The organism is Pseudooceanicola profundi (assembly GCF_050897955.1).
Classification (GTDB): domain Bacteria; phylum Pseudomonadota; class Alphaproteobacteria; order Rhodobacterales; family Rhodobacteraceae; genus Pseudooceanicola.
In genome coordinates, this window is record NZ_JBPAXZ010000003.1 from 56,371 (window position 1) to 113,915 (window position 57,545).

Here is a 57,545-nt window from a genome sequence, read left to right on the forward strand (position 1 = left end):
TCATTTCCAGCTGGAGAGGAAGAACAGCGGGAAGCCGTCGGCCGTGGCAAAGAATTCCAGATCTTCTCTATAGGCGTAGGGCTTGGAATGGGAATAGAGCGGCACCCAGCAAACCTCTTTTGCGACCTCTTCCAGCGCCTGCTTGTAGGTGGCATCGCGCATCTCGGGGTCGATGGTTGTGTCGGCCTTGTCGAGCAGGTCCTTGACCGTCTGGTTCTGGCAATAGTCATCCGGCGTCATCTTGAGCAGGACAGATGCAATGCCGGAGATATCGTTCAGCCCCGAAGACGCCCATCCGGTCTGCGCGACCTGCACCTTGCTATCGTTCATTTTCGAACGCAGCCCGGCCCATTGCAGCATGTTGATATCCGCATTGATGCCGACGTCGCGCAGGTTCCCGATGATCGCTTCCAGCAGGTAGCGGTCGCGGTAGGCATCGATGGTGATATTGATACCGTCACCATAGCCCGCCTCGGTCAGCAGTTCCTTCGATTTCGCGGGATCATAAGCATAGGGCTCCACCTCCTGGGAACAGCCGACCTGGGTCGGATAGCACCCGGCGTTCAGGACATTGGCAGCGGGGCCGACGAGGTTTTCCGCGATGCCCTTCTTGTCGATGGCATGGGCAATGGCCTGCCGGACCTTCAGATCGGCCACGGGCGTGTCGCCGGAGCGGCCGGTGGCATCGAGCATGAGATAAGAGATCCGCATGTCCGGCCCGTCGAGGACCTGCATACCCGGCACGCCGCGCAGATTGTCGACCGAGTCCTGCGTCAGGCCGGTCACCCAGTCGACCGAGCCGACCATGAGCTCTGCCACCGCGGTCTCCGGGTCGAGGATCGTCTTCATATGCAGGGTCTTGATCGCCGGCTGGCCCTTCGGTCCGTCGAAATATTCCTCGTTACGCTCGAGGATCATATCGCCGCCGGGTTGGAAGCTGACCATTTTGTAGGGGCCCGTGCCGATCACGGGCATATTGGCATAGTCCGGCTCTCCAGCGGCGTTCTTCGGCGGGTTTTCCCATACTTCGGAGGGCATGATGCCCATGCGGGTGCCGGAGAGGAATTCAAAGATCGCGGGGAAGGGTTTGGCCGTCGTGATGCGGACGGTCATATCGTCCACCTTTTCGACCTTGCTCATCCATTTCACGAGGCCCGCGTTCATCACGGCGGTCTCGGGGGCGATCAGATGGGAATAGCTGGAGACGACATCGTCGGCGCTGAAGGCGCTGCCATCATGGAAGGTGACACCGGGCCGCAGCTTGAATTCCAGTGTCAGGTCGTCGATCCGGGTCCATTCGGTGGCCAGCAGCGGCAGGTATTCCATGGTCTCGGGGTCGCGATAGACCAGTGTGTCGAAATAGTGGTGCTGCATGGCTGCGATATCGACGAGGTTCTCCCACCAGACGAGAGGAATATTGGCCTCGCGGTTCGTCACCCAGACAAGCGAGTCATCTGCCTTTCCGGCGATGGTCGGGGCTGCCATGAGGCTCATGGAGGCTGCGGCAACGGAGGCGAGGAGCAGATTTTTCATTGTGTCACGTTTTCCATATTATGAAATAATCGAGGAAGATTAATTTCATGATGATGAGGTAAACCGCATCTCGTCAATGAATTTCAGAAAAACCTAGAGAAATGCCTGAATTTATCTGCTCAAATTTTCCAACAATTCTATATTGTGAAAATATTTGCAACTTTGCGGCTGTTCGGGGCGGTTTCCCTTGCAATCCGGGACCAGACTGAGACTGCATCCCGCCCGGCGCGTAAGAATTGCCGCGGGCGCGTGACGCGCCTGCGGACTTGGCTGAAAGCCATCTCAGGAAACCTTCGGACCGCAAGCGCCGACAAAACCGAACACCAGCAAAAGCATCCTGTCGGACTGGCGGAGGGGTTGGCACTGTTGGGCGACTGGCTGTGACCGACGCTCCAACCCATTTCGGTCCGTCGTCGGAGGCGTCGCAACCTCGACGCGATGGCTCAGTTCATGGTCCCTAGCTGATCCCGTGGCGGAACACCTTCAGGCCCAGCTCGAACCGGCTTTCCCAGGCACGGGTGGAGGGATGGAACTGCGGGCTGGCCAGCGCCTCGATAATCGGCAGATGCAGCATATCCATCAGCAATTGGGCCGCGGCGGAGGTGTCGGAGACAGAGAGCTCTCCCCGCTGGACAGCCCTTTCGATCTCTTTCTTCATACGAGCTTGTTTGTTGCGGGGTCCTTCTTCGAGGCAGCGCCGCGCAAGGCGGGGATGATGCGCGGCCTCTGCGATGGCCAGCCGGAACAGGGCGATCGGCAGATCCCAGGCTTGTGACGGCTGATCGAACCGGAACATGCGGCGCAGGCGGGTTTCGAAATCGGCATCATCATCGGGATCGGGCGGGTCGATGTCGACATTGTAGCTATCCGAGAGATAGGCTTCGAACAGGGCGTCGCGGTCTTCGAACAGGTCGTAGAGCTTTTGCTTGGACATGCCGGCACTGCGGGCAATGGCGGACATGGTCATGCCGGCCAGACCGACCTCCCGGAACATCTCGTCCAGGGTTGCCAGGATGATCCGGCGCCGTTCTTCGGGCCGCATGACAACGGGCCGGCCCTTGGACCGGGGGGCCTCCTCCGGTGCCGCACAGGCGCGTTTGTCTCGTTTTTCAGCCATATCGCTCCGTCCTCTTTCTGAAATGGCTTGCGGATCACGCCTGCACAGATTTAAGAGACTCACAAGTCTTTTATATATCTGCGTGGCGCGTTCCAAGTGTCTTTGCCATGCGCCGCCCGAAAGGAGACCGGGATGTCCCGCCTCAGATCGTTCCTCGTTCCCGCCTGCACGGCCCTGCTGGTTGCGCTGTCCCTGATGCCTCGGACCGCGCGGGCGCAGCAGGCCGGGTCGGCGCCGCCGCCGGCCGTGACAGTTGAAACCCTGCAGCCGGAGGCACTGACCCTGACGGCAACCCTGCCGGGGCGGGTGCGCGCGTCGGCGGAGGCCGAGGTCCGGCCGCAGGTCAATGGCATCATCACGGAACGGCTGTTCCGCGAGGGCTCCATGGTGTCGGAGGGCGATGTCCTGTTCCGCATCGATGCGACCAGTTACGAGGCGGCGGTGGCACAGGCGCGGGCATCGGTCAGTTCGGCGCAGGCGCAGCTGCGGGCGGCGGACAGGGAGTTTACCCGTGTGAACGAGCTGAGCGGGCGCGGCGTCGCCACCCAGGCGGCCATGGATACCGCCGTATCTGCCCGCGATACTGCGCTGGCTCAGGTCGATGTGGCAGAGGCGGCGCTGCGGACCGCAGAGATCCAGCTGGATCATACAGAGGTTCGGGCCCGGCTGTCGGGTCGGATCGGCCTGTCGGAGGCCTCGCCCGGGTCGCTGGTCACGGCCAGTCAGGCGACGGCGCTGACCACGATCCGCAAGCTGGATGTGGTGCATGTCGATGTCACCCAGTCGGCGGCCGAGCTGTTGCAGCGGCGGCGCAGTGGCGGGAGCGACGATCTGGACGCGGCGGAGGTGACGCTGACGCTGGCGGATGGATCGACCTTTGATCAGAAGGGTCTGCTGACGGCCGCGGAGCCGCATGTGGATGAGCAGACCGGCGTGGTCGTGCTGCGGATCGCCTTTGACAATCCGGACATGCTGCTGTTGCCCGGCATGTATGTGCAGGTCGAGATGCCGACCGCCCGGGTCGACAACGCCTTCCTCGTCCCGCAGGAGGCCGTGACTCGCGACCGCCGGGGCAATCCGCAGACCCTCGTCGTCGGCGAAGATGGCAAGGTGGCGGCGCGTCCGCTGACGGTGTTGCAGGACCGCGGGGCGCATTGGGTCGTGACCGAGGGGCTGGCAGCCGGCGACAGGGTGATCGTGGCCGGGCTACAGCGCGCCGCCCCGGGCGCCACCGTCACCGCGCAGGAGCGTGAAAAGACCGCCTCCGCCGCTGGCGCGACAGAATAAGGGCCTGACATGGCACGTTTTTTCATTGACCGGCCCATTTTTGCCTGGGTCATCTCGATCATCATCATGGGGGTCGGCCTGCTGTCGATCCTGACCCTGCCGGTCGCCCAGTATCCGCAGATCGCCCCGCCCGCGATCACGGTGAACGCGACCTATCCCGGCGCCTCCGCCCAGACGGTGGCCAATACGGTGACGCAGGTCATCGAACAGCAGATGACCGGGCTGGACGGGATGCGATACATGTCGTCCAACGCCACATCGGCGGGGACAACGACCGTGACCCTGACCTTCGAGACCGGGACCGACCCGGATATCGCGCAGGTGCAGGTGCAGAACAAGCTGTCCCAGGCCACGCCGCTGCTGCCGGAAAGCGTGCAGCGGCAGGGGGTGACGGTGCGCAAATCCTCCGCCGGCTTCCTGATGGTTGTCTCGCTCATCTCGCCCGACGGGACGCTGGACGAGACCGACCTTGCCGATTACCTGCAGACCAACCTCGTCGACGAGATGTCGCGGATCGAGGGTGTCGGCTCTGTCCAGGTTTTCGGGTCGCAATATGCGATGCGCATCTGGCTCGACCCGTCGAAACTCTCGGCCTATGAACTGACGCCGTCGGATGTCGTATCGGCGGTATCGTCGGAAAACGCCCAGATCTCCGCCGGGGCCTTTGGCACCCGGCCCGCGCCGGAAGGGCAGATGCTGAACGCCACGATCACGGCGCAATCGCTGCTGCAAACGCCCGAGGATTTCCGCCAGATCGTCCTGCGGGCCGAGGAAAACGGCGGGCTCGTGCTGTTGGGCGACGTGGCAGAGGTAGAGATCGGCGCGGAAGGCTACAATTTCTCTGCCACCTATAACGGGCAGGCGGCGACGGGCATGGCAATCAGCCTGGCGCCGGGGGCAAATGCGCTCGACACTTCCGAGCTGGTCAAGCACCGGATGGAGGAATTCGCGGCCTTTTTCCCGCAGGGCATGGAATATGTCATCCCCTATGACACCACGCCTTTTGTCGAGATCTCTATCGAATCCGTGGTGCATACGCTGATCGAGGCGATCGTGCTGGTCTTCCTCGTGATGTTCCTGTTCCTGCAAAACTTCCGGGCAACGCTGATCCCGACGCTGGCGGTGCCGGTGGTGCTGCTGGGGACCTTCGGGATCATGGCGGCGCTTGGCTTTACCATCAACACGCTGACGATGCTTGCCATGGTTCTGGCCATCGGTCTGCTGGTCGACGACGCCATCGTCGTGGTGGAAAACGTCGAGCGCGTGATGGAGGAGGAGAACCTGGGCCCCTATGAGGCCACGAAAAAATCCATGGGTCAGATCACCGGGGCGCTGATCGGGATCGCCATGGTGCTGTCGGCGGTGTTCGTGCCGATGGCCTTCTTCGGCGGGTCGACCGGGGTGATCTACCAGCAGTTCGCGATCACCATCGTCTCGGCCATGGCGCTGTCGGTGGTGGTGGCGCTGACGCTGACGCCGGCGCTCTGCGCGACGATGCTGAAGCAGAGCCATGGCACGCGGGGCGGGCTGTTTGGCCTGTTCAACCGCGGGTTCAACGCAACAACGCGCGGCTATGGCGGGCTGGTTGGCGGCATCATCAAGCGGCCGTTTCGCATGGCGCTGGTTTATCTCGCTTTGGTTGCGGCGATGGTCTTCATGTTCCTGCGCACGCCGACCGGGTTCCTGCCGGCGGAGGATCAGGGCATCATGCTGGTGATGATCCAGGGCCCGACCGGCGCCACGACCGAACGGACCGAGGCGGTGATCGACAAGATCGAGACCTATTTCCTCGAACAGGAATCCGATGCGGTAGAGGCGGTCTTTGGCGTTGCAGGCTTTGGCTTTGCCGGGCAGGGGCAGAATATGGGTCTGGCCTTTGTCCGCATGAAGGACTGGAGCGAGCGGGAAAATCCTGCGCTCTCCGTGCAGGCGGTGGCCGGGCGGGCCTATGGGGCACTGTCGCAGATTCAGGATGCCTTCGTTTTTCCGATCGTGCCGCCTTCCGTGCCCGAACTGGGCAATGCCTCGGGCTTTGACATGTATCTGCAGGCGCGCGGCGGGCAGAGCCATGACGAGCTGGTCGCGGCCCGCAACCAGATGCTGGGCATGGCGGCGCAGAGCCCGCTGCTGACCGGTGTGCGTCCGAATGGGCTGGAGGATGCGTCGCAGTTCAAGCTGGATATCGACTGGCGCAAGGCCGGGGCCATGGGCATTTCGGCGACCAATGTGTCGAACCTGCTGGGCATCGCCTGGGCCGGGTCTTATGTGAACGACTTCCTCGATCAGGGCCGGATCAAACGGGTCTATGTGCAGGGGCAGGCCGACAGCCGGGCGACGCCCTCGGATCTGGCCAAGTGGCGGGTGCGCAATACCAGCGGCGGGCTGGTGCCCTTTGCCAATTTCGCCACCGGGTCGTGGCAGATGGGGGCGCAGGGCATCTATCGCTACAATGGCGTGCCGGCGATGCAGATCCAGGGCAACCCCGCGCCCGGCGTCACCTCGGGCGAGGCGATGGCAGAGCTTGAACGTCTTGCCGCGCAGCTGCCGCCGGGCTTTGACCTGGCATGGACCGGGCTGTCGCTGGAAGAGCGGCAATCGGGCAATCAGGCACCGCTGCTTTATGCGCTGTCCCTGGCGGCGGTCTTCCTGTCGCTGGCCGCGCTATATGAAAGCTGGTCGATCCCCTTTGCCGTCATGCTGGCCATGCCGATCGGGGTGCTGGGCGCGCTGGTCGGGGCCTGGCTGGGCAGCTATGAAAACGGCGTGTTCTTTCAGGTCGGCCTGCTGACCGTGATCGGCCTGACCGGCAAGAACGCGATCCTGATCGTGGAATTCGCCCGGGAACGGCAGCAATCGGGAGAGCCGCTGCTGGTCGCGACGGCGGAGGCGGCCAAGCAGCGGTTCCGGCCGATCATCATGACCTCCATGGCGTTCTCGCTGGGTGTGCTGCCGCTGGTCCTGTCCATTGGCGCGGGATCGGGCGGGCGCAATGCCATCGGCGCGGGCGTGCTGGGCGGCACGATCTCGGCCACGGTGCTGGGCGTGCTGCTGGTGCCGCTGTTCTTTGTGATCGTGGCGCGGATCTTTGGAGCCCGGCAGCGCACGGAGGCGGCAAAAGCCTGATGCGCCTGCCGGCCGGGGCCGGGTCAGTCCGTGCCGGGAACCTGCGCCTCGGCCGGGTCGGGCTGTCCCTGACGAATATCAAGCATGATGGACATGCCGCGGGCCGCGTCTGCCTCTGAAATGGCGCCGAACATCTCGTTGATCCAGGTCAGATGCGCGGCGGCCATATCGTCCATCAGCGCGCGCCCCTTGTCGGTGATCTGCACGACGATGGCGCGGCGGTCGCTGGCGAGACTGTGGCGTTCGGCCAGCCCGTCGGCGACCAGCCGGTCGACCACGCCGGTCACATTGCCGTTTGAGACGATGAGATGCTGGGACAATTCGCTCATCTTCATGCCGACGGGGCGGGCATGCAGCGCCGCCAGCACGTCAAAGCGGGGCAGGGTGGTGTCATAGCCCGAGCGCAGCCTTTCGCGCAGCACACCTTCGACATGGCGGACCGCCTTGAGCATCTGAAGCCACAGCCGCAGACGGTCGACCGCGTTGCGGTCGGCATGCTGATAGGGGGGTGCCGTGTCTTCCATCCGACCTCGCATCGTTTCAGGGTGCGTTATTTTGCATATCAATCAAATGCGGGCAGAGTAAAGTGCGCAACGGCGCACCGACCCGTGCCAAATGACGCGTGGCCCGGATCCGGAGGATCAGGATAAAACAGCGATCCGGCGGGGGTGTCAGGCTTCGGGAATGACGGCGGTTGCCTCGATCTCAATCCTTGCGGCATCTTCCATCAGCGCCACCACCTGCACCACGGCCATCGCTGGAAAATGGCGGCCGATCACCTCTCTGTAGGCGGCGCCGAATTCTTTGAGATTGCCGTTATATTCCGCCTTGTCGGTGATGTACCAGGTCAGCCGGACCAGATGTTCAGGCCCTGCGCCGGCCTCGGCCAGAACCGCGACGATGTTCTTCAACGTCTGCCGGAACTGACCGACCATGTCGGTTTCGACCCATTCCTGCGCCTCGTTCCAGCCGACAAGCCCGCCGGTAAAGATCATGCGGCCCTGCGCCAGAACGCCGTTGGCATAACCCTTGGCAGGCACCCAGCCCTTGGGCTGCAGGAAGGTGTGGGGATGGGGCATACTCATGAGCGGTCCTTGTTCACGGGTCGTGGGCGGCAATGATAAACGGGGTCATACGGTCCCGCACCGGATCTGGCCAGGGCAGCGACCGGCCACCGCCGGTTTCGGCATGAACGATCGTGGCGCTGCAGGTGAACCGGGGCGCATCCGCACCGGAGCAGATGATCTCGAACGTGGCGGAGGCGCGGCCCAGCCGCTGGATCGCGAGGCTGAAATCCAGCCAGTCGCCCAGCAGCGACGGCGCTTTGAACCGCACCTCGATATGGCCCATCGGGGTGCCGGTGCCGCCGGAGCTGACCCCGGTATCGGCCCAGCCATAGCCGATTTCATCAGCCAGGAACCGTTCAATCGTGGCCGAGATCATCTCGAAATAGCGCGGATAAAAGACCATGCCAGCGGGGTCGCAATGATTGAATTCGACCTGACGGCGCAGGATAAAACGGCGGCTCATGTCTCGCCCCCCGAGACCGAGATCTGCTGGCCGGTCACCATGTCGCTGCCCGGACCGCAGAGCCAGATCACCGCCTGTGCGACATCGCCGGGCGGCACCAGCCGATGCATCGGGTTGGTCGCTTCGAGCGCGGCACGCGCCTCCTGCTCGGACCGGCCGGTCTGTTCGACGATATTGGCGATGGAGCGCGCCGTCATCTCTGTATCCAGAAATCCGGGGCAGACGGCGTTCACGGTGATCCCCTTGCGGGCCAGTTCCAGTGCGACCGATCGGACCATGCCGACCACGCCATGTTTCGCGGCGGCATAGGGCGCGACATAGGGGTACCCCTTGAGCCCGGCGGTCGAGGCGATGGCGATCAGCCGGCCCCAGGGTTTGCCCGACATTGCGCGGGCCCCTTCCCGCAGGGTGAGGAAGGTGCCGGTCAGATTGACGTCGATCATGCGCCGGAAGGCGTCCAGATCGGTGCGGGTGAACGGCGCGCTTTCCGACGCGCCGGCATTGGCGACGACAATATCGGGGGCGGCTGTGGCGATGGCCTCCGCGATCGCGGCCTCATCGGTGATGTCGCAGGTGGTGGCGGTGATGCCCGGATGGGCTGCGGCCACCTTGTCCAGCGGCGCGGCGCGGCGACCGCAGATCGTCACCTCTGCCCCTTCCCGGGCGAGCCGGACGGCAATCGCTTCGCCGGCGCCGGATCCGCCGCCCGTCACGAAGGCCCGTTTGCCGGAGAGGGTCACGTGGACATCGCCCGGGCGCGTTCGGCCAGCGTATATGCCTGTCGCTTGCCGCCTTCATAGGGCGCGGGCCAGGCCTGCGCCTGATCGTCAAGCTCCACCGCCGCGTGCAGCGTCCAGTAGGGGTTGGCCAGATGCGGCCGGGCCAGAAGCACCAGATCGGCGCGTCCGGCCATGAGGATCGAATTCACATGGTCGGGTTCATAGATATTGCCGGCCACCAGCGTGGGCAGGTCGATCTCATTACGGACACGGTCGGCGAAGGGGACCTGGAACATGCGGCCATAGATCGGCTGTTCGGCCTTGTCGGTCTGGCCGGAGGAGACGTTGATCGCATCGGCGCCGGCGTCTTTGAACATCCTCCCGATCTCCACCGCCTCATCCGGAGTTACCGCATCCTCGCCCATCCAGTCATGGGCAGAGATACGGACGGTCATCGGTTTGCCTTCGGGCCATTCGGCGCGCATCGCGGCAAAGACCTCCAGCGGGTAGCGCATGCGGTTTTCCAGCGTGCCGCCGTAGTCGTCGGTCCGTTTGTTGGTGACAGGCGAGATGAAGGAGGCGAGCAGATAGCCGTGGGCGGCGTGCATCTCGATCATGTCGAAATCGGCGTCGCGGGCGGCCTTCACAGCGGTGACGAACTCATCCTTGACCATATCCATATCGGCGCGGTCCATCGCCTTGGGCACCACATTGCCCTCCATCAGCGGGATGGCAGAGGCCGACAGCAGCGCCCAATTCTCGCCCTCGGGCAGGGGTTTGTCGATCCCGTCCCAGGCGAGGCGGGTGGAGCCCTTGCGCCCGGCATGGCCAATCTGGGCGCAAATCTTGGCGTCGGTTTCGGCGTGGACAAAGCCGGTCAGCCGCGACCAGTCCGCCAGCTGATCCGGCCCGATGCAGGGACAGCCCGGGGTGATCCGGCCCTGCATGCTGACGCAGAGCATTTCGGTGAACACCAGCGCCGCGCCACCTTTGGCGCGTTCGGCGTAGTGGACGAAATGCCAGTCTGTCGGCATGCCGTCCTTCGCCTTGTACTGCGCCATGGGAGAGACGACGACGCGGTTCTTCAGCTCCATTTCGCGCAGCTTGAAGGGCGCGAACATCGGGCTGCGGGTGGAATTGCTGCCCGCCCGTTTCTGGAACCAGGCCTCGGCGGAGCCCAGCCATTCAGGATCGCGCAGGCGCAGGTTTTCATGGCTGATCCGCTGCGACCGGGTCAGCAGCGCGTAGTTGAACTGCATCATGTCGAGGGTGAGGTAGCGCTCCACCTCTTCGAACCATTCGGTGGAGTTGCGCGCGGCGGAGGTGACGCGCAGCACCTGCAATTTGCGTTCGTCCTGATAATCCTGCAGCGCCTGTTCCAGCGGCTTGCCGGAGCTGAGCTCATCAGCCAGCGCAATGGCCGATTCCATGCCCAGCTTGGACCCCGAGCCGATGGAGAAATGCGCGGTGGCAGAGGCATCGCCCAGCAGCACGACATTTTCGAAGAACCAGTTTTCGCAGGTCACGCGGGGGAACTGGATCCAGGCAGAGCCGCGGATATGGCCGGCATTGGTCATCAGGGGATGGCCGCCGAGATGCTTTTCAAAGATCTTCTCGCAGAGCGCGATACTGTCCTGCTGCGACAGGGTGTCGAAACCAAAGGCCTTGTAGGTCGCCGGCCCGCATTCGACGATGAACGTGGCCGTGTCATCGTCGAACTGATAGGCATGGGCCCAGATCCAGCCGTGCTCTGTCTGCTCGAAGATGAAGGTGAAGGCGTCGTCGAATTTCTGATGCGTGCCGAGCCAGACGAAATGGTTCGCGCGCATGTCGATCTCGGGCTGGAAGCGGTCGGCATAGAGGCTGCGGGTTTTCGAATTCAGCCCGTCAGAGGCGACAACCACATCGTAATCGCGCCGCAGCCCGTCGATCCAGTCGGGCTGGATTTCGGTCTGGAATTCGAGAGTGACGCCCAGATCGCGGGCGCGCTGTTGCAGCAGCAGGAGCATTTGCTTGCGTCCGATGCCGCAGAAACCATGGCCGCCGGAGGTCATGCTCTCTTCGCCGCGCACCACCTTCACGTCGTCCCAGTAAGCGAAGTGATCGCGGATCATCTTTTCGGAGACGGGGTCGTTCTCGTCGAAATTCGACATCGTCTCGTCCGAGAGGACGACGCCCCAGCCGAATGTATCGTCCGGGCGGTTGCGTTCATAGACCGTGATCTGATGCGCGGGATCGCGCAGTTTCATGGAAATGGCGAAATAGAGGCCGGAGGGGCCTCCTCCCAGAACGGCGATTTTCATGGCACGTTTCCCTGTTTTGTCAGATCAGAATACTGAGTCGCAAAACTATTTCAAGTATAAAGCAATATCGGGGTCTGTGACCGGATTGCCCTGACCGGGTTTTCTGGAAATGTTTTCTTTGCTGGTTTGCCAGCCGGCTCAGGCCATTATTTCATCGCGTCTGGCTGGTGCCTATAATTTAGACCCAAAACAATTTCTCTCTGGTCGCGGGGGTCCTGACCTTCGATCAGCTGTCTCATCATGGTATTATTTCTGTTCATGCAAACAATTAGGATTATGAATTGGATTGATTGATGGCCCTGACGCAAGCTATTATGATGCCATCAGGGGACGCCACATGACCATTGCTCAGACGCCCGCGCTGGACAGCGTCGCGCCAGCCGACACCGTTGATTTTTCTCGCCTGACCGAAACACCTGAATTCGACGCGCTGCTGGCAGAGCTGACCGCCCGCAGAGACACGTTCGAAGAGCTGGGCCATATCCCACGCGATGTGATCGGGCTGATGAAACAGGCGCGGATTTTCCGGTCCGCAACCCCGCGTGCCTTTGGCGGCGATGCCATGGCGCCGCATCATTTCCTCAAGATGGTCGACAAGATCGGAACGGTGGACGGATCGGCGGCCTGGGTTGCGGCCTTTGGATCGGCCAATACCTACACCGCGGCCCTGCCGGTCGAGGCGCAGGCGATCATGTATGCCGACGGGCCTGACCAGGTGTTCGCCGGGGGGCTGCACCCGGTTCAGGATGCGACCCGGGTCGAGGGCGGCTGGACCGTCACGGGCCGGTGGAAATTCGCCTCGGGCTGTATGGGCGCCGACTGGATCGGTGTCGGCATCAGCGGCCGGGCGGAGGGCGCCGAAAAGGGCGACGTGCCCAAGGTCATGATGGCCGTGGCGCCAGCTGCCGAGGTGGAGATTGTCGAGACATGGGATGTGTCGGGCATGCAGGGCACCGGCAGCCACGACACCACCGTCACCGACAAGTTCTATGCCGACATGTGGATCTGCGAACGCGGTGCGCCCGGTGTCATTGACGAACCGCTCTACCGCTATCCGGCGCTTGCCTATCAGGCGCAGGTTCATGCGGCCTGCAACCTTGGCCTGGCCCGGGCGGCAATCGACTATGCCAAATCGGTTTCGGGGGCGGCCAAGATCATGGTGGGTCATGCGCGCCTGTGCGACCGGGGGTATTTCCTGACCGGGCTGGCCGAATGCGAAGCCAAGCTGCGATCCGCGCGGGCCTTTTTCTATGAGGCGGCAGAGGCGGCCTGGGAGAGCCTGATCAAGGGCGATCCGGTGTCTGTGGACCAGACCAATATGCTGCGGCTGAGCGCCACCAATGCCGCGCTGTCGGGGGCGGAGGTCGTGCAGACGGCCTATCGCATCTCCGGCATGGGGGTGATCAGCCGGAAGAGCCCGATGCAACGGCATATGCGGGATGCAATGGTGGTGACCCAGCATGCGGCGGTGACACAGATGACGCTGGAACAGGCGGGGGCGGTTCTGGCCGGGCTGACGCCGCCGCGCGGTTTTCCGTGACGGCGCAGGCGTGACCGCGACAGGGTTCCGGTTGGATCATATGGATCACAAGTCGCTGCATCGTTTCGATCTGAACCTGATCAAGGTGTTTCTGGCGATCTGCCATTGCGGCAACCTGACCCAGGCGGCCGATCGTCTGGGCCTGACGCAGCCCGCGGTCAGCCATGCCCTGCGCCGCCTGCGGGACGAATTCGGCGATCCGCTGTTTGTGCGGGTCGGCAATAGCATGACACCGTCGCAGACCGCGATGACCCTGCGACCTGCCTTTGAACAGGCTCTGCGTCTTGTCGGCGATACCGTGCAGGCGTCGCGCCAGTTCGACCCGACGGTATCGACCCGCCAGTTCCGGATCGCGATGACCGATACCGGGGAATTTGTGATCCTGCCCCGGCTTCTTGCCGCGCTGCACAAGGCGGCGCCGGAGGTGACGGTCCAGTCCATGCGCATTGCGCCCGAGGATCTGCATTCGGCGCTGCGAACCGGGCAGATCGATGCCGCTATCGGGTTCCAGCCCGGGCTGGAGCCGGTCGGGGCCGTGCCGCGCCACATCATGCAGGACAAGATCGTCTGCCTGTTCCGTTCCGGGCATCCGCTGGCCGGGCAGGACTGGACCGCCGAGACATTTGGCGGGCTCAGCTTTATCGATGTCGGCCGGGACGCGACCGGCTATCGTCTGGCGCGGCAGCAGATTGCCGATCTTGGGATACCCTACAGGACCGTGGCGCAGCTTAACCATTTCACGATTGTGCCGGAAATCCTCCGGCGGACGGATTTTGTCGCGCTGTTCCCTTATTCCGTCTGCAGGATGATGAACCGGCACGGAGAGTTCGACCATCTGGATCTGCCCTTCGGCGTGCCTACATTCGATGTGAGTTTCTGGGTCAGCCAGGCGTTTGCCGCCGATGCCGCACTGACCTGGCTGTATGAACTGCTTTTGACGCAGATGGAGTGCTGACATGACGGACGATCTGCCCGACGCGATTTCAAAGCAGGAATTCCGCAGCACCATGGGTCTGTTTGCCGGGGCGGTGACGCTGATTACCACGGGCACCGGCGCGGGGCGCCGCGGTCTGACGGCGACGGCTGTCTGTGCGCTGACCGACACGCCGCCCAGCCTGCTGGTCTGCGTCAACCTGTCGAGCGCCACCCATCAGGCGATGGTGGAGAACGGGCGTTTCAGCGTTCAGCTGCTGTCGGATCAGGACGAGGACCTCGCGCTGCATTTCGCCGGCGCCACCGGGGCGGAAGGCGCGGACAAGTTCTCTGCCGGAGACTGGGGCGAATGCCGCGGCGCCCAGCCCCGTCTGAAGTCGGCGCTGGCCTCGGTGTCCTGCGTGGTCGACGGGCAGAACACGGTGGGCAGCCACAGCGTTTTCATCGGCCGGATCGTCGAGGTCTGCCTGTCGCCGGATCGCGAGTCGCTGGTCTATGCCCGGTCGCGGTTCCACGGGTTGCGGGCGGGGCGCTGATCAGCGGTCGAACCATCCGGCGTCGATTTCGGGCAGGGGGATCGCGGAGAGCAGGCTGCGCGTGACCTGCGATCCCGGCGTGTCGAACACCTGTGCCACCGGGCCGCTGTCGACGATCACCCCGTGGTCCAGAACGATCACATCGTCGCAGAGGTGACGGATCACCGACAGGTCATGGCTGATGAAGGCCACGGTCAGCCCCATTTCCCGCGCCAGCCCCTGCAGCAGATCGAGCACATGCGCCTGGCTGGAGACATCGAGGCCGGAGACGATCTCATCCGCGAGGATGAAGCGCGGGTTCAGGGCAATGGCACGGGCGATCCCGATCCGCTGGCGCTGACCGCCGGAGAGCTGATGCGGATAGCGGGTCGCGAAGTCCACGGGCAGGCCGACCCTGTGCAGCGCGGCCTCGGCATCCGACCGGCTGCCGCCCAGACCAAAGCGTCGCATGGGCTGGGCAATGATCTGCCAGACCTGGTGCCGTGGATTGAGCGCCGACATTGGATCCTGAAAGATCATCTGAAGATCACGCCGCAATGGCCGCAGTGCCGTCTCGTCCAGCGATGCAATCTCGCGATCGCGGAACCGCACCTCTCCGGCATCGGGGCGCAGCAGCCGGACAAGCACGCGGCCGAGCGTCGATTTCCCCGATCCGGATTCGCCGACGATGCCGGTGATCCGGCCCTCTGCAATGTCGAAGTCGAGCCCCTTGAGCACTTCGACCCGCGGCGCGGCTCCGATCAGCGGCTTTCGCGCCCGGTCGGGAAAGGACAGCCTGAGCCCGCGTACGGAAAAAAGCGGTGTTCCGGTCATGCGCGCGTTCCTTGTTGTGCAAGGTCGCCGGCTGCGATCTCTTCCTGCAGGGCGGTGATCAGCCCGGCGGGCACTGGCGAAAAGCTGCGGCTCATATCGGCCGAGCTGGGCGTGGCGGCAATCAGCGCGCGGGTATAGGGATGCGCGCCCCCGGAAAAGACGGTTTCGGTCGCCGCATCCTCCATCACCTTGCCGGAAAACAGAACGGTGACTTTCTGGCTGATCTTGGCGACCACCCCCATGTCATGAGTGACGAAGAGCACGGCGGTCCCGGTCTCCTGCTGTAATTCGCGGATCAGGCGCAGGATTTCCTTTTGCACGGTCACATCAAGCGCGGTGGTCGGTTCATCCGCCACGATCAGCCGGGGCGCGGGGGCAAAGGCCGCGGCGATAAGCACGCGCTGACGCATCCCGCCCGACAATTCATGCGGGTAGCTGTTCATCACCCGGTCGGGCGCGCGGATCTGGACGCGGTCCAGCAGCTCCAGCGCGCGGTCACGGGCGCGCTTAGCGCTCCAGCCATGAATGCGGCGCAGCGGGTCGAGGATCTGCGGCCCGACCTTGCGCAGCGGGTTCAGCGCAGTTAGCGGATCCTGCGGGATAAGGGCCGATATCCGCGCCACGGTCTGGCGCCGGGTCGCCGGGGTCATGCCATTCAGATGCTTGCCGTCGAGGATGATTTCGCCGCCGCTGAGACGGACCTGTGGCGGCAGGATGCCCAGCACCGCCTTGCCGATCATGGATTTCCCGGCGCCGCTTTCGCCAACCAGCGCGCGGACCTCGCCCGGCTCCAGCCGCAGCGAGACATCGCGCAGGATCGGCCTTCCGTCTGGCAGGGCAACGGTCAGCCCGATGATGTCGAGCGTCGGTTTGCTCTGTCCCTGCGTCATTGCAGCACCGGATCGAAGCGCTGTTTCAGCCCCTCGCCCAGAGTGGAGAAGCTGAGCACGCTCAGAAACAGCGCGATCAGCGGAAAGAGCAGCACCCACCAGGCAAAATGGATGGCATTGCGTCCCTCGGCGATCATGGAACCCCAGGTCGGGTCATCGGTCGAGATCGACAGGTTCACGAAGCTGAGGATCGCCTCCACAATAATGGCGATGCCCATTTCAAGCGTCAGCAGGGCGACAATGGTCGGCAGGACATTCGGCAGGATCTCGGTCCAGAGGGTGGCGAGACGGCGCGCGCCCCCGATCCGGGCGCTGTCGACGTAATCCATCCGGGTCTGCACAAGGGTTTCGGCCCGGATAACGCGGGCGAAGCGGGTCCAGTCGATCAGCGCGATGGCGGCGATGACAGAGGTCAGGCCGGTGCCCATCACAGCCACGAGCAGCACGGCGAAGAGTACGGGCGGAAAGGCCATCCAAATATCGACAAGGCGCGAAATTATCCTGTCCCACCATCCCCCGTAATAGCCCGCGAGCAGACCCAGGGCAGAGCCGAAGATGCAGGTGCTGATCGCCGCGACAAAGCTGACGAAGACCGCGATCCGCGCCCCGTAGATCATGCGCGACAGGACATCGCGGCCCAGGCTGTCTGTCCCGAGCGGATAGCCGGGTTCGGTGCCGGCCATGAAGAAGGGCGGCAGCCGTTCCATCAGCAGATCCTGTGCCAGCGGGTCATGCGGGGCCAGCCAGGGTGCAAAGATCGCAGCGCCGAACAGCAGGGCGACCCAGCTCACGGGCAGCCAGAGCCGCAGGTTCAGCCCGCCACTTCGACGGCTGCGGCCACGGCTGCGCGACGTGGAGAGCGCGGTATCAGCCATGACGGAGCCTCGGGTTCAGCAGGGCGTAGGAAAGGTCGACCACAAGATTGATCAGGATGAAAATCGCCGCGAACATCAGCACGATACCCTGTATCAGCGGCAGATCCCGGTTGATCACGGCATCGATCGCCATATTGCCCAGCCCCTCATAGGCAAACAGGCGTTCGACGATCACGGTACCGCCAATCAGAAAGGTGAACTGCACTCCGACAAGGGCGATGGTCGGCAGGGCTGCGTTGCGCAGCGCTTCCCGCAGAATCACGGCGGTTTCGGAAAATCCGCGCACGCGGGCGAGGGTGGCGTAATCCTGCATCAGCTCTGCCTTGAGGTATTGTTTCAGCAGCTGGGCGATCATCGCGGCCAGCGGCAGGGCCAGCGACATCGCCGGCATGATCATATGCGACAGGGTCGAACCGACGACGTCGAACCGGGCCCTGAGCAGCCCTTCGAGCAGGTAGAAATTGGTCGCAAAGTCGAACTCGATCCGCGGATCGATGCGGCCGGAGATGGCAAGCACCGGCCAGAGCACGCCAAACAGCAGCACAAAGATCAGCCCCCAGAGGAAATCGGGGATCGAAAGGACCGCGCCGCTGGTCAGGTCAAGCCCGACCTCCGTGCCGCTGCCCCGGTTGCGCGCGCCCCAGACCGCGACGATACCGCCCAGGATCAGCGCGATGACCAGCGCCATCACCGCAAGCTCCAGCGTGGCGGGCAGGCGCGACAGAACAAGGTCATCCACGGGGCGGCGCAGCGTGATGGAGGTGCCGAAATCCCCCTGCACGATGCCACCCAGCCAGATCGCAAACTGCTGCACCAGCCCCTTGTCCAAGCCGTAAAGCGCGGTGAGCCGGGCAATATCTTCTTCGCTGGCGCCGGGCGGCAGCATCATGGCGATGGGATTGCCCGGTGCCACGCGCACCAGCGTGAAGACCACAACCGCCACGCCAAAAAGCGTCACGATCATGGTCAGCAGCCGGATCAGGATGGTCTTGATCAGCATTTGGTCCTCGGCTGTGTCACCGCCCGGGCTTGTGGGCCCGGGCGGCGCGTCAGGTCAGGGTCAGGAGGTGGACATGGCCTGCGGCAGCAGGTCGCCCGAGGTATAAGGCACCACGTTCACCGAGGAGGCATGCACGATCGGCATCACATATTGCAGCAGCGGGATCACATAGCCCTCCTCTGTGATGTATTTCGACACATCCTTATAGCCCTGGATCCGCTTTTCCTCGTCAGCCTCGCCAAACAGCGGTCCGATCTTTTCGATCAGGTCGGGGGTGTCCCAGACCGAATGCGGCGAGGGGCCGAACATGGCAAATCCGGTGGAGGTCGACGGATCCCCGATGGAATTGCCCCAGTTGTAGAACGCGGCCGGGGCCAGCGTGTCGGTCGCGCGCAGCTCGTAATGTTTGGCGATTTCGTAGACCTCGATCTCGGCCTCGATCCCGACCTTGCGCCACATGCCGACGATGGCCTGGATCATCTCGTAATCCTTGGGCTTGAAGCCGCGCGTCGTCTGGATGGTAAATTTGACCGGATTGTCGGTCGAATAGCCGGAGGCCGCCAGCAACTCCACCGCCTTGTCGGGGTCATAGTCAAACGTGACGCTCTCGTCATAGGCCGCATAGCCCGGCGCTTCGAGGGTCGAGAGCGGCACGCCATAGCCCCGCAGAAGCCGGTCGATGATCAGCTGCTTGTCGATGGCATGATGTGCGGCCAGCCGGACGTTCTTGTCCGTCATCACCTCAATATCGTTGAGGAAGATCATGCCGATATCGGTGATCGGGATCGCCTCGCCCGACAGGCCGTCCTTGGCGATCAGGCGGTCGTAGTCCTCATAGGGGATGTTGACGGTCACATCCGACGACCCCGATTCCACCTCTGCCACGCGGGAGGCGGCATCGGTCACGAATTTGATGGTCACGGTGTCAAAGGCCGGCGCCTCGCCCCAGTAGTCGGGGAAGGCCTTGAGGCGGACATAAGCGCCCTGTTCGAAGGCGTCGACCATGTAGGGGCCGGTGCCGATCGGGGCCTTCTCGAACCCCTCGGCGCCGACCTCCTCGTAGTATTTCTTGGGCAGGACATAGCCGGTGAGGAAGGCCATCCATTTGAAGAGGGTCGGTTCGAATTCGAGAACATCGGCGGTGATGGTCTGGCCGTCGATCTTGTAATTGCCGAACTTGCCCCAGACGAACTGGATCGGGTTGCCGGTTTCGGGCTTGCCCGCGCGTTCCAGCGACCAGACGATGTCTTCGGGGGTGAAGTCATCGCCATTATGCCATTTGACGCCCTCGCGGACGGTCATGGTGATGGTCTTCTTGTCGTCGGAAAAGCCCCATTCGGTCAGCAGGCCCGGTTCAAAGGACAGATCCGGCGCCTGGCCGACATAGCGGTCGAACACGGCAAGGTAATAGGACTGAAGCACCGGGTTCACGGCGGCCGGGCCGGTGGTCGGATCCCAGCTCTGGACCGGAATGTTATAAGCGATGGTCAGGCCGCCATCCTGTGCGCTGACCGGAAGGCCCGCCGCCGCGAGCGCGGCCAGGGCAGAGGCGGCGCCGAGAAAACCGCGCCGGGACAAGGGAAGGTGTGTCATCTGTTTACTCCTGTTGGGATAGATCGGCCCGGTGATCCGGGCTCTGGGCTTTGAATGTCGGTGCCTCGGTCATGGCAGGGCCGAGGCGGTGAAATGGCCGGATCCCGCGCCGGTACCGGCGCCCGGCCAGCAGGCGGCGCCGATCATGTGCAGGCCCTTTATTGGCGTGGTGCCGTCGGCAAAACCGCGGACCGGGCGAAAGAGGAAGTTCTGCGTCAGATGGTGCGACCCGCAGAGCTGGTCGCCGCCGACGAGGTTGGGATTGCCGGCCTCCAGATCGCGCGGGGAGACGGCGTGCGAGGCGAGGATGCGATCGCGGAAACCGGGCGCCTGCGCCTCGATCAGGTTCAGCACCCGGTCGGTCATCGCCGGTTTGGCGCTGTCCCAATCGGTAGCGGCGATCTGGCCAGCGGCATCGCCCCGGATCTCGGCCGGTACGACGCGGACCTGCACCCAGAGCACATGCTTGCCCTCCGGCGCGCGGGTCGGATCAAAGACGGAGGGCTGACCGACAACCAGCACCGGCGTATCGGGCAGCAGCCCGGCCTTGGCCTGCGCATAGGTCCGCGCCGCCGTGTCGATGGAGGCACCGATATGCACATAGGCGAACTGGCCAAGCTGCTCAGCCAGCCACGGGGTCGGCCCGTCCATGGCGAGGTGCAGCATCATTGTGCCGGGCGCGTGACGGAAATCCTTCAGTCCCTGGTCGAACCGGGCGTTGCCCGAGGCGCCGATCATCCGGGCCAGATGTTTGGGCGCCAGCCCTGCGAAAACGGTCGCGGCCGCGATGGTCTGGCCATCCGCCGTCACACCTGTGACGCGGCCGCCGGAATGGGTGATCGCGGTGACCTCGGAATTGCAGTCGACCCGGCCGCCATTGGCCTCGATCATTGCCACCAGCGCGCGGGTGACCGTATCTGCGCCGCCCTCTCCGATGACCATGCCCATGGCCTGACCGGCCATGGCCTCCAGATAGGGAAAGATCGCGCCGCCCGCGATATCGGGCGCAAAGTCGAGATGCATGCCCCAGCTGGACAGCGCCGCGATCAGGCGGGGGTCCTCGAAGGTCTCCGTCAGCCAGTCGCGGGGCGAGGTCATCAGGAACTGCGCCAGCTCAAGAGAGCCGGACGTGCCGAGCCGCCGCCAGGTCTGCCAGAGGAATTTCAGCAGCGGACCGCGCCGCATCGGCGTGCCAAGCAGCCCGCCGATGCCGGCGACCCGATCGGGGAAGGCCGCCATCAGATCGCGCCAGGCGGCCTTGTCGGCGTCAGAGGCGAAGGTCGCCAGCGTCTCCTCGACATCGGTGGAGATGCCGACATGATCGCCGGGCGTCAGGGCCTGCGCAAAGGGGCGGGAGATCGGGACCAGCGCGAACCCGTGTTTTGCCATTGCATCCCTATGCTGCGCCATGAAGGCGGAGCCCGCAAACATCGAGAGGTTCATCGCGGCGACGTCATGGCGGAAGCCAGGGAGCGTCAGTTCTTCGGTCCGCACTGCGCCGCCGGGGGTGGGGCCGCGTTCGAGGACACGCACCGGCTTGCCCCGGGCAGAGAGCTCTGCCGCTGCGACGAGGCCGTTGATGCCGGAACCTATGATGACGATCGGATCGGTCATGGCTTACCCGGCAAAACTGCGGACAGTGGCAAGGGCGCCGTCGAGCTTGTCGCCCTTCACGTCATCCAGCGCGGCGGTGCGCAGACGGCGCATCCAGTCGGCGCCGTCCTCGCGCCCCCGGAGCATATCGAGCGCGCCCATGACACGGGCGAATTTCGACAGGCCGCGGGCGTGGGTGTCGGAATAGCCCTTGATCAGGCGGTAGTTCGCCAACAGCTCTGCCGCCATGGCGCGGTCGGTTTTCGCAGTGTCCAGCACCGTCGCGAACCAGCTGTCGACATGGGCCATCTCTGTGGCGTGGCGCAGCAGACGACGACGGATCGGGCGCAGCGAGGACACGGTCCAGAGCATCAGGAACCCGCCGATACTGTCGGTCCGGATGCGCCGGCCCTTGTCGATTGTACGGCCGTACCAGGCCTCCAGCCCCTTGCGGTTCTGCATCCAGCGGCCCAGGGACCGGGGCAGGGTGGTGGCAAATTCCTCGAACCGGGGATGGAAATATTCGGTCAGCATCAGGACCTGGCCGTCCGCTACCGCGACCTCGCCGCGCACGCGGTCCATCCGGGTGGCGCGGGTCTTGATATCGGCCACGCGGATCAGGTCGTCATAGCACAGCGCACGGGCACAGTATTTGGCGGCATTTGTGGTCAGCTCGAAGGGCGCAGCATCCAGCGCGGCGACCTGTTCGACCATGTCGAGATACTGGGCGCCGTATTTGACGTCCTGATAGTCGACGACTTTCTGCAGCCCGAGAGTGGCGAGCGCCTGCGCCGGGGCGGGCAGGGCGTCCACCCGCGCTTCAAGCTTCGACCATGTCGCCCTGAGCGCCTCGGGCACGGCAAGCGCGGGGGCGGGCCTGACCTCCTCCGGTGGCAGCACCGGCACGGGGTGCTTGCCCTCGGCAATGTCGCAGGCGGCATTGAACGCGCGGAGCGAAGCGTCGACCCCGCGCCCCCCGCGGCGGATCACCGTCTCGTAGGTGTCACGGGGGAAGGGCAGGGCACCGGACCCGGCCAGCGCCCCCAGCAGAGAGGCAGAGATGACGGAGCCCGCCTCTTTCGCCACCGTCTCCATGTCGAAGGCCACGACCTTGTCGGCGGCAATGCCCATGGCCTCCACCACCTCCGGCCCGTTGGCGCGGCCGTCGCCCGGCACGATCTTTTCGGCAACGGCCGGGATCCGGTGGGTGGAGGCGATCATCGTCGTGCGCCCCGGCGTCACGAACCCGCGCATGATGGCGCGCCCGCCCTCCATGAGCTCTGACGCCATGAGGATGTCGACATCCCCGATCGCGGGCGAGAGCGCAAAGACCGGCATGCGCCCGGTGTCACGGCACATCTCGATATAATAGATCGTGGCGCCGGTCCGCTGCGCGACCCCCGCGACGGAGGTCGACTGCGCCCGGTAGCCGTTTTCTTCGGCCACATCGACGATCCAGCTGGTCAGAACTCCGCCGCCCTGTCCGCCGACCGCGAGGGCCGCGAGCGTGATGATCTTTTCGCCGTCCGGGCCGGGAGAGCGGCGGGCGATGACGGGTTGCACGGGCATGTTCATGGCGTCACCTCCTCAGGCGTAGACGATGCGCTTGGCGTCGCGCCGCGACTGGAGCCAGGTCATCAGCTTCTGCGCCCGGGTGGCGCGGCGGGTTTCACGTTCGGTCGGGTTGGAGACGATCTCCGCCTGGTAGAAGGAGGGGCAGAGCACGGCGGCATCCGCCACCTCGCCGCAATTGCCACAGCCGACGCAGCTCTGGTCGATGGCGGCGACCGGATCGTCGCGCAGCGGGTCGCCGGTATCCTTGACCGACAGCGACGGACAGCCCGAGAGCCGCATGCAGGCGTGATCGCCGGTGCAGACATCCTCATCCACGCCGAAGCGGGGGCGGACAACGCGCTTGCCTTCCTTGGCGGCCTTGGCCAGTTCCGGCTTTACCCGCCGCTGCTTGTTCAGCATGCATTCGGAGGAGGCGACGATGACCTTCGGCCCTTCCTCAGGCGTGGTCAGCGCCTCTGTCAGCGTGTCGCGCATCTTGGTGACGTCATAGGTGCGGTCGATGTGCCGGACCCATTTGACGCCCATGCCCTTGACCGCGTCGACGATGGAATTCTGCGTCTGCTTGGTCTTGTTGGTGGCGCGGGAGGACAGGATATCCTGCCCGCCGGTCGCGGCGGAATAGAAGTTGTCGACGATGATGATGACATTGTCGGACTTGTTGAAGACCGCATTACCGATGGAAGAGGTCAGGCCGTTGTGCCAGAACCCGCCGTCGCCCACGAAGCTGATCGACCGGCGCCCGCCCTTGTTTTCATTGTGAAATGCCGCGGCAGAGGCGGGGCCAAGCCCGTAGCCCATGGTCGTGGCGCCCAGATCGAAGGGCGGCATGATGGAAAACAGGTGACAGCCGATGTCGGAGGAGATGTGATGCTCGCCCAGATTTTCCTCCACCAGCTTGGTGGCGGCGAAGATCGGGCGTTCCGGGCAGCCGGTGCAGAACCCGGGCGGACGGGCGGGCAGGGTCTTTGACAGGTCGGGGATCGCCACCGGCTCTTCATTGGTCGCGACCTTGGCGGCGGGCAGGAGGCCCGGGGCATGGTCGGCAAGGAAGGCGGCGATGCCGTCGACCATGACCTGCCCGGTGTATTCGCCGCCCATCGGCAGCTTGCCCTTGCCCTCCAGCTTAACGCTGCGGCCGGAGCGGTAGAGCATGTGGCCGATCTGCTGTTCGATGTAGTTGGGGAAGCCTTCCTCGACGATCAGAACGGCATCCTTGCCGGCGCAGAAGGCGTCAATCTGGCTGTCGACCAGCGGGTAGACGCAGTTCAGCACAAGGATGTCGAGCTGGGTGTCACCATAGATATCGGCCAGGTCCAGCCGGTTGAGGGCGCGGATGACGGTATTGTAGCTGCCGCCGGTGATGATCAGCCCAACCCGGGCAGTGTCGGAGCCCAGCCGTTCATTGATGCCCCGGTCGAGGATGAAGGCTTCGGCCGCCGGTTTCCGTTTTGTCAGTTTTTCCTGTTCATGCAGATATGTGGCCGGGGGCAGGACGATCCGGTCAAGCCGGCGGGCCGGGTTTTCCAGCGCGTCGGTCACCGTCATCTCGGGCCGCTTGTTGTCAGCGGCGGTGAAATGCCCGTGCACGTGACAGGACCGGATGCCGACCTGCAGCATCACCGGGGTGTTGGAGATTTCCGACAGCTCATAGCCATCGCCCACAGCCTTGACGATCGACGGAAGATTGGGACGCGGGTCCAGCATCCAGACCTGACTTTTCATCGCAAAGGCATAGGACCTTTCCTGCATGATGGAGGAGCCTTCGCCGTAATCCTCGCCCACGATGATCAGCGCGCCGCCGGTGACACCGCCGGAGGCGAGGTTCGACAGCGCGTCGGAGGCGACATTGGTGCCGACGACGGACTTGTAGGTCACCGCCCCGCGGATCGGATAATGCACGGAGGCCGCCAGCATCGCGGTGGCGGTGGCCTCGGAGGCGGAAGCTTCGAAATGCACGCCGAGCTCGCCCAGGATCTCCTGCGCATCGGCCAGCACGTCCATCAGATGGGAAATGGGCGAGCCCTGATACCCGCCGACATAGCCCACGCCGTTTTCCAGCAGCGCCTTGGTGATGGCAAGGATGCCTTCGCCGGAGAAGGTCTCTCCGTCGCCCATTTTAAGCTTCTGGACTTCCTTGGCAAAAGAGCGTTCGGCCATGTCGGCCTCCTCGTATCTCGGGTTACTCTGCGGGGGCTTTGGGCGACCACAGGATGGTGTCTGCGCCGGTTTCGTAGGCCATGCCCTCGGGATAGGTGATCGCCTCCATCTGGAGGCCCCAGGGCGCGTAGAAATAGATGATCTTCTGGCCTGCGGTCGGGCCGTCGCCAACCGGCAGCGGGCCCCAGTTGTGGCGCACGCCCTTGCTGTCCAGATAGGCTACGGCGGCATCGATATCGTCGACATAGATGGCGATGTGATAGGCGCCGATATCGCTATTCTTCTGGGTGATGGTCTGCTGGTCGGGCGCGGAATACTGGAAAAGCTCGAGGTTCGCGCCGAAGCCGCAGCGCATCAGCGTGACCTTCTCGATCACCGCCTTTGGATCGACGCCCAGCAGGTCCTGCATGAACGTGCCTTCGGGGTCCGACAGGGGGCCGAAGCCGGTGACCTCGGTACAGCCCAGCACGTCCCCGAAAAAGGTCACGGCCTCGGCCAGGTCGGGCACGGTCATGCCGACGTGATCGATGCCCCGCATTCCGGGAAGGCCCTGCGCCATGGCGAGGGTGGGAAGACAGGCAAATGTGGCAATCAGTGAGGCGCGTTTCATGTGTGGATCCTGTAGGGGCAAAGGGAAAACAGGTCAGAAATCGTGATGGCGGATGTCGTAGAAAATTCGCAGCAGGGTCTTGTTGAAATGGTCGCGTTCCCCCGCATCGAGCGAGCGGAGCATCGTATCGCGCATGTCGAGCATCGCGGGCCAGGCGGCGCGGTAGGCGGCCTCGCCCGCCACCGTCAGGCTGATCATGCGGTAACGGTTGTCGCCGTCCTGCGCGGCCCTCAGGATCAGGCCGGCGGTTTCCATCGCGTCGAGCGTGCGCGACAGGGTCGACTGCTTGATGACCGTCAGCACGGAAAGCTCGTTGATCGTGCAGGGCCCGCCTTCGGCCAGGACCGCCAGCGCGCGCATCTGGGCGACAGATACGCCGACCTCTTTCAGCGCGGATTCGACCCCTTTGTTGTACCGCGCCATGATCCGGTTCATCAGATATGGCGTGAATTCCTCAAGCTCTTCGGGCCGGTCGATCATGCGCCCAGCTCCTTTGCCGTCAGATAGCCCGACCCGCCCGACAGGCCCGGGCCCGGATGTGTCGAGGCGCCGATGTGATAGAGGCCCCGGATCGCCGTGGCATGGCGCTGCGTGTCCGGAAACGGCCGCCAGAGAAAGAACTGATCAACCGTGCAGGCGCCCCCATAGGGATCGCCGCCCACCAGGTTCATGTTCATCGCTTCAAGATCGCCGGGAGATATCGCACGGCGGGTGACAATCCGGTCGCGGAAGCCGGTGATATGGCTGGCAAGAATTGCCTCCACCCGGTCGGCAAAGGCGTCGCGCAGGGCTGCGGTCCAGTGTCCGTCCTGCGGGGTATCGATGACACCCGCGGCATCGCCTTTGACGACACGCGGCACCTCTGGCAGCTGAAGCCAGAGGATGCTTTGACCCGCCGGGGCGCGGCCCGGATCCGCCGCACAGGGCTGGCCGACGCAGATCGTGGGGACGGCGGGCAACAGCCCGCGCTCTGCCTCGTTCACGGCGCGGGATACGCCGTCGAGGCCGGGCGTCAGATGCAGAAGCTGGACGCTGTCCAGACCCGGTGTGTTCCAGTCCACCGGCCCGTCCAGCAGGTAATGCAGCTGGAAATTTCCGCGCCCGTAGCGATACCGCCGCAGTGCCTCGGCCTGGTCCGGCTGCGGCGCCAGCCGGTCATATAGCTGATGCGGTGTCACAGAGGCCAGCACCACCGGCGCGGCGACGCTTTCGCCGGATGCCAGGGTCAGGCCGGTCACGCGGTCCCGGTCGGTGGTTATGTCCGTAACCTCGGCGTTGCAGGTCACAGAGCCGCCGTGTTCTTCGATGATGGCGGCCAGGGCGCGGACCATCTGCGCCGCGCCGCCTTTGACAACCGGCGCCCCCGCCGCTTCGAGCGCAAAGCCGATCACCTGACCCATCTGGCCGGAAAAGGCGGCCTCCGGTCCCAGCCCGGCATGTAGACACCATGGCGCCCAGAGCGCGCGCGTCAGATCGCTGTCGAAGGAGGTTTCCAGCCAGCCGCGCATGGATTGCAAGGCGCCGCCCAGTGTCGCGGCCAGCCCGCGGGGCCCCCGCGACCAGGCCTCTCTGGCCATCAGTTTTGCGGTGGTCCGCGACCAGGGATCGCCGCCCATCAGGCCAAACAGCAGGTTCGCATCGGCGCCAAAGGCATCCAGATCGGCCGCCAGCTGTGTCCCGTCGCCCGTCGCTGCCGCCTCAAAGGCCGACACATTGGCGGCCCGGTCCATCTTGTAGACAAGCGCCCGTCCGTCCGGCAGCAGCACGCCCGTCGGCGTATCGGTGGCGCAGAATTCGACCCCGTGCCGCGCCAGATCGGCGCCGAGCACGGCATGCGCCGCGCCGGTGACCCAGAGCACAAAGGTGGTGGCGAGGGGGTCATAGAGGACCTCCTCGGCCAGGGTTTCCGTCCGCATACAGCCGCCGGCCACCGGTTCCCGCTCGTAAAGCGCGACCCGTTTGCCGGCCTTGGCCAGCATCGCGCCGGCGGTCAGGGCGTTGATCCCCGATCCGACGATGGCGATGTCTACGGCGGCAGACATGGCTCAGCCTGCCGGAACCAGAGCGATGGCACGGATCGGGGATCCGGTGCCCTCGACAATCTTCAGCGGGGCGGTCACCAGAATGGCGCCCTTTGCCGGCAGTTCCTTGAGATTGGTCAGGGAGGCCAGCCCGTAGCGGTTATGTTTGTGCAGCAGGTTATGCGCGGGGAAGGGAATTTCGAACCCGCCGGCGGCCCCGGCATCCGTCCCGATGCATTGCGAGCCCCAGCCAAGCGCCTTTTTCTCTTCCATCAGATACTGGATGACCTCGGCCGTCGGCCCCGGTGTATGCGGCCCGGCTTCATCGGCGTTCAGGAATTTTTCCTCGTCCGTGTTGTACTGATCCCAGTCGGTACGCATCAACACCCATTCGCCTTCCTTGATTTCGCCATGCTCGGCTTCCCAGGCTTTGACGTGCTCGACCGTCAGCAGGAAATCGGGATCGGCGGCGGATTCGGCGGAACAGTCGATGACATTCGCCGGCGCCATGAAATATTGCGGGTTGATCGTATCGACGGAGCCGTCGGGATAGTCCTTGCCGGTGATCCAGTGATGCGGGGCATCGTAATGCGTGCCGGAATGTTCGCCCAGTTTCAGCCAGTTCCAGGCCCAGAACGGCCCCCGGTCGCCATAGCGCGAGATCTGGTGGATCTCGATCGGCGGCGTGTCGTCGGCGATCTCGGGCGGCAGTTTCAGCAGCGGTGTTTTGGGACCGAGCGGTGCGGTGCAGTCGACGATCTTGATCGATCCGTCAAGCAGCGCACCCGCCAGCTGGGCCAGAGTATCCTTGGCAGTCATGGGTCTTCCTCCGTCGGTGTGCAAAAGATTCGTGACACGAGATATGCAAATGCATGTACTTTTGTGCTTCAAATTCAAAACATTTTTTAATCGCCCCGGCGCAGCATTTCATGCTGCAGAGCGGCAAGTTCCTTGCTGGCACGGAAAATGTGGAAATCGCGCCCGGAAAATTAATTTTGCTCTGCAAATATTTTGGGCAGCTCAATCGGGCTGACATGACCTCAGCACTGCCCGACAGGCGAAGGCATGGATGACATCCGACCCAAGCGAGACGCCGGGCGCGCGCCGGTTACTTCAACTCTAAAGGATTAGCCGGAGGGATGGGTCCGCACCGCAGGGCGGCGACCCGTCAGGGCCGGAACCGGTCGCGGGTGGAGCAGTAGCTGGCCGCGCCGACCCGTCCGATCGTGTCGATCATCGCCTGATCGACCTTCAGCTCCGGGCCCATGGCGTCCGCCCGGATGTGACATCCGACCACGGAACCGATGACGATATCCCGTGCCGGGCCCAGCGGCAGCAAACTGTGCAACCGGCATTCCAGCGCAACCGGCGCGTCTGCGATACGGGGGACATCGACGATTGTGCCGGGAACGGTTGCAATGGCGTTCAGCGCCAGTTCGTCCTCTTCCGGCTCCACCGGCGCGCCGCAGGCATCCATCTGTGCGCAGAGGGCACGATCCGCGATATGAACGATGAAGTCGCCGGTCTCGACGATATTGCGGGCCGTGTCCTTGCGCCGCCCGTCGGGGCGCGGCTCGATCCCGATGGCCAGCGTGGCCGGATCATGGCTCAGCAGGCCGAAAAAGGAAAACGGCGCGGCATTGGGCACACGCTCCGGGCTTAGGCTGGTGACAAAGGCGACGGGCCGGGGTGTGACGGCATTTGCCATCAGCCCGTAGCGGGCCGCAGGCGGCAGCGTCGCGAAATCGAAATAGCTGTGCTCCATGCCTCAGCCATCCTCCGGCGACAGCGGCGCAAAGGCCAGATCGGTGCCCTGCGACAGGACCATCGCGTCCGAGCCTTCGATCACAAAGGCAAGCCGGCGCAGCCACCTGGCACTTGTCCCGCGATCGGCGGAGAATATTCCGACAGGGCGCCGGGCACGATCGGCGGCATCCAGGATCTGGTCGATCACGCGATCGGTGCTGTCGGCCCCGCCGCGTGCGGCCAGGTCGATAGAGAGGTCGCCCGGACCGATAAACACCAGGTCGATTCCCGCGACGGCCAGGATGGCGTCCAGATTTTCGACCGCTTTCAGGGTTTCGATCTGCACCATGACAACCGTGTCCTGCCGGGCCCTGGCGACGTGGCCGGGGATATCGCGCAGATAACCGGCGGCCCGCCCGGGCCCGGCGCCGCGCGCGCCTTCAGGCGGGAACCGGGCATGACGGACGGCGGCCTCGGCCTCTTCTGCGGTGGAGACATGCGGCACCAGCACGCCCGCTGCCCCGGCGTCGAGCGCGGCGGCGATATTCTGGCCCAGATTGGCGCGGACCCGGACGAGCGCCGGCAGACCGGCCAGATCCGCCACGCGGATCATGTCGGCGACAAGGGCATCGTCGATCGGACTGTGTTCTGTATCGATGCACAGGAAATCAGGCCGCGCCCCGGCGACGATTTCCGCCGCCACCACGGAGGGGATGGACAGAAAGGGCCCGCGCATCGGCCGTTTTTCCGCGATCCGGCGTCTGAGAGAGGTCATGCCGGTTGCCCTTCGTCAAAGCTTTTGCCGGGGTTCAGGATGCCCAGAGGGTCCAGCAGGTTCTTGATGCTGCGCATCAGGGCGATCTCTTCCGCCGTGCGGCTGTGGGCCAGATAGTCACGCTTGACCGCGCCGATCCCATGTTCGGCCGAGACGGTCCCGCCAAGATCGCGGGTGATGCCATAGACACAGGCCTTGACCGCCTTTTCCGGCTGGTTCTGCCCGGCCTCGGGCACATTGACGACCACATGCAGATTGGAATCGCCGATATGGCCGTAGGACAAGGTCCGGGCGGATGGAAAGAGCGCGCTGACGCCCGCTTCGATCGCCGTGACCGCCTCGGCCATACGGCCGATCGGAATGCCGACATCGAAGGGTATGACAGGGCCGAGGACACGGGCATATTCCGCCGGGCTCTCCCGGACCGCCCAGAGCGCGCGCTCCTCTTTCAGAGAGCCTGCAATAACGCCATCCTCCACCGTCCCGTCCTCCAGCGCCTCACCGAGCAGACGTTCAAGCCCGGCCCGGGTCTCCGCCATATCAAAGCCCGTCGCTTCGATGATCGCATAGGCCCCGTGACGCCCGGCCAGCGGAGAGCCGAGACCCGTCGCCCCGGACATGAAGTCAAAGAAGCTGGGCCACATGACCTCGAACCCGGAGAGCGCCGGACCCAGCGTTGCGCGTGCCGCGCCCAGCAGGGCGATGATCCGGGACGTATCGGGACAGCCGACAAAGGCGGTGGTCCGGGCGGGCGGCAGCGGATGCAGCCGCAGGACACAGCGGGTGATCACGCCCAGCAGGCCCTCCGACCCGATGAACAGATGTTTCAGATCCAGCCCGGCATTGTTCTTGAGCATGGTGTTCATCCCGTCGATCACCGTGCCATCGGCCAGCACGACCTCCAGCCCCAGGACCTGATCGCGCGCCATGCCGTAGCGCACGACAGCGGTGCCGCCGGCATTGGTGGCAAGGATGCCGCCCAGCTGGCAGGACCCGCGCGAACCGATATCGATGCCCAGCAGCAGACCCTGATCGGCCGCAGCGGCCTGTGCCGTTTCCAGAACCACGCCGGCCCCGGCGATCAGCGTCCCGGCATCCTTGTCGATGCTTTCGATCCCGTTCAGACGTTCGAGGCTGAGCACGATGCCCTCTGCGACGGGATGTGCCCCCCCGGATATCCCGGTTAACCCGCCCTGCGGCACGACCGGCACCCGGGCCGCGTGGCAGGTGGCGAGGATCGCCGAAACCTCTGCCGTTGTGCCGGGCCGGGCGACCGCCAGCGGCACGACGGCGGGCAGCCCCGTCCAGTCATGGTGATATCGGTCCGGGCTGTCGGCGCCGGGCAGGATCACGCCGGGCCCGGTGACGGCGGTCAGTCTGTCGAGAATATCCATACCCGGCCTACATGAGCGAAGGGATCAGGGTGGCGAGGATCGGGAACATGATCACAAGCGCCACGAGCAGGAAAACACAGAAGATATAGGGCAGGGCGGCCCGCGCGACCTCCTGCAGGGTGGTGCCCTGCGGGCTGACCCCATGCATCACGAACAGCAGCAGTCCAAAGGGCGGTGTCGTAAAGCTGACCTCCAGCATCAGCAGCATGATCAGCCCCCACCAGATCATGTCGAACTGCAGCGACATGGCCAGCGGGACAAAGATCGGCAGGGTTATCAGCATCATGGAGACCTGATCCATGAACATGCCCAGCACCAGAAGGATCAGCGCCATGACCAGCAGGGTCTGGGTCGGCCCCATCTCCAGCGATGTCGCCCAGCGGACGAACCCGGCGGAGGCGCCGGAAAAGGCCAGCAGCTGAGCGAAGGTGGAAGAGGCGGTGATCAGCAGAAAGGTCATGCCCGTCACCCGCGCCGCATCGGTCACCGCGGTCGTAATGGCCTTCATGTCGAGCGCGCGGAAGATCAGCGCGAGGATGCCGACCGCAAGAATTCCAAGCGCGCCGCTCTCCGTCGGGGTCGCCACGCCGGTCAGGATCGACCCGACAACGGCGCAGATGATGACCGCCATGGGCAGGATATCGCGGCAGAAGATCTTGGCCCGTTCGGCCAGCGGTTTGGGCTCGTAGTCGTAGCTTGGCGCGGCATCGGGATCGATCCGGGCCTGAATAAAGATCAGCACGGCGTAAAAGATCGCCAGAATGACCCCCGGGATCAGCCCCGCCACCAGCAGCCCGCCGATATCGATCCGCGCCAGCGACCCGAAGAGAACGGCCAGAGTCGAGGGCGGAATGATCACCGCAAGGCCGCCCGACCCAAGGATCGGACCGATGGCCATATGCTTTTTATATCCGCGTTTCATCATTTCCGGCACCATCAGCGTGCCCAGCATGCCGGTATTGGCCAGCGACGACCCGGACAGGGCCGCAAACACCGTGCCCGAGGTCACGGTCAGATAGCTCAGCCGGGCCGGAAGCCGGCCGATCAGCACATCAATCGCGTCCAGCACCCGCCGGGCCAGCCCGGAATGGAAAAACAGCGACCCCATCACCAGAAAAAGCGGGACGGGCGCCAGCGAATAGGTCGATACGGCCATGGTGGCATTTGCCACCATCTGGCCAATGCCGCGCGATCCGCCCATGAAGAAATAGGTGCCGATCACGTTGATCACGAGAAAGCCAAGCGCAACCGGCAGGCCAATCCCCATCGACAGCAGCAAGCCGCCGATCAGAATGGTGATTGAAATGGTCCAGTCCATCATGATCCCGGCCCTCCTCAGAGACCGGCATGCGCATCTGCGCCGCCGTCAAAGAAGCTTTGCCCCCGCGGGAAAAATGCGAGGAATTGCAGACCGCCGAAGAGAAACCCGATGGGCATCGTCAGATAGACCCCCCACATCGGCATGTCATAGGCGCGGACCTCGTAAGAGCCGTCCGCAACGCCTTTCAGGAATGCGCTGCCGCTGTACCACATCATGTAAAAGCAGATCGCGGCCGACAGCAGGTGAAGGCCCGCTTCCCAGTAGCGGCGCATCCGCCCGGGCAGATAGGTCAGCAGCACGCCGACAAAGACATGTCCGCGGGTCAGCACGAGATAGGGCAGCACCAGAAAGGTCAGGTGCAGCATCGCATATTCGACCGTATTGACCGCCCAGATGGCCGTCGGCAGCCCCAGATTGCGCGACAACACGTCGTAATTCACGATGCAGACAATCGCGACGACAAACAGACAGCCCAGGAAGAACATCAGCCGGGAAACAGTATCAAGCGCGCGCAGCAGTAGGGCCATGGGAGCCGTCCTTCACGAAAGAGGGGAGAGGCGGGCGGACAGATCACTGCCCGCCCTGCCCGGATCAGAAGTCTTCGAAGAAGATCGCCTTGAGCTGGTCGTGATAGGTCGGGTCACGCTCCTTCAGCCGGGCCCAGGCAATGTCATAGGCCTTGTTCAGGAACAGATCGGCCTGCTCGCCTTCCAGCGTGATCGTTTCGATACCACTGTCGGCAAGCGCCTTGCTTTCGGTTTCGTTCAGCACGAGGTTTGCCTCGTACGAGGTCTTTTCATGCTCGATCGCGGCGGCCTCGACAATCGCCTTGGCCTCGTCCGACAGGCCATTCCAGGTGTCGAGGTTTATGGAGATCAGAACATCGGTCTGGAAGAAGCCCGGATCGATCCGGTATTTCAGGAACTTGTCCCAGCCAAAGTCGCGGATGCCGGACACCGGGTATCCGGTTCCGTCGACCACGCCGCGCTCCAGCGAGGTATAGACCTCGCCTGCGGCCTGGACGACGATCGTGGCGCCCAGTTCCTCGAAGAACGCGCGGTAGAGCGGAGAGGTGCGCAGGCGCAGACCGGACAGGTCGACCTGTCCGTCCGCCGTCGTGCCCGGCTTTTCGGTGGTCCAGAGGTGGAACCCGGCGCCACCGTCGACATGGGCCAGAATATGGGTGTTGGCCTTGGCGTGATAGGCTTCGTTCACCAGATCGAGCCCGCCCTTTTCACGCGCGGTCATCGGGTCAAGGTTGGACCCGGCAAATGCCTCGCCTTCCGGAACGAGGTTCAGGTAAAGCCCGGCGGGCAGCAGGAACATGTCGGCGATGCCGTTCATCTGCGCCTCGCCCATACGTTCGTTGGGGATGACTTCGGGGCCACCGATGACCTGAATCTGCACGACGCCCTCGCCGCGCTCGTTGACGAGATCGACGAACTTCATGAAGTTCTTGGAAAATGACACCTGCGCCGGGGTGAAGGTGACGGCGCGGATGACCTCTTCGGCCTGGACGGCCGCAGCGGACAGCCCGATCAGGGATGCAACCGCTGCGCCTTTGAGAAACTGATACGTTTTCATGTGGTCCTCTCTGTTGTGAATCGGCCCGGTCGTTGGTCGACCTTGGTGCTGGCCAGTGGTGGATCTTGCCCGTCCGATCCGGGAACGGGGGTGGCATGCAGAATGCGATCCGCATCGGCCTGTTCAAAGAACGACAGGGCCGCATCTACAAAATCCTGCATGGCCGCATGGGCCATCGCAGTGTCGCCGGCGTCAAAGGCCGCCAGAAGCCGCCGGGTACCTTCGGCGGCGGCTTTGCGGCCGGCCTCGGAATGCAGCGTGGTCGCGCGGACGAGATGCACCTGAAGGTGAAACCGGGTCAGGGTCTCGCGCAGCCGGGCATTGGGGATCCGGTCAAACCAGAAGGCGCGCAGGGCGCGGTTGGCCGCGGCTGAATCGGCCGGGGTCCGGGCATTGGCCACGGCCGTCTGAAGGTGGCGGAACTGGACGCGGTCCTCCTCTCCCGCCGCCGCAACGACAGAGACAAAGGCAACCGGTTCCAGGGCGCGCCGGATCTCGAAAATCTCTCTGACGTCCTGCATGGAGGGATGGATCACGACATATCCTGCGGGCTGGGCGCCTTCGATCAGCCCGTCTTTTTCCAGCCGGTTCAGGGCCTCGCGCACCGGGGTGCGCGACACATCGAGCGCCCTTGCGATCTCTGCCTCGATCAGCCGGTCTCCCGCCGCGCGGCGCTGTTCGACCAGGTCGTCCAGCAGATCCTGGTAGACCTTTTCGCCAAGTGGCTGGGTTCGTCTGCGCAACGGATGGTACATGATCGTCCTTGCTGGCTTCTCTGTATACTTTTAAACATGAAATAAATTTAGCAAGAAGAATCTGAGGGCGCGTCAACGATTTTGTGCATCTCGCTCAAGAGAGCAGCGGGCGGACCTCCGCAAAGCTTTGGATCTGCAGTTTGTTTGCGCGGCAGCCCTGCTGACCGGCGGGCCGGTGACACGACGCCCGGTCAGGCCGGATGACGAATGTGCAGGGCTGTCCGGCCGCCGGACCGCTTCAGCGGCGCAGGGTGACCCCGGCGGATTCTCTGTCCCAGGTGCTGGGGGTGACACCCTCTTCGCGCAGCTTGAACTTCTGGATCTTGCCGTTCTCGGTCCGCGGCAGGTCGGACCGGATATCGATATACCGGGGCACCGAATAATAGGGCAGCCGGTCTTCACAATGGCGGATCAGATCCTCCGGCTCCAGGGTCGCGCCGTCTTTCAGAACGATGGCGACCATGACCTCGTCCTCGGCCAGCTCGGAATCGACGGGGAAGACGGCGGCGGTCGCAATTGCCGGATGACTCAGCACACCCTGTTCGACCTCGTAGGACGAGATGTTTTCGCCCCTGCGCCGGATGGTTTCCTTGATCCGGTCGACAAACCGGAAATAGCCATCAGCATCCCGAACCACGCGGTCGCCCGTATGAAGCCAGAGGTTTTTCCAGGTCTCGACGGTTTTGTCCGGCATGCCGAAATAGCCATGCGCAAAGGCATTCGGCTGATCGGCGCGCAGCAGCAGCTCGCCCGATGTCCCGTCCGGCACGCAATTGTCGAATTCATCGACGACGCGGGCCTCGAACCCTTTTGTGATCCGCCCGATCAACCCGGGGCTGAGGCTGTCCGCCTCTGTCTGTATGACATTGTTCGACTCGGTCGATCCGAACGCGTCGAGCAGCAGAATCCCCGTCCGGCGGACAAATGCGTCGTGGAACTGCGCCGGAACGCCGGGCGCAAGCGCGATACGGGTGGTGTGGTCGCGCTCCTCCGGGCTTTCGGGGCGCGACAGCAGCATCGGCACCATCGCCCCCAGTAGGTAAGTGACATCCGCCTGCGACTTTTTCAGCGCCTCATAGAAGCGCGACACGGAAAACCGGACGGAGAGCGACTGCGCCCCGCCAAAGACAAGCGCCTGGAAAAAGCAGTTGATCGCGTTGGTATGGAATAGCGGCAATGTCGTATGCAGCACATCTCCGGGCCGGATACCCAGCTGGCGGCCCGTCGTGATCGCCCACCAGAAAAACTGCTCATGCGGGCAGATCACCCCCTTGGAAACACCGGTCGTGCCCGAGGTATAGAGGATCGCCATCGGATCGGCGGGCCGGACGTCATGCGGCTCGACCGGGGCGCCGGGGTCCGGCATGGGGACCGCGCCAGCCGGCAGATCGGCCGTCCCGGCATCCAGCACAAAGACCGTCTCCAGCATGAGAGATTCGCGGTCGACCGTGGCAAGGTTGTCCAGCAGATCCGCTTCGATGATCAGCAGCCGGGCGGCCGAATTGTCCAGGATATGCCTCAGCTGATCGCCCCGCGACGCGATATTGATCGGCACAGCCACCGCACCGGCCCATGCAATGGCGGCAAGGATGGGTATGAAATCCAGACGGTTGGCGCTGATCAGCGCGACGCGGTCGCCCGGGGCAATGCCCGCCGCGGTCAGCCGGCCCGCCAGCCGCGCGGCGCTGTCACAGATCTGACGGGCCGACAGGTCCATCCCGTCCATCCGCAGAAGCGGCGCGTCCGGCGCCGTGTCGGCCCGCGCCCGGAGCAATGCCGGCAAAGTCCGGCCGGCCGGTGGCGTGCTGCGTTCAAGAAGGTCGGCCCGGCGGTGCGAGTCGCGGCAATAGTCTTGCGCTGTCACCGGGTCGAGCAGGCTGCAGGCGGCACGGGCCGCATCGGAATAGACCGTCGCTGTGTTTCGATCCGCCATGCTGTGCACCTTTTGCGAAACCGTGGTTAATGCCGCTCAGGACGTCCGGGAGGGGCGGGATGCGTCCAGTGTCTGTCGGGCAATGATGACCTTCTGCACGTCCGAGGCGCCCTCATAGATCCGCAGCGCCCGGATTTCACGATAGAGTTTCTCGACCGTCGCGCCAGAGCGCACGCCATCGCCACCATGTAGCTGCAGGGCCGCGTCGATCACCTTCTGCGCCTCGTCCGTGGCATAGAGCTTGGCCATCGCCGCTTCGCGGGTCACACGTGGGGCGCCGCTGTCCTTGGTCCAGGCCGCGCGATAGACCAGCAGAGCGCTGGCATCGACGCGCAGCGCCATATCCGCGATATGCCCCTGCACCATCTGCAGATCAAACAGCGGCGCGCCCTGAACCTGACGTGTGGTGACACGGGCCAGCGCCTCCTCCAGCGCGCGACGGGCGAACCCGAGCGCGGCGGCGGCAACGGTGGAGCGGAACACATCCAGCACCGACATGGCAATGCGGAACCCCTGTCCGGGTTCGCCCAGCATGGCAGAGGCAGGAACCCGGCAGTCGGTGAACCGCAACCGGGCCAGCGGATGCGGCGCGATGGTGTCCAGCCGCTCCGCCACCTCGAAGCCGGGCAGACCGGCGGGCAGGACAAAGGCCGACAGACCCCTGGCGCCCGGCGCCTCTCCGGTCCGGGCGAAAAGCGTATAGACATCGGCGATCCCGCCGTTGGAGATCCAGGTCTTTTCGCCGTTCAGCACATAGGCGTCCCCGTCCCGCGTGGCCGTCATCGTGGAATTGGCGACATCCGATCCGGACTGAGGTTCGGTCAGGGCAAAGGCGGAAATAGCACGGCCGGCGCGGGTCTGCGGCAGCCATTCGGCCTTTTGTGCCTCGGTGCCGAAAAGGCTGATCGCTCCGGTGCCAAGCCCTTGCATTGCAAAGGCAAAATCCGCCAGCCCATCGTGCCGGGCCAGCGTTTCGCGGATCAGGCAGAGGCTGCGGACATCCAGCCGCCCGTCCATAGCGCCGGAATGGGTCAGAAACCCGGCCTCCCCCAGACCGGAGACGAGGTGCCGACACAGAGCATCGGTATCGCCATGGTCCAGATCGGCAAGATGGGTCGCGGCCCATGTGTCCAGTTCAGCCGCAAGCGCCCGGTGTGTGTCGTCAAAGAACGGCCAGTGAAGAAAGGACTGGTCCGCCATCAGTCGCCCTCGAAAACAGGTTTCTGCTTGGCGACGAAGGCCTCGTAGGCGCGGGTGAAATCGCGGCCCTGCATGCAGATCGCCTGCGCCTGCGCCTCTGCCTCGATCGCCTGTTCCAGCGACATGGACCATTCCTGCATCAGCATGGTCTTGGTCATCGAATTGGCAAAGGTTGGCCCGGCGGTAATGCGCGCGGCCATCTCCATCGCGGTGGCGTCCAGATCGGCGGCCTCGACCAGACGGTTGAAGAACCCCCAGTTTGCACCCTCTTCCGCCGACATGGCCCGGCCAAGGTACAGCAGCTCATTCGCACGGCCCTGCCCGATGATGCGGGGCAGCATGGCGCAAGCGCCCATGTCACAGCCCGCAAGGCCCACGCGGTTGAACAGGAAGGCGACCTTGGCATCCGGCGCCGCGATCCGCAGGTCAGACGCCATGGCCATGATCGCCCCGGCGCCGGCGCAGATGCCCTCAACCGCCGAGATGATGGGTTTGCCGCAGCCGATCATCGCCTTGACCAGATCGCCGGTCATCCGGGTAAAGGCCAGCAGCTCTTTCATCGACATCTTGGTCAGCGGGCCGATGATGTCATGCACATCCCCGCCCGAGGAATAATTGCCGCCATTGGGCAGGATCACCACCGCATGCACGTCATCGGCATAGACCAGGTCGCGGAACCAGTCGCGCAGTTCGGCATAGCTGTCAAAGGTCAGCGGGTTCTTCCGTTCGGGGCGATCCAGCGAAATGCGGGCAATGCCCTGCGAGATCTCGCACCGGAAATGTTTGACGTCGCTGCGCATGCTGTCCTCCGTATCATCCCAGCAGGCCCGGCCGCAGTCTGCGGGCCGGATCACCACCACTATGCGAGCCGGCGCAAATTACTTCAATCCTAAAACGTATCTGTGTCCCGGTCGGGCGGTGTCCGCACAGGCGCACGGCTGTTCCGCCCCGGGTTCAGCCCGTCGCTCCGCCGGGGCGGATCACCTCTGTCAGCATCGGGTAGTGCCGGTTGCCGCCTTCGATCGGCGGAAAACTGGCGGAATCGTCGCGCAGGGCAATCCTGACGGGGGAATGCAACGCGGCAGTCAGCGCCTCTGGTGAATCGAACATCACCCTGTTGCGCTGCATAAAATGTACCCGCGGCCATGGCATGGCGTCGATCCAGTCGAGCCGGGTGAGAATCTCCAGCTCCCTCAACCCGGGGAACTGCAGCATCAGCGGCGGATGCTGCCTGAGATAGCAGTCAAGCCAGCCGGTCAGATCCTCCGCCGGGCCGGGATAATAGACGATATAGCTGCAGGCATCGGGCCCAGGCGCCCGCGGCTCCGGCACATCGAACGGGCGCAGATACATGGCCTGTTGCGCCGCATCGGTCCCCGCCAGACTGTCCAGCCCGCCCGCACGGACAAAGTCGCACAGGGTTGTCCCCGGGCCCGGGTTCACGGCCGCCTCCAGTGACGCGAGATCCTCGAAATACAGCTGCATGCCAAACACCGGCGGCGCCCCGTCGTCGGACAGGCTGTCACGCGCCGTGGCAGGCCTATACAGGCTGGCGCGGGTCAGACCGAGCAAGACCGTCAGGCAGCTTCGCAGCGCGGCGGCCTCCTCCGGATCGATCCGCAGCTCCGGATCCTCCGGATGAAAGAACAGCACGAAATAGCACAGGGTCATGATCACCCTCCGTCAGCAGCGACAGGCAGACACCGGCGCGGAGACGTCCGGCAGGCCAATGATCCTTTATGTCTGAAGTAAACCGGGCCACCGGGTCAAGCGCGATCCGACGCTGGCCCGGCGGCGCCGACCGGCCAAAGGACAGATGTCCGGCGTTCAGGCCCCCGGCACCAGCGCCAGGACCCGCAGCGGGCTGCCCGATCCGGCCAGTATCTTGAGAGGGGCGGCAAAGATCAGCGCGCCGCGTTCGGGCAGCGCCTCCAGCCCGGTCAGGCATTGCAACCCGTACCGCCCGGCGCCGTGCAGGTAGTGATGGGCGGGGAAGGGGGGCGAGAGATGCGCGGCCTGTCCGCAGTCCGTCCCGATGGTTTCTGTCCCGAAGCCGAGTATCCCGCGGTCCTCGACCAGAAACCGGATCGCATCTGCATCCGGGCCCGGCGTATGCGCCCCGTCGGCCCGCAGCCCGGCATAGTCAGCGCCGGTTTTGCGGCCCCAGCCGCTGCGCATCAGCACCCAGCAGCCGGGGTCGATCCGGCCGTGCTGCGCCTCCCACGCTAGGATCGCCTCGCGGGTCAGCAGATGGTCGGGGTCGCGGGCGCAGGCATCGGTGCAGTCGATCACGCAGGCGGGGGCCAGCATCGGCGAGAGCGGCATCGTATCCACCGTGTTGCAGGGCAGATCGCGCCCGGTGACCCAATGGACCGGCGCGTCGAAATGCGTGCCTGTATGTTCCCCGAAACTGATATTGTTCCAGTACCAGGCCGGACCTTTGCCGTCATAGCGCGAGATACGCTCGATCCGGACCGGCCAGGACTGGCCGAATTCCGGCGGCATCACGATGGTCGGATCGTCCGGCGACAGGGTGCGCGTCAGATCGACAAGGGACACCCCCCCGGTCGACAGCAATCCGGCCAGCGCAGAAAGGACATCCGAGGGTGTCTGATTGTCCGGCATCACATCCACCTCGATCTTTCGACTTCTTTGGGATTGCGGGCCAGCCGGTCGCGGAAATCCTCTGCTTTCGGTCCGAGATAGGCATCTTCCAGCCCCTGACGGAGCGCGTTGACAACGCCTTTCGCCAGAGCCGTAACCCCAAGTTTCGGCGGCGGCACCTGTTCGAACCAGTCGATGTCGAGCGCGCCGTGAAAGACATTGACGACGCGGATACCGCCCTGACGCAGGGTCGCGCGCAGGGATTGCGACACCGACAGCTCTGCCGCCTGGGCGGCGGAATAGAGCGCCGCCTCCGGGCTGGCCATCTGGGCGGTGAGTGACAGGAGATTAACCCAGGCGAGGGCAGGCCGGTCGCCATCGGCGCCCCGTCCCATCAGCGCCGGCCCAAAGGCTTCGGCCAGGCGCACCATGCCCAGGGCACCGCCTTCCATCATATCCTTGATCCGCAGCGCGCCGCCGCCATCGAACAGCGCGCCGGGCCGGTAGTGAAACCCGCTGTGGATAATCAGTTCGGTCCGACCGCCAAGATCGGCCGCGGCCTCTGTCACCGAGCGTTCGTCGCGTGGATCGAGGTCGATGAGCTCCACACCTGCCATCGCGCCAAGCGTGTCGATCTGCGGCGAAGGTTTCCAGCGCTCGGCCAGCCCGACACAGACACCTGCCGCGCCGGCATCGAGCAGAGCGCGGCATATCGCGGGGCTGGCGGGGTGCCGGCCATCGGTCAGCAGCACACGCGCATGGCGGGGGTCGGCGGTCAGTTCACGCAAGATCGGGTCCTCCTCGTCTTCGGGACCGGGGGTCTTTTCGGGATAAGCAAACACCACCACCTGTCCGCCCCGGTCCAGCCTGAGCGACAGCCGCACCCGGCCATCCGGCGGACAGGCGCGGTGAAGAAAGGCGATGAGGGTCGGGCCGGCATCGCTGCGGATCAGGCCCTGACGGATCGGGGTCAGCCTGCGGAAATAAGGATCGGCGGTGCTGTGAATCACCGTTTCGCTCAGCAGCTGGCCGCCTGCAGCGATATCGGTCAGCGGCAGGTCCTGGCCCAGACATTCGGGGCAGGCGTCCCGCGCCGGATAGAGGACCGTGCCACAGCCGGAACAGCGCTGCAGGGCAAACCGGCCAAGCGCCGCCGCCGCCGCAAGATCCTGCGCCCGCAGCGACCGTGGCTGAGGTGGCAGCAGCGGTACCCGGGTCCGCAGCAGAGGGTTCTTCTTGGGAGGAACAGGGCGGGTCACGCGGCGGCCTCTAGGATAACGGCGCCGGAGGACAGGCCCCGGTCATAGTTGATCATCCCGAAGCCAAGCGCCATGCCCCGCCTTGCCCCGGCCACCTGACGCGCACCGGCCTGTCCCAGCAGCTGGCGCAGCGTTTCGACAATGCCCAGATGCCCGCCCGACGCACCGGCCTGTCCGGTCGACAGCTGGCCGCCGCCGGTATTATGCGGGAAGTCACCGGCATAGGTCAGGTCGTGCGCACGCACAAACTCCGGCGCCTCGCCCTTGGCACAGAAGCCCAGATCCTCCAGCTGCATCATCACGATCACAGGGTAATCATCATAGCTCTGCAACAGGTCGATTCCGCCGGGCGAGGTTCCGGCCATGGCGAACAGGTCATCGACATCCCGGGCCCATCCGCCGCGCTCCTGCACCGGGTCCTGGGGAAAGGCGTGGTGCCGCTCGATCGACCCGGTCAGCCGGACAAATTCCAGCCCCTGCGCCCGCGCGGTATCCTCCCGCATGACCAGAAAGGCATCCGCCCCCGCACAGGGCATGACACAGTCGAACAGATGCACCGGCTCCGCGATTGGCGGGGCCGAAAGGTAGGCTTCCATCGTCAGCGCTTTGCGCATCAGCGCATTTGGATTTTCCAGCGCATTGGTCCGCTGGGCGATGCAGATACGGCCAAAGTCTTCGCGGCGGGCGCCAAAGCGGGACATGTAGTTGCGGGTCAGATGGGCAAAGCTGGCATTCGCACCACCGGCCCCGACAGGATAGACGGCATCCTGCGCGAACCGGGAAAAGTTCGACAGGTTCTGGCGGAAACTGTCGATATGATTGGTATCGGCGGCAATACAGGCGACAACATCGGCATCGCCCTGTTCCACTGCCCGCGCAGCCCGGCGGATCGATGCAATCGCCGATGCACCGCCAAGCGCAACCGTATCAAGCCAGCGGACCGACATGCCAAGATGCTGCGTCAGGGCAATCGTGCTGTCCGGGGCCAGAGAGAAGCTTGCCGCGCAGAGCCCGTCCATCTCCTTATGCGAAATGCCCGACTGCTGCGACAGGGCGCGCAGCGCGGCGGCGAACCACCAATGCGCGGGCTCTATCGAATAGCGACGGTAGGGCACGGTCACCGGGACAGTCAGTACGACATCCCTGTAGCCCTGCCTTGCCGGTCCCGTCATTCCGAATCATCCGCTGTTGCCGTCATGGCATTATGTTTTAAACCTGAAGAAGATGACAGGCCCACCGGCCGACTGGTCGCAGCCTGTGACGAACCCCGTGTCGGCACCACGCCAGGCGCAACGATTTCTCGTCGTCCACGACCAAATCCTTCTCAAATCACAACGTCAAACCTGTGCCATTGGGTCTGGCGAGGACAGCGCCGCAGCGACATGCCCGAGCAACATGTCGACCTCCTGCGCGAGCACTCCGCGCGAGCCTCCGGCGATGTGGGGCGTGAAGATCGTGTTCGGCGCATGGGTCAGCGGCGCGTCTGGATCACGCGGTTCGGGGGCATGGGTGTCCAGCGCCGCGCGGAAGATGTGACCTGCGTGCAAGGCCTCGGCCAGTGCTGCCTCATCGACGAGATATCCCCGGCTGGTGTTGACGAAGATCGCGCCAGGTTTCATCCGGGCGAAGGTCTCTGCGTTCATCATGCGCTCCGTCTCGGGGGTCCAACGGGCATGGAGCGACACGATGTCGGAGCGCGCCAGAAGGGTGTCGCTGTCGACAAAGGTCAGGCCAAGCGCGGCCTCCTGCGCGGCCGGCAGACGCGACCGTTTGGTGTAGAGCAGTTTCGCGCCGAAGAGCCTGAGCCGTTCCGCGACCAGCAGGCCGACCTGTCCCATGCCAATCATGCCGATCGTGGCCCCGAACAGCCCTCCGAGGCCGCTGAGACCGGGCCAGTTGTAGGCGACATTGTCGATGGGGTGAACTTGGGTGCGGTCCCATTCCGGGTCGCGGGACAGTCGGTCAGCGATGACGATATCCTTCGTCGCTGCCAGCATCATCAGCACGGCGTGTTCGGCGGTGAACGCGAGGGAAGGGCGCTCCATACAAACGGTATGGACGCCCGCGTGGTCCAGCGCCGGGAGGTCCAGCCCCGCCGAGTCGGACCCCAGCCGCGCAACCACGCGGAGGTTCGGAGATGCGGCGAGTTCTGCGGCACCAACCGGGGCCCGACGGCAGATCAGCGCGTCCGATCCGGCGCTGATCCGGGCCAGCCGGGTCTCTTCGCTGGCACCGACCACGCGCACGTCGGCCCCGCGCAGCCTGTGCCGGTGTCCGGATGCCTCAAGGGTGGCAAGGTCGATCACGTCGGGCGAGGCGTAACGCACCAGCCAGTCAGCATCATCGCCCTGCGGGCCGCGCAGCGCGATGGCCGCGAGGCGCATCATCGGATCCGCGTCGCAGATGGTTATTACCGGCTTTGGGGAGGGCATGGGTCAGGCGGGTCTCTTGCGCAGGCGCGTCTCGATCCGCTGGACCGCTTCCATCACGGCAGCTGCGGCCGCCTGGGGGTGGAAGCGGTTGGCCGGCCCAACGCAGGTCAGCGCATAGGACCCGGTGCCGTCGTCCAGCGGCACGGAGACGGAGGCGGTGCCGCCCGTCACCTCGCCGAAGCTGATCGCGTAGCCATCACGCCGGGCGGCGGCGATCCGGGCGTCGATCTCGTTCGGGGTGACGATGGTTGTCGGGGTTTCCTGCTCCAGCGGACCCTGGCCCAGCAGCAGCTCAAGTTCCTGCGGGCGCAGGTGGGTCAGCAGGGCGATCCCGGTGGCGCCGGAATGGAAGGAGGAGGAATAACCCTTGCCGTATTCGAACTTGATGCCGTGGGGCGAGGTGATTTCCTCCACGATGACCTTGCGCAGGCCGACCCGTTTGCACAGGGTCACGGTTTCGCGGGTCAGGTCGCGCAGCTGCTCCATCTCCGGCAGGGCGGCGAGAGACACCTGCATGTAGCTGCTCTCTACGCGGGCGGAAAGCTTGAGGATGTCGCTGCTGAGGAAATAATCCTTGGTCAGCGGATCTTGCGTGACCATCCCAGCGTCGATCAGGTTCTTCAGCAGGCGGCTGGTGGTGCCATTGGCATATCCCAGCAGCTTGCCGATCCGCGAGAACCGGGTTTCGCCGTCCGCCAGCAGGAACAGGATATCGATGCTCTTGCTGATCGAGCTCTGCGGCTTTGTCGTGTCGCGCCCCTTGGGGGCGGTCAGCTGCTCTTGCATCAGATATCCTCCTCGCACGGTGTTAACCTTTCCTCGATACGGGATCGGCCCGCCCTTTGATAGGGCAGGCCGACACGCCGGCGCCGGTCAGGACCAGTAGGGCTCGGTCCAGAGCGGCAGATCCTGCCCGGTCTTCCGGGACAGTGCGGCCTTGTGGACGCGATGGCCGCAGATCGCATCGTAGATAGCCATGCCACGGGCGAAATAGACGATGATCTGCTCGTCATTGTCGCGGCCCGGCACCTCACCCGCGATGACACCGCCCAAGTCCAGAAGCTGTTCGGGCGTCATGACGCCTGCGTCGACCAGGCAGCCGGGCGTCAGGTTCTTGCGGTCCAGAGCGTCGATCGAATTGGCGTAGAGCTTGTCGGCCTTTGCAAAGACCTCGTACTCCGCGTCCCATATAGACAGATCGATGAACAGCGCGCCGGCACGCAGCCAGTCATAGGGAATGTACGCCTGGCCGGGATCGGTCAGCGTGGTGGCGGGCATGATGATGTCGCTGGCGCGGACCGCCGCCTCGGCGCTTTCGGAGACGATCACTTCAAGCTCATAGGTTTTGCGCAAATTTTCAGCAAACGCTTCGGCGCGATCGGCGGAAATGTCGAAGACATGCACGGTTCCGATGTCGCGACCATCTTCGCAGACGTGGACCAGCGCCTCCATCGCGGCCTGGTTGATGGGGCCGGTCGCAATCACCGCAACGTCGTTCTTGCCGGATTTGCGAAGGTAGCGCGCCCCGAGGGCGCCAAGCGCGCCGGTGCGGATGCAGCTGATGACCGCCGCGTCCATCAGGGCGATGGGATAACCGCTTTCGGGGTCCAGCATCGTCAGCAGACCCGAGGCGCGCGGGCCACGGCCCTTGGCGGGATTCTCGGGATTCGAAGGGATGTTCTTGAGGCCGACCATGCGGTCGCCGTCATCGTCGAGGAAGGCCGCGTGGATGTTGGCGCGCTTGGTGCCCTTGTAGCCGACGGTCTTCTTCAGGTCGTCCTTGGGCAGGTCCCAGAACAGGGTGGCTGTCGTTGCCTCGATCGCGTCACCTCGGTACAGCAGGTAGGTTGCGCGGTTCACGTCGGCAACGGTTGCAGGGATGTCGTCCGCCCCGCAGGCGACGGCCTCTTCCTGGCTCAGATAGAGGAATTCTTGCTTTGACACGATGGTGATCCTTGAGGTTCATATAGCGGACTATTTGGTCCGCATTTAAGCTTTCTCATGCAGCCTTTGCTGTCAAGGGAAACTAAGAGTTACCGTATTGTCGTATTTTTGTTGACATACTGGCCAAGTGCCGCTTGGATCATATGCATGACAAGAAAGTTCGCATATCGGACTAAATCAGGGAGCCCCCACATGAAACGACCCCTTTCCGTCAGTCTCGCCGCGCTGGTCGCGCTGACTGCCCCGCTTGCAACCCAGGCTGCCGACCGTGATCTGCGTGTGGCCTACGACGTGGGCGACATCAGCTCGATGGACCCGCACCGCGCCTCCAGCCACGTGGACCGCGCCATCGCCTCGATGGTGTTCAATGGTCTCGTCCGCCTGCCCGCCGGAAGTGCAAACATGGCCGATATCGAGCCCGACCTGGCCGAAAGCTGGGAGCAGAGCGAAGACGGGCTGACCTGGACCTTCAAGCTGCGCGGCGGCGTGATGTTCCAGGGCTGGGACGGGGGCGAGCCTTACGAGATGACGGCAGAGGATGTCGTCTTCTCGCTGAACAAGGCGATGGACCCGGAGCAATCCGCCTATTCCGGCGAATACACCGGCATGACGATCGAGGCCACGGACGACATGACCGTCGCTATCACCACGCCCGAACCGTTGTCGGAAACCCTGATGCTGGCCAAGCTGATGAACTACGGGGCGGGCTTCATCATCTCCAAGCAGGCCTATGAGCAGATGGGTGCAGATGGCTTCCGTCTTCATCCGGTCGGCACCGGTCCCTTCGGCTTCTCGGGCTATACACCGCAGAGCGAAGTCGACCTGGTCGCGAACGAGAACTATTTCCGCGGCACGCCCAAGCTGCCTGGCGTCGACATCTTGTTCATGCCCGACGTTTCCGCGCGCGGCATCGGCCTGCGCACCGGCGAGCTCGATGTGATCGAGGGCAGCAGCGAGCAGTCCTGGGTGCAGCTGATGCAGAGCTACCCGAACGTGGAAGTAGAGGTCTTTGGTCCCGGCTCCGCCTCCGTCCTGTTCCTGAACATGAACAAGCCGCCGCTGGACGATCTGAAGGTGCGGCAGGCGATTGCTCATGCGATTTCGCGTGACGCAGTGGTCGCGGCCATCGGGCCGGCAACCGCAACGCCGCTGGAAGCCCCGTTTCCTGGTGAATACCTGCCCGGCGGCCTGACCAACGAAGAGGTCGAGGCCGAAGGTCTGACCTATGACTTCGACCCGGAGAAGGCCAAGGCGCTGCTGGCCGAGGCCGGCTATCCTGATGGCATCACCCTGACGGTCGTGCACACGGAACTGTCTGTCATGCTGCGCCCGATGGAAAACGTGCAGGCCCAGCTGCGCCAGTCCGGCATCAACCTGGACCTGCAGGTGGTCGACCATTCGACCTACCATTCGCTGATCCGCGACGATGCCAGCCAGATCGTGCATTACATGGCCTGGCGCCCGAATGCCGATGTCTTCCTGACCCGTTTCTATGACAGCGCCTCGGACATCACGGGGGGCGCGTCGCCCGACACCAACTTCTCGCATTATGCGGGGGTCGACGAGCTGATCGCTCAGGCCCGCAATACCGTGGATGGCGCAGAACAGGCGGCGCTGTGGAAACAGGCCTCCGAGCAGATCCTGCGCGATCTTCCCTCCATCCCGGTATTCCAGGGCCGCAGCGCCATCGCCCATACGACAGCGCTGGAACTGGGCTACGAACTCGAGGGCAACCTTGCCTTCTTCATGCCGGTTACGGAAGTAACAGACATCGTCGAGTAACCTGAGCATGGTCGGACCGGCAGCCCCGCGCCGCCGGTCCGCCATACTGGAATAAGTCATGCTAGAGATCATCCTGAAGCGGGCGGTGAACGTCATTCCGATCTGCTTTGTCGTCTATACAATCGTGTTCTTCCTGCTTCGCATCGCACCGGGCGACCCGGCGACCGCGATGCTGGGGGACTATGCCTCGGCCGAGGCGGTCGCCACGCTGAAGGCGCAGATGGGCCTCGACCGGCCGCTTCTGGTGCAATACGGCGAGGGCCTCCTGGGGCTGCTTCAGGGGGATCTCGGCACGTCGCTGTCCTCCGGGCGGCCGGTTGCGGACCAAATCCTGTCTGCGCTTCCCTATACGCTGGAGCTGTCGTTCACCTCGTTGCTGATCGGCGTGCTGCTGGGGGTGCCGCTGGGCATGATCTCGGCCGTGCACCAGGACCGGCTTGTCGACCACGGCAGCCGGGTGTTGTCGCTGGCCGGGCTGTCGATCCCGAGCTTCGTGCTGGGCATCGTGCTGATGCTGGTCTTCGCGATCTACATTCCCATCCTGCCCGCCGTGGGTGGCGGCACACGCGGAGAGCCGCTGGATATCCTCGTGCACCTCGTGCTGCCGGCCGGGACGCTGGGCCTCATCATGATGGCCTATGTGACCCGGGTGACCCGCAACGCCATGCTGAACGTGCTGAGCGATGACTACGTGCGGACCGCGCGGGCCAAGGGCATCCCCGAATGGCGGGTGATCCTCGGCCATGCCTTTCCGAACTGCCTGGTGCCGCTGATCTCGCTCTGCGCCATCAACTTCATCATGCTCATCTCCTCCTCGGTCATGGTCGAGATCATCTTTTCCCGGCAGGGGCTGGGCCGTTTGCTGGTTGGTGCCATGCGGCAGCGCGACTACGTCTCGCTGCAATCGGTTCTGGTGGTCTACGCCTTCCTCATCATCCTCGTGAACATGATCGCCGATATCCTTTACGGCATCGCGAACCCAAGGATCCGCTCGAAATGACGACCTTCCTCTCCCGTTTCCGCGGCAATGGCGTGGCCGCATTTGCCTTGGCGGGGCTGTCGATCCTGCTGTTGATTGCGGCGCTGGCGCCGGTGCTGCCGATCGCGGACCCGCTGGATCACGATCCCTACAACACGCTGGCCGCCCCCTCGGCCCAGCATATCCTCGGCACCGACAATCAGGGCCGCGACCTGCTGTCCCGCTCTGTCCACGGGGCGCGCGTGTCTCTGCTGGTCTCCATCGTGTCGATCGGGGCGGCGATGATCCTCGGCACGATCTTCGGGGTGCTGGCGGGCTACTGGCGCGGCTGGACAGAGATCGCGATCATGCGGGTCGCGGACAGCCTGATGGCCTTCCCGGCTCTCATCCTCGGCATCGCGGTCATGGCGATCCTCGGGTCGGGGCTGGAAAAGGTGATCCTGTGCCTGGCCATCGTGATGACACCCCGGTTCACCCGCATCGCCTACGGCGCCACGATGACGGTGCGCCCGCGCGAGTTCATCGAGGCCGCCAATGCCGTCTCAGCCCCGTTCCACCGCATCTTCCGGGTCCACATCCTGCCCAACATCTTTTCCGAGGTGCTGGTTGTCGGGGCGCTCTGGATCGGGACGGCGATCCAGATCGAGGCGTCGCTGTCCTTCATCGGCATCGGGGTCCCGCCGCCGCAGCCCACCTGGGGGAACATGATCAAGGACGGCCTGGACTATCTGCCGATCGCGCCCTGGATGGCACTGGTGCCCAGTGCGGCGATCTTCCTCACGATCATCTTCTTCAATCTCGTCGGCGACTCCATCCGCGACATCATCGACCCCAAGCACTACCGCTAGGTACAGACTTCATGTCCACACAGATACTCACAACGACCCGCCCGGACGGGCCCGGACCGGACAGCCTCCCCGCAGATGTGCAGCTGAGCGTGCGCGATCTGGAGATCACGCTGAGCGGGTCCGACGGGGCCAAGCCACTCGTCAAGGGCATCAGCTTCGACATCCGGCGCGGCGAGACGGTCTGCCTCGTCGGGGAAAGCGGCTGCGGGAAATCCGTCACCTCGCTGGCCATCATGGGGCTCTTGCAGACGCCGCCGCTGTCGGTGACACGTGGCCAGATCCTGCTGCGCGACGGCGACCAGGTGACGGACCTCGCCACCCTGGCCCCGCGCGGCCGGGCCTACCGCGATCTGCGCGGCCGGGCCATGTCGATGATCTTTCAGGAGCCGATGACCTCGCTCAACCCGGCCCACAAGAACGGCAAGCAGATCGTCGAGGTGATCCGGCAGCACACCGACCTGTCGCGCAGGGCGGCCTGGGCACGGATGCTGGACATGCTGCGGCTGGTGGGCATCCCCTCACCGGAGATCCGGGCGGATCAGTATCCGCACCAGCTGTCCGGCGGGATGCGGCAGCGGGTGATGATCGCCCTCGCGCTGGCCTGTGATCCCGGCCTGCTGCTGGCGGATGAACCGACAACGGCGCTGGACGTGACCACGCAGGCCCAGATCCTGAATGAGATCCGCAAACTGAGCCAGCAACGCGACACGGCCACGCTCTTCATCACCCATGACCTGGGCGTGGTGGCGCAGCTGGCTGACCGGGTGCATGTCATGTACCACGGGCGCATCGTCGAAAGCGGCACGGTGCGCGAGATCTTCAAGGATCCGCGCCATCCCTACACACAGGGCTTGCTGGCCTCCGTCCCGTCGCTGGCGCGGGATGAGCAGGCCGACACGGAGCGGCTGAACCCCATCCCCGGATCCGTCCGTGACCTACCCGCGAATCCGGCGGCCTGTCCGTTCCAGCCGCGCTGCCGCAAGGCGCTGGAGCGCTGTGCCTCTGAGACGCCGCCAAACATGACCATTAGCGAAACCCAGACCGCCCGGTGCTGGCTGGAGGCCGAAAGCAGATGACCGATCCGACACTCGACCACGTGCTGAACATCCGCGACCTGTCGGTCCACTTCCCCGTTGGCGGCGGCTTCATGGGCCGGGGGAAGAAGATCCTCAAGGCGGTCGAAGGCTTCGACCTGCGGGTACGGCGCGGCGAGACGCTGGGCGTCGTGGGGGAATCCGGCTGTGGAAAATCCACTCTGGCCCGCGCGTTGATGGGACTGGTGCCGATCAAGGATGGGCATATCGGGTTCCATCCCCGGACCTCCGAGATCGGGCCGGGGGGGCTGGACCTCGCCGCCGCATCCCGCGCGGAATGGAAGAAGGCCCACCGGGCGATGCAGATCGTGTTCCAGGACCCCTTCTCGTCCCTCTCGCCCAAGCAGACGGTCGGCCAGACCGTTGGTGAGCCGTTGATCGTGCATGGCGTCGCCCCGCGTGGCTGGCGTGAAAGGGTTGGGGAGCTGCTGGACATGGTCGGCCTGTCCGCCGCCGATTTCGACCGCTATCCACACGAGTTCTCCGGTGGCCAGCGCCAGCGTATCATGATCGCCCGCGCCATCGCGCTGGAGCCCGAGGTCCTGATCGCGGATGAGGCGGTCTCGGCGCTGGACGTGTCGATCCAGTTGCAGGTGATCCGCCTGCTGGAGGATCTGAAGGCCAAGCTGGGGCTGACGCTGATCTTCATCTCGCATGACCTGTCGGTCGTCCGCGCCCTGTCGGACCGGGTGGTCATCATGTACCTCGGCCGGCCGGTCGAGGTGGGGGAGGGGCATCAGATATTCTCCGACCCGCGGCACCCCTATACAAGGATGCTGATCCGCTCGACCCCCGTTCCGGACCCGGATTTCCGACTGGAACAGATGGAGAGCTTTGGCGAGCTGCCCTCGCCGATCGCGCCGCCGCCGGGATGTCCGTTCCACACCCGCTGCGCCCATGCCACGGACATCTGCAAGACGACCTTGCCGGGACCGGTCCGGCTGTCCGATACGCATCACGCCGCCTGCCACTTCGCGACAGAGCTGCCGGCTATGCCGCCGCTGCGCCGATCGGTGGCGTGATGGTCTACGACCTCGCGATCGTGGGGGGAGGCATCAACGGCGCCGCCCTCCTGCGGGAGGCCGCGGCCCGGGGCGCCCGTGCCATCCTGCTGGAACGGTCGGATTTCGGCAGCGGCTCGACCAGCCGGTCGTCGCGGCTGCTGCACTGCGGATTGCGGTATCTCGCGCCCGGCTCATCCATGGCGCGGTTCCTGACCAACCCGGATCAGCTGACCCGCGCGCTGCGGACTGTGCAGCGGTCCATGGCGGCGCGGAACGCGCTGGTCAGCGAACGGCCGCACCTTCTGAAACCCATCCGGATGACCTTTCCGATCTATGAGGGCGACACCTACAAGGGCTGGCAGATGGATGCCGCCTTTGCCGTTTTGCGGACCTTCGGCCGGGGCGGGGCGCCTCTCGATTACCGCCGCTATCACCCGGATCGGCTGGGGGAGACTCTGCCCTTTGTCGACTGCCTGCCCGGAACCAAGCGGCTGCGCCATGTCATCGCCTATACCGAATACCAGGTTGACTGGCCGGAGCGCCTGACCGTCGACCTGATCCACGAGGCGGAGACCCTCGGCGCGGAGGCCCGGAACTATGCACCGGTGACCGGTATCCGCGAGCAGGACGGGCTCTGGCATCTGGAGTCCGGGTCCGGGCCGGTCACGGCAAAGACCGTGGCGAACCTCGCGGGCCCATGGGTCGACCGGGTCGCCGCGCTGGACACGGAACCGCATGCGCGGATGGTCAACACGACGCGCGGGTCCCATCTGGTCATGACCCTGCCGGAGCGGTTCCGTGGCCATGGGATCATGACCATGAGCGGCCTTGACCATCCCTTCTATTGCTTCCCCTGGCGTGACCGGCATTTCATCGGCCCGACGGAGGTCAGCAGCAGTGAGGACCCCGATCATGTGCGGCCGGAGGTGGAGGAAAAGCACGAGCTGCTTGCCGATCTGGACCGCCAGCTGCCGGGACTGGAGTTTGACCTGGGCCAGACCGCCATGGGCTGGGCCGGGTTGCGCCCGCTGACCCATGAGCCCAGCACGATGATGGCAGCCCGGATGCGGATCATCCATTCGCTGGGGCGCTCTCCCGGCCCGAAGTTCGTGGCGCTGACCAATGGGTCCATCGGTGCCCATGCGGTTACCGCGACCGACCTCGCCAATGCCCTCGGTCTCTCTGCCACTGACCGGCGCACCCCGCCTGTGCTGCGGCATGTGCCCGGGCGTAGCGATCCGCATGTCCAGCATCTGACAGACCTGCTGTGGCGGCGCGAAGGATCGATCTGGAACGGCGATGCTGGCGAGGACCGGATCAAGCAGACGGCCGCGAGTCTGGCAGAGCAACTGGGATGGGATGACGTCCGGCAGCAGGACGAGATTGCAGCTTTCCGTGCCGAGCAGGCCAAGATGCACTACGCCCTCGACTGAGGACATCCCCGGTCAAGGTTGGCCGGCCATCGCGCGTCGATGCGCGACAAAGGCGACAGGCCCGGTCACACAAAGGTAGGTCCCGTCGACTTGCCATCGGGGGCCACGCCGGGAGCGGTGCCGGGTTTGGGCCCGGCTCCGAAATTCGGTGCCAGGGTTTCGACCTCATCGGTGCAGGCTCGCGGCAGCAGCAGCGACACCCCGTTCGGCAAACATACCTGTACGCCCCGGCACGAAACCCTATCGCGGGTTCACCCCAATATGAAATAGACCTTACGCACAAAGGTCAGGTTTTCCCATGTGCCGGTGAACCCGCGTGTTATGGTGAAGCTGTCGCCGGGGCCAAAGACCCGCGCAGTCCCGTCTGCATCCGTCAGGCGTACCTGGCCTTCGAGGATATGGCACATCTCGTCGTAATCGGCGACCTCGCGTTGGCAATGCGGCCCGGCCTCCCAGATACCGGCGACAGCCGATTTCTCGGGGTTGGTAAAATGCCGCCAGGCATGGCTGGTGTAGGCCGCGTCCACGAGGGCCGGATCATCGGTCACGCTGGTCGTGCACGGGGTGGCGGGATCGTCAAAGGCGATCACATGCGAAGGGGTCATTGGTCGGGTCATGTCTGTCTCCGGCAGGTTTAGGTCAGGACGGGTCAGGAACCAAAGCCGATTCCAAGGCGGTCCATCACGCGCAACATGGCGCTGCGCCGCCCGGTCCGGTCCTCTTTCGCAAGGTCGGCCTGTGCCCAACCGATTGCGGCGCTGCGCAGGGGTTCGGGCGGAAAAGGCACGGGCAGACGATGCGACATGCGCAGTGCGGTACGTTCACTATCCAGCCCGTCCAGATGGTCCAGCATGGTCAGCGCCGCAAACCGCGAGGCCGAGACGCCCTGCCCGGTAAAGCCAAGCGCATAGGCCAGCCGTCCGTCAAATGCGGTCCCCACAAAGAACGTCAGCCGGGCCGAGGTGTCGATGATCCCGCCCCAGGCATGGCTGAACCGCACCCCGTCAAGGGCCGGAAAGGCGGCGAGGAAATTCGTCTCAAGCCGGGTGTAGCTTTCAGCCCGGTTCAACAGGTGGGCTGCGCGTTTGGATCCGAAATAATGGATCGCGTCATACCCGCCCCAGAGGATGCGGTTGTCCGCCGTCTTGCGCGAATAGTGGAACTGGTTGCCGCTGTCGGCCACGCCGTGCCGCCCGGTCCAGCCGATTGCGGCAAGCTGCGCGTCGCTCAGCGGTTCGGTCATGATGGTGTAGTCGTAGATCGGTACGACGGTCCGGCGCAGACGGCGCAAGAGCGGCATATCCGCGTTGGTGGCCAGCGCGACCCGGCCCGCCGTGACCTCTCCGCCGGGGGTGGTGAGACGCAGCGCCTCGCCACTGTCGCGCAGGGCGGTGACGCGGCTGTTCTCATAGATCTCGACACCGGCGTTAAGACAGGCCCGCGCCAGCCCATGCACCAGTCGCGCCGGGTTCACATAGGCGTAATTCTCTTCGTACAGGCCATGCGGGTAGACCGGGCTGAGCAGTTTTGCCGCCAGTTCCGGGCCGGTCATCAGGCGGCTGTCGATGCCGAACCGCGCATGGGCGGCGCGCATCTGGGCCAGCCCCTCGGCCTGCCAGGGCGTCGCAGCCAGGTTGATCTTGCCGGTGCGCTCAAACTCTGCCGCGATACCGTAGCGGCTCAGATCGCGTTCCAGCGCATCGAGGTTGTCCAGCCCGAGCCGGACCAGCGTCTCTGCCTCGTCTGGCCAGCGGGCCAGCGCATTGCCCACCCCATGCGAAATGCTGGGCGCGCAGAACCCGCCGTTGCGGCCACTTGCGGCCTCGGCCAGCCGCCGCCCCTCAAGCACGATGATCCGTGCATCGGGATGGCGTTCGCGCGCTTTCAGCGCCGACCACAACCCGGTGAACCCCGCGCCGACAATCGCCAGATCGCAGCTTTGCGGCCCGTTCAGCAGGGGCAGGTGCAGCGGATCGGTCACCGTCTCCTGCCAGAAGGGGTGGAACCGGGTCTCTGCAAAGCGGGGCGACAGGCCGGAAAGGTCAGCCACGTGAGGCCCCGCCCATGCGCTGCGCGGGGGCGGTCATTGCCCCTCCCCGCCCAGATACCAGCCCCAGTCCTCGTCGCGGGCGAAGCGCGTGACCTGCTTGGTCTCGAAATAGGCGTCATAGCCTTCGCGGCCCAGCTCCCGCCCGATGCCCGAAGATTTGTAGCCGCCCCAGGGGGCCTGCGCGAAGGTCGGCTGCGAGCAGTTGATCCAGATGATCCCGGCCCGCAGTTTGGCCGCCATCCGGTCGCAGCGTTCAAGGTCATGCGACATGACCGCCGCCGCCAGCCCGAAGGGGCTGTCATTGGCCAGCCTCAGCGCCTCTTCTTCAGTGTCGAACGGGGCGAGGCAGACCACGGGGCCAAAGATCTCTTCCCGCCAGATCTCGGCATTGGCGGGCACATCGGCATAGATCGTGGGGGCGATGAAATAGCCGGTCCCGATCCCTTCGGGCCGTCCGCCCCCGGTCACGAGCGTGGCGCCATTGCCCCGCGCCCGGTCGAGGAACCCCATGATCTTGTCATACTGGCCCTTGCTGACAATCGGCCCCAGCTTGATCCCGTCCCGGTCGCCCGGCCCGATGGTGATCGCCTCTGTCGCCTCTTTCAGCCGCGCGAGCAGCGGCGCATAAAGATCGCGCTGCACCAGCACGCGCGAGGTGGCAGAACAGACCTCGCCCTTGTTCCAGAAGATGCCAAACAGGATCCACTCCACGGCCTTTTCGATATCCGCATCGTCGAAGATAACGAAGGGCGACTTGCCGCCCAGTTCCAGCGACACGGTGCGGATCCCGGCGGCGGCGGCAGTCATCACCCGGCGCCCGGTCGCGACCGATCCGGTAAAGGCGACCTTGTCGACCAGCGGATGTTCCGAGAGCGGCGCCCCAGCGGCGGGGCCGTCGCCCGTCAGCAGGTTGAACACCCCCGCGGGCACCCCGGCGGCGTCAATGATCCGCGCCATCTCATGGCAGGTCATCGCGCAGAGTTCGGAGGGTTTGAGCACGACGCAACAGCCTGCCGCCAGCGCCGGTGCGACCTTCCACACGGCCATGAGCATGGGGAAATTCCACGGTGTGATCGCGGCGACCACACCAACGGGTTCGCGCCAGACACGGCTGTCGAACCGGGCGTCACCCACGTCGATGCTGCGCCCCGGCGCCTCGGCATCGGAAAGGGCAAGATCGGCGTAATAGTCGAAACAGAAGGCCGCGTCCTCGATATCCCAGATGGCTTCGGGCAGGGGTTTGCCGTTGTCGCGTGTCTCAAGCGCGGCGAGCATCGGGATCTCGGACCGGATGCCTTCGGCGATGCGGCGCAGCGTGGCGGCGCGGTCGGCAGCGCTCAGGCCCGACCAGACGCCCGTGTCAAAGGCCCGGCGCGCGGCGCGCACGGCGAGGTCGACATCGGCTGCATCCGCCGCCGCAACGCGGGCGAATTCCTGCTCGGTCGCGGGGTCGATGGCGGCCAGCGTGCCACCGTTCACGGGCGTGCGGAACTGGCCGTCGATATAAAGCCGCGTTGTCATGATCGCTGTCCTTTCCTGAGGCGAGGTGCTGCCAACCCCTTGCTGTCAAACGTGTTTCCGTCCGCCCGCATCCAGGAACCAGTCGTCCGGATAGGGGTACCACCAGTCCGCCATCTTTGCGACGGGATCGAGGATGACC

At 64.7% G+C, this 57,545-nt stretch carries 51 protein-coding genes (1 of these 51 running past the window's edge); 11 read left to right on the plus strand and 40 right to left on the minus strand.

The window, feature by feature from the left end; translation table 11 throughout:
- Together ACRARG_RS18110 and ACRARG_RS18115 are read right to left on the minus strand one after the other, a co-directional pair.
- The gene (locus tag ACRARG_RS18110) at positions 1-1,533 is read right to left on the minus strand and encodes an ABC transporter substrate-binding protein (protein WP_432691624.1); all 1,533 of its coding nucleotides are present in this window, start codon (positions 1,531-1,533) and stop codon (positions 1-3) included.
- 457 nt (positions 1,534-1,990) lie between these two features.
- Positions 1,991-2,650: a TetR/AcrR family transcriptional regulator gene (locus ACRARG_RS18115; RefSeq protein WP_432691625.1), complete on the minus strand. Its 660-nt coding sequence runs from the start codon at positions 2,648-2,650 to the stop codon at positions 1,991-1,993.
- Between the two features lie 132 nt (positions 2,651-2,782).
- On the opposite strand from ACRARG_RS18115, the gene ACRARG_RS18120 reads away from it, so the two are divergent.
- Positions 2,783-3,937: an efflux RND transporter periplasmic adaptor subunit gene (locus ACRARG_RS18120; RefSeq protein ID WP_432691626.1), complete on the plus strand. Its 1,155-nt coding sequence runs from the start codon at positions 2,783-2,785 to the stop codon at positions 3,935-3,937.
- 9 nt (positions 3,938-3,946) lie between these two features.
- The gene (locus ACRARG_RS18125) at positions 3,947-7,060 is read left to right on the plus strand and encodes an efflux RND transporter permease subunit (protein ID WP_432691627.1); all 3,114 of its coding nucleotides are present in this window, start codon (positions 3,947-3,949) and stop codon (positions 7,058-7,060) included.
- Between the two features lie 23 nt (positions 7,061-7,083).
- On the opposite strand, the gene ACRARG_RS18130 is transcribed toward ACRARG_RS18125, so the two are convergent.
- From ACRARG_RS18130 to ACRARG_RS18150, 5 genes are all read right to left on the minus strand, one after another.
- Positions 7,084-7,584 (minus strand): MarR family winged helix-turn-helix transcriptional regulator, encoded by a 501-nt coding sequence (locus tag ACRARG_RS18130; protein ID WP_432691628.1) that lies wholly within the window; start codon positions 7,582-7,584, stop codon positions 7,084-7,086.
- Positions 7,585-7,731: 147 nt separating this feature from the next.
- Positions 7,732-8,145, minus strand: coding sequence for a RidA family protein (locus ACRARG_RS18135; protein ID WP_432691629.1), 414 nt, complete (start codon positions 8,143-8,145; stop codon positions 7,732-7,734).
- Between the two features lie 13 nt (positions 8,146-8,158).
- On the minus strand, positions 8,159-8,590 hold the full coding sequence (locus ACRARG_RS18140) for an acyl-CoA thioesterase (RefSeq protein WP_432691630.1): 432 nt from the start codon (positions 8,588-8,590) through the stop codon (positions 8,159-8,161).
- A complete protein-coding gene (locus ACRARG_RS18145) occupies positions 8,587-9,330 on the minus strand; it encodes an SDR family NAD(P)-dependent oxidoreductase (protein WP_432691631.1) in 744 nt (247 codons plus the stop codon). Before ACRARG_RS18145 ends, ACRARG_RS18140 begins: the two co-directional genes overlap by 4 nt.
- The gene (locus ACRARG_RS18150) at positions 9,327-11,612 is read right to left on the minus strand and encodes a bifunctional salicylyl-CoA 5-hydroxylase/oxidoreductase (RefSeq protein ID WP_432691632.1); all 2,286 of its coding nucleotides are present in this window, start codon (positions 11,610-11,612) and stop codon (positions 9,327-9,329) included. The genes ACRARG_RS18145 and ACRARG_RS18150 overlap by 4 nt, the downstream gene beginning before the upstream one ends.
- 337 nt (positions 11,613-11,949) lie before the next feature.
- Between ACRARG_RS18150 and ACRARG_RS18155 the strand changes: the two genes are divergently transcribed.
- The 3 genes from ACRARG_RS18155 to ACRARG_RS18165 are packed head-to-tail and all read left to right on the plus strand — an operon-like array spanning position 11,950 to position 14,621.
- The gene (locus ACRARG_RS18155) at positions 11,950-13,152 is read left to right on the plus strand and encodes an acyl-CoA dehydrogenase family protein (protein WP_432691633.1); all 1,203 of its coding nucleotides are present in this window, start codon (positions 11,950-11,952) and stop codon (positions 13,150-13,152) included.
- Positions 13,153-13,162: 10 nt separating this feature from the next.
- A complete protein-coding gene (locus ACRARG_RS18160; RefSeq protein ID WP_432691634.1) occupies positions 13,163-14,107 on the plus strand; it encodes a LysR substrate-binding domain-containing protein in 945 nt (314 codons plus the stop codon).
- 1 nt (position 14,108) lies between these two features.
- Entirely contained in the window at positions 14,109-14,621 is a 513-nt protein-coding gene (locus ACRARG_RS18165) for a flavin reductase (protein ID WP_432691635.1), read from the plus strand.
- On the opposite strand, the gene ACRARG_RS18170 is transcribed toward ACRARG_RS18165, so the two are convergent.
- From ACRARG_RS18170 to ACRARG_RS18310, 29 genes are all read right to left on the minus strand, one after another.
- Positions 14,622-15,434, minus strand: a complete 813-nt coding sequence (locus tag ACRARG_RS18170) for an ABC transporter ATP-binding protein (protein WP_432691636.1) — start codon at positions 15,432-15,434, stop codon at positions 14,622-14,624.
- Entirely contained in the window at positions 15,431-16,324 is an 894-nt protein-coding gene (locus ACRARG_RS18175) for an ABC transporter ATP-binding protein (protein WP_432691637.1), read from the minus strand. The genes ACRARG_RS18170 and ACRARG_RS18175 overlap by 4 nt, the downstream gene beginning before the upstream one ends.
- A complete protein-coding gene (locus ACRARG_RS18180; protein ID WP_432691638.1) occupies positions 16,321-17,199 on the minus strand; it encodes an ABC transporter permease in 879 nt (292 codons plus the stop codon). Before ACRARG_RS18180 ends, ACRARG_RS18175 begins: the two co-directional genes overlap by 4 nt.
- The gene (locus ACRARG_RS18185) at positions 17,192-18,199 is read right to left on the minus strand and encodes an ABC transporter permease (RefSeq protein WP_432691639.1); all 1,008 of its coding nucleotides are present in this window, start codon (positions 18,197-18,199) and stop codon (positions 17,192-17,194) included. The genes ACRARG_RS18180 and ACRARG_RS18185 overlap by 8 nt, the downstream gene beginning before the upstream one ends.
- Positions 18,200-18,259: 60 nt before the next feature.
- On the minus strand, positions 18,260-19,792 hold the full coding sequence (locus tag ACRARG_RS18190; RefSeq protein ID WP_432691640.1) for an ABC transporter substrate-binding protein: 1,533 nt from the start codon (positions 19,790-19,792) through the stop codon (positions 18,260-18,262).
- A 69-nt stretch (positions 19,793-19,861) separates the two neighbouring features.
- Positions 19,862-21,406, minus strand: a complete 1,545-nt coding sequence (locus tag ACRARG_RS18195) for a phytoene desaturase family protein (protein ID WP_432691641.1) — start codon at positions 21,404-21,406, stop codon at positions 19,862-19,864.
- Positions 21,407-21,409: 3 nt separating this feature from the next.
- A complete protein-coding gene (locus ACRARG_RS18200; protein WP_432691642.1) occupies positions 21,410-22,960 on the minus strand; it encodes an indolepyruvate oxidoreductase subunit beta family protein in 1,551 nt (516 codons plus the stop codon).
- Between the two features lie 12 nt (positions 22,961-22,972).
- On the minus strand, positions 22,973-25,117 hold the full coding sequence (locus tag ACRARG_RS18205) for a thiamine pyrophosphate-dependent enzyme (RefSeq protein ID WP_432691643.1): 2,145 nt from the start codon (positions 25,115-25,117) through the stop codon (positions 22,973-22,975).
- 22 nt (positions 25,118-25,139) lie between these two features.
- Positions 25,140-25,727 carry a VOC family protein gene (locus tag ACRARG_RS18210; RefSeq protein ID WP_432691644.1) on the minus strand — a complete coding sequence of 196 codons (588 nt, stop codon included), beginning with the start codon at positions 25,725-25,727 and terminating at the stop codon, positions 25,140-25,142.
- Positions 25,728-25,760: 33 nt separating this feature from the next.
- Complete coding sequence (locus tag ACRARG_RS18215; protein WP_432691645.1) at positions 25,761-26,207, minus strand: MarR family winged helix-turn-helix transcriptional regulator; 447 nt, start codon at positions 26,205-26,207, stop codon at positions 25,761-25,763.
- Entirely contained in the window at positions 26,204-27,769 is a 1,566-nt protein-coding gene (locus ACRARG_RS18220) for a phytoene desaturase family protein (RefSeq protein WP_432691646.1), read from the minus strand. The genes ACRARG_RS18215 and ACRARG_RS18220 overlap by 4 nt, the downstream gene beginning before the upstream one ends.
- Before the next feature lie 3 nt (positions 27,770-27,772).
- Positions 27,773-28,567, minus strand: a complete 795-nt coding sequence (locus ACRARG_RS18225) for a cyclase family protein (protein ID WP_432691647.1) — start codon at positions 28,565-28,567, stop codon at positions 27,773-27,775.
- Positions 28,568-28,916: 349 nt separating this feature from the next.
- Entirely contained in the window at positions 28,917-29,513 is a 597-nt protein-coding gene (locus ACRARG_RS18230) for a flavin reductase family protein (RefSeq protein ID WP_432691648.1), read from the minus strand.
- A 3-nt stretch (positions 29,514-29,516) separates the two neighbouring features.
- The gene (locus ACRARG_RS18235; RefSeq protein WP_432691649.1) at positions 29,517-30,269 is read right to left on the minus strand and encodes an HpcH/HpaI aldolase family protein; all 753 of its coding nucleotides are present in this window, start codon (positions 30,267-30,269) and stop codon (positions 29,517-29,519) included.
- Complete coding sequence (locus tag ACRARG_RS18240) at positions 30,266-31,663, minus strand: FAD-binding oxidoreductase (protein ID WP_432691650.1); 1,398 nt, start codon at positions 31,661-31,663, stop codon at positions 30,266-30,268. Before ACRARG_RS18240 ends, ACRARG_RS18235 begins: the two co-directional genes overlap by 4 nt.
- A 7-nt stretch (positions 31,664-31,670) precedes the next feature.
- Positions 31,671-32,984 (minus strand): TRAP transporter large permease, encoded by a 1,314-nt coding sequence (locus tag ACRARG_RS18245; RefSeq protein WP_432691651.1) that lies wholly within the window; start codon positions 32,982-32,984, stop codon positions 31,671-31,673.
- A gap of 14 nt (positions 32,985-32,998) precedes the next feature.
- Complete coding sequence (locus tag ACRARG_RS18250) at positions 32,999-33,511, minus strand: TRAP transporter small permease (RefSeq protein WP_432691652.1); 513 nt, start codon at positions 33,509-33,511, stop codon at positions 32,999-33,001.
- Between the two features lie 64 nt (positions 33,512-33,575).
- Positions 33,576-34,568 carry a TRAP transporter substrate-binding protein DctP gene (gene dctP / locus ACRARG_RS18255; protein WP_432691653.1) on the minus strand — a complete coding sequence of 331 codons (993 nt, stop codon included), beginning with the start codon at positions 34,566-34,568 and terminating at the stop codon, positions 33,576-33,578.
- A complete protein-coding gene (locus ACRARG_RS18260; RefSeq protein WP_432691654.1) occupies positions 34,565-35,323 on the minus strand; it encodes a GntR family transcriptional regulator in 759 nt (252 codons plus the stop codon). Before ACRARG_RS18260 ends, dctP begins: the two co-directional genes overlap by 4 nt.
- Before the next feature lie 238 nt (positions 35,324-35,561).
- Positions 35,562-37,256 (minus strand): ATP-dependent acyl-CoA ligase, encoded by a 1,695-nt coding sequence (locus tag ACRARG_RS18265; protein ID WP_432691655.1) that lies wholly within the window; start codon positions 37,254-37,256, stop codon positions 35,562-35,564.
- Positions 37,257-37,292: 36 nt separating this feature from the next.
- The gene (locus ACRARG_RS18270; RefSeq protein ID WP_432691656.1) at positions 37,293-38,456 is read right to left on the minus strand and encodes an acyl-CoA dehydrogenase family protein; all 1,164 of its coding nucleotides are present in this window, start codon (positions 38,454-38,456) and stop codon (positions 37,293-37,295) included.
- Positions 38,456-39,256 carry an enoyl-CoA hydratase family protein gene (locus ACRARG_RS18275; RefSeq protein ID WP_432691657.1) on the minus strand — a complete coding sequence of 267 codons (801 nt, stop codon included), beginning with the start codon at positions 39,254-39,256 and terminating at the stop codon, positions 38,456-38,458. The genes ACRARG_RS18270 and ACRARG_RS18275 overlap by 1 nt, the downstream gene beginning before the upstream one ends.
- Before the next feature lie 154 nt (positions 39,257-39,410).
- Positions 39,411-40,127, minus strand: coding sequence for an EthD domain-containing protein (locus ACRARG_RS18280; protein ID WP_432691658.1), 717 nt, complete (start codon positions 40,125-40,127; stop codon positions 39,411-39,413).
- Between the two features lie 156 nt (positions 40,128-40,283).
- A complete protein-coding gene (locus ACRARG_RS18285) occupies positions 40,284-41,081 on the minus strand; it encodes a cyclase family protein (RefSeq protein ID WP_432691659.1) in 798 nt (265 codons plus the stop codon).
- Entirely contained in the window at positions 41,081-42,319 is a 1,239-nt protein-coding gene (locus tag ACRARG_RS18290; RefSeq protein ID WP_432691660.1) for an SDR family oxidoreductase, read from the minus strand. Before ACRARG_RS18290 ends, ACRARG_RS18285 begins: the two co-directional genes overlap by 1 nt.
- On the minus strand, positions 42,316-43,491 hold the full coding sequence (locus tag ACRARG_RS18295) for a thiolase family protein (RefSeq protein ID WP_432691661.1): 1,176 nt from the start codon (positions 43,489-43,491) through the stop codon (positions 42,316-42,318). The genes ACRARG_RS18290 and ACRARG_RS18295 overlap by 4 nt, the downstream gene beginning before the upstream one ends.
- 165 nt (positions 43,492-43,656) lie before the next feature.
- Complete coding sequence (locus ACRARG_RS18300; RefSeq protein WP_432691662.1) at positions 43,657-44,703, minus strand: 2-hydroxyacid dehydrogenase; 1,047 nt, start codon at positions 44,701-44,703, stop codon at positions 43,657-43,659.
- 51 nt (positions 44,704-44,754) lie between these two features.
- Positions 44,755-45,537, minus strand: coding sequence for an IclR family transcriptional regulator (locus ACRARG_RS18305; protein WP_432691663.1), 783 nt, complete (start codon positions 45,535-45,537; stop codon positions 44,755-44,757).
- A gap of 87 nt (positions 45,538-45,624) precedes the next feature.
- Positions 45,625-46,695, minus strand: a complete 1,071-nt coding sequence (locus ACRARG_RS18310; RefSeq protein ID WP_432691664.1) for a hypothetical protein — start codon at positions 46,693-46,695, stop codon at positions 45,625-45,627.
- A gap of 192 nt (positions 46,696-46,887) precedes the next feature.
- On the opposite strand from ACRARG_RS18310, the gene ACRARG_RS18315 reads away from it, so the two are divergent.
- The 6 genes from ACRARG_RS18315 to ACRARG_RS18340 are packed head-to-tail and all read left to right on the plus strand — an operon-like array spanning position 46,888 to position 53,835.
- Complete coding sequence (locus ACRARG_RS18315; RefSeq protein WP_432691665.1) at positions 46,888-48,477, plus strand: ABC transporter substrate-binding protein; 1,590 nt, start codon at positions 46,888-46,890, stop codon at positions 48,475-48,477.
- Positions 48,478-48,535: 58 nt separating this feature from the next.
- The gene (locus ACRARG_RS18320; RefSeq protein ID WP_432691666.1) at positions 48,536-49,477 is read left to right on the plus strand and encodes an ABC transporter permease; all 942 of its coding nucleotides are present in this window, start codon (positions 48,536-48,538) and stop codon (positions 49,475-49,477) included.
- Positions 49,474-50,304, plus strand: coding sequence for an ABC transporter permease (locus ACRARG_RS18325; RefSeq protein WP_432691667.1), 831 nt, complete (start codon positions 49,474-49,476; stop codon positions 50,302-50,304). Before ACRARG_RS18320 ends, ACRARG_RS18325 begins: the two co-directional genes overlap by 4 nt.
- Positions 50,305-50,315: 11 nt before the next feature.
- Entirely contained in the window at positions 50,316-51,380 is a 1,065-nt protein-coding gene (locus ACRARG_RS18330) for an ABC transporter ATP-binding protein (protein ID WP_432691668.1), read from the plus strand.
- Positions 51,377-52,420 carry an ABC transporter ATP-binding protein gene (locus ACRARG_RS18335; RefSeq protein WP_432691669.1) on the plus strand — a complete coding sequence of 348 codons (1,044 nt, stop codon included), beginning with the start codon at positions 51,377-51,379 and terminating at the stop codon, positions 52,418-52,420. Before ACRARG_RS18330 ends, ACRARG_RS18335 begins: the two co-directional genes overlap by 4 nt.
- Positions 52,420-53,835 carry an FAD-dependent oxidoreductase gene (locus ACRARG_RS18340; RefSeq protein ID WP_432691670.1) on the plus strand — a complete coding sequence of 472 codons (1,416 nt, stop codon included), beginning with the start codon at positions 52,420-52,422 and terminating at the stop codon, positions 53,833-53,835. The genes ACRARG_RS18335 and ACRARG_RS18340 overlap by 1 nt, the downstream gene beginning before the upstream one ends.
- Before the next feature lie 251 nt (positions 53,836-54,086).
- On the opposite strand, the gene ACRARG_RS18345 is transcribed toward ACRARG_RS18340, so the two are convergent.
- The 4 genes in view from ACRARG_RS18345 to ACRARG_RS18360 are tightly spaced (at most 45 nt apart) and all read right to left on the minus strand, a layout consistent with a single transcriptional unit that may run on beyond the window.
- Entirely contained in the window at positions 54,087-54,452 is a 366-nt protein-coding gene (locus ACRARG_RS18345) for a cupin domain-containing protein (protein WP_432691671.1), read from the minus strand.
- 32 nt (positions 54,453-54,484) lie between these two features.
- Positions 54,485-55,885 (minus strand): NAD(P)/FAD-dependent oxidoreductase, encoded by a 1,401-nt coding sequence (locus ACRARG_RS18350; RefSeq protein WP_432691672.1) that lies wholly within the window; start codon positions 55,883-55,885, stop codon positions 54,485-54,487.
- 33 nt (positions 55,886-55,918) lie between these two features.
- Positions 55,919-57,406: an aldehyde dehydrogenase family protein gene (locus tag ACRARG_RS18355; RefSeq protein ID WP_432691673.1), complete on the minus strand. Its 1,488-nt coding sequence runs from the start codon at positions 57,404-57,406 to the stop codon at positions 55,919-55,921.
- Between the two features lie 45 nt (positions 57,407-57,451).
- Positions 57,452-57,545, minus strand: partial view of an aldehyde dehydrogenase family protein gene (locus ACRARG_RS18360; protein WP_432691674.1) — the final stretch only. 1,412 nt of this gene lie beyond the right edge of the window; 94 of the gene's 1,506 nt are visible here — the last part of the coding sequence; its start codon lies off the right edge, out of view; the stop codon is at positions 57,452-57,454.

Coding starts and splice junctions, on each gene's coding strand:
- ACRARG_RS18110 (WP_432691624.1), bottom strand. CDS start 1,533: ATGAAAAATCTGCTCCTCGCCTCCGTTGCCGCAGCCTCCATGAGCCTC.
- ACRARG_RS18115 (WP_432691625.1), bottom strand. CDS start 2,650: ATGGCTGAAAAACGAGACAAACGCGCCTGTGCGGCACCGGAGGAGGCC.
- ACRARG_RS18120 (WP_432691626.1), top strand. CDS start 2,783: ATGTCCCGCCTCAGATCGTTCCTCGTTCCCGCCTGCACGGCCCTGCTG.
- ACRARG_RS18125 (WP_432691627.1), top strand. CDS start 3,947: ATGGCACGTTTTTTCATTGACCGGCCCATTTTTGCCTGGGTCATCTCG.
- ACRARG_RS18130 (WP_432691628.1), bottom strand. CDS start 7,584: ATGGAAGACACGGCACCCCCCTATCAGCATGCCGACCGCAACGCGGTC.
- ACRARG_RS18135 (WP_432691629.1), bottom strand. CDS start 8,145: ATGAGTATGCCCCATCCCCACACCTTCCTGCAGCCCAAGGGCTGGGTG.
- ACRARG_RS18140 (WP_432691630.1), bottom strand. CDS start 8,590: ATGAGCCGCCGTTTTATCCTGCGCCGTCAGGTCGAATTCAATCATTGC.
- ACRARG_RS18150 (WP_432691632.1), bottom strand. CDS start 11,612: ATGAAAATCGCCGTTCTGGGAGGAGGCCCCTCCGGCCTCTATTTCGCC.
- ACRARG_RS18155 (WP_432691633.1), top strand. CDS start 11,950: ATGACCATTGCTCAGACGCCCGCGCTGGACAGCGTCGCGCCAGCCGAC.
- ACRARG_RS18165 (WP_432691635.1), top strand. CDS start 14,109: ATGACGGACGATCTGCCCGACGCGATTTCAAAGCAGGAATTCCGCAGC.
- ACRARG_RS18170 (WP_432691636.1), bottom strand. CDS start 15,434: ATGACCGGAACACCGCTTTTTTCCGTACGCGGGCTCAGGCTGTCCTTT.
- ACRARG_RS18175 (WP_432691637.1), bottom strand. CDS start 16,324: ATGACGCAGGGACAGAGCAAACCGACGCTCGACATCATCGGGCTGACC.
- ACRARG_RS18180 (WP_432691638.1), bottom strand. CDS start 17,199: ATGGCTGATACCGCGCTCTCCACGTCGCGCAGCCGTGGCCGCAGCCGT.
- ACRARG_RS18185 (WP_432691639.1), bottom strand. CDS start 18,199: ATGCTGATCAAGACCATCCTGATCCGGCTGCTGACCATGATCGTGACG.
- ACRARG_RS18190 (WP_432691640.1), bottom strand. CDS start 19,792: ATGACACACCTTCCCTTGTCCCGGCGCGGTTTTCTCGGCGCCGCCTCT.
- ACRARG_RS18195 (WP_432691641.1), bottom strand. CDS start 21,406: ATGACCGATCCGATCGTCATCATAGGTTCCGGCATCAACGGCCTCGTC.
- ACRARG_RS18200 (WP_432691642.1), bottom strand. CDS start 22,960: ATGAACATGCCCGTGCAACCCGTCATCGCCCGCCGCTCTCCCGGCCCG.
- ACRARG_RS18205 (WP_432691643.1), bottom strand. CDS start 25,117: ATGGCCGAACGCTCTTTTGCCAAGGAAGTCCAGAAGCTTAAAATGGGC.
- ACRARG_RS18210 (WP_432691644.1), bottom strand. CDS start 25,727: ATGAAACGCGCCTCACTGATTGCCACATTTGCCTGTCTTCCCACCCTC.
- ACRARG_RS18215 (WP_432691645.1), bottom strand. CDS start 26,207: ATGATCGACCGGCCCGAAGAGCTTGAGGAATTCACGCCATATCTGATG.
- ACRARG_RS18220 (WP_432691646.1), bottom strand. CDS start 27,769: ATGTCTGCCGCCGTAGACATCGCCATCGTCGGATCGGGGATCAACGCC.
- ACRARG_RS18225 (WP_432691647.1), bottom strand. CDS start 28,567: ATGACTGCCAAGGATACTCTGGCCCAGCTGGCGGGTGCGCTGCTTGAC.
- ACRARG_RS18230 (WP_432691648.1), bottom strand. CDS start 29,513: ATGGAGCACAGCTATTTCGATTTCGCGACGCTGCCGCCTGCGGCCCGC.
- ACRARG_RS18235 (WP_432691649.1), bottom strand. CDS start 30,269: ATGACCTCTCTCAGACGCCGGATCGCGGAAAAACGGCCGATGCGCGGG.
- ACRARG_RS18240 (WP_432691650.1), bottom strand. CDS start 31,663: ATGGATATTCTCGACAGACTGACCGCCGTCACCGGGCCCGGCGTGATC.
- ACRARG_RS18245 (WP_432691651.1), bottom strand. CDS start 32,984: ATGATGGACTGGACCATTTCAATCACCATTCTGATCGGCGGCTTGCTG.
- ACRARG_RS18250 (WP_432691652.1), bottom strand. CDS start 33,511: ATGGCCCTACTGCTGCGCGCGCTTGATACTGTTTCCCGGCTGATGTTC.
- dctP (WP_432691653.1), bottom strand. CDS start 34,568: ATGAAAACGTATCAGTTTCTCAAAGGCGCAGCGGTTGCATCCCTGATC.
- ACRARG_RS18260 (WP_432691654.1), bottom strand. CDS start 35,323: ATGTACCATCCGTTGCGCAGACGAACCCAGCCACTTGGCGAAAAGGTC.
- ACRARG_RS18265 (WP_432691655.1), bottom strand. CDS start 37,256: ATGGCGGATCGAAACACAGCGACGGTCTATTCCGATGCGGCCCGTGCC.
- ACRARG_RS18270 (WP_432691656.1), bottom strand. CDS start 38,456: ATGGCGGACCAGTCCTTTCTTCACTGGCCGTTCTTTGACGACACACAC.
- ACRARG_RS18275 (WP_432691657.1), bottom strand. CDS start 39,256: ATGCGCAGCGACGTCAAACATTTCCGGTGCGAGATCTCGCAGGGCATT.
- ACRARG_RS18280 (WP_432691658.1), bottom strand. CDS start 40,127: ATGACCCTGTGCTATTTCGTGCTGTTCTTTCATCCGGAGGATCCGGAG.
- ACRARG_RS18285 (WP_432691659.1), bottom strand. CDS start 41,081: ATGCCGGACAATCAGACACCCTCGGATGTCCTTTCTGCGCTGGCCGGA.
- ACRARG_RS18295 (WP_432691661.1), bottom strand. CDS start 43,491: ATGACGGGACCGGCAAGGCAGGGCTACAGGGATGTCGTACTGACTGTC.
- ACRARG_RS18300 (WP_432691662.1), bottom strand. CDS start 44,703: ATGCGCCTCGCGGCCATCGCGCTGCGCGGCCCGCAGGGCGATGATGCT.
- ACRARG_RS18305 (WP_432691663.1), bottom strand. CDS start 45,537: ATGCAAGAGCAGCTGACCGCCCCCAAGGGGCGCGACACGACAAAGCCG.
- ACRARG_RS18315 (WP_432691665.1), top strand. CDS start 46,888: ATGAAACGACCCCTTTCCGTCAGTCTCGCCGCGCTGGTCGCGCTGACT.
- ACRARG_RS18320 (WP_432691666.1), top strand. CDS start 48,536: ATGCTAGAGATCATCCTGAAGCGGGCGGTGAACGTCATTCCGATCTGC.
- ACRARG_RS18325 (WP_432691667.1), top strand. CDS start 49,474: ATGACGACCTTCCTCTCCCGTTTCCGCGGCAATGGCGTGGCCGCATTT.
- ACRARG_RS18330 (WP_432691668.1), top strand. CDS start 50,316: ATGTCCACACAGATACTCACAACGACCCGCCCGGACGGGCCCGGACCG.
- ACRARG_RS18335 (WP_432691669.1), top strand. CDS start 51,377: ATGACCGATCCGACACTCGACCACGTGCTGAACATCCGCGACCTGTCG.
- ACRARG_RS18340 (WP_432691670.1), top strand. CDS start 52,420: ATGGTCTACGACCTCGCGATCGTGGGGGGAGGCATCAACGGCGCCGCC.
- ACRARG_RS18345 (WP_432691671.1), bottom strand. CDS start 54,452: ATGACCCGACCAATGACCCCTTCGCATGTGATCGCCTTTGACGATCCC.
- ACRARG_RS18355 (WP_432691673.1), bottom strand. CDS start 57,406: ATGACAACGCGGCTTTATATCGACGGCCAGTTCCGCACGCCCGTGAAC.